Annotated in this window: 61 protein-coding genes; 26 read left to right on the plus strand and 35 right to left on the minus strand. The window is 69.8% G+C overall.

What is annotated here, in order from left to right; all coding sequences use genetic code 11:
- Positions 1-329, plus strand: a 329-nt coding sequence (locus tag ACRWK7_RS21265; RefSeq protein WP_431858287.1) for an AMP-binding enzyme, incomplete at its 5' end; no start/stop codon positions are given.
- Between the two features lie 15 nt (positions 330-344).
- On the plus strand, positions 345-1,367 hold the full coding sequence (locus ACRWK7_RS21270) for an MBL fold metallo-hydrolase (RefSeq protein WP_431858288.1): 1,023 nt from the start codon (positions 345-347) through the stop codon (positions 1,365-1,367).
- Between the two features lies 1 nt (position 1,368).
- On the opposite strand, the gene ACRWK7_RS21275 is transcribed toward ACRWK7_RS21270, so the two are convergent.
- The 7 genes from ACRWK7_RS21275 to pstS all read right to left on the minus strand — a co-directional run bounded on the left by ACRWK7_RS21275 (position 1,369) and on the right by pstS (position 7,394).
- Positions 1,369-2,307, minus strand: a complete 939-nt coding sequence (locus tag ACRWK7_RS21275; protein WP_431858289.1) for a heparan-alpha-glucosaminide N-acetyltransferase — start codon at positions 2,305-2,307, stop codon at positions 1,369-1,371.
- 66 nt (positions 2,308-2,373) lie between these two features.
- On the minus strand, positions 2,374-2,628 hold the full coding sequence (locus tag ACRWK7_RS21280; RefSeq protein ID WP_431858290.1) for a hypothetical protein: 255 nt from the start codon (positions 2,626-2,628) through the stop codon (positions 2,374-2,376).
- A 37-nt stretch (positions 2,629-2,665) separates the two neighbouring features.
- The gene (locus tag ACRWK7_RS21285; protein WP_431858291.1) at positions 2,666-3,460 is read right to left on the minus strand and encodes a DNA/RNA non-specific endonuclease; all 795 of its coding nucleotides are present in this window, start codon (positions 3,458-3,460) and stop codon (positions 2,666-2,668) included.
- A gap of 85 nt (positions 3,461-3,545) precedes the next feature.
- The gene (pstB, locus tag ACRWK7_RS21290) at positions 3,546-4,364 is read right to left on the minus strand and encodes a phosphate ABC transporter ATP-binding protein PstB (RefSeq protein WP_431858348.1); all 819 of its coding nucleotides are present in this window, start codon (positions 4,362-4,364) and stop codon (positions 3,546-3,548) included.
- Between the two features lie 23 nt (positions 4,365-4,387).
- Positions 4,388-5,269, minus strand: a complete 882-nt coding sequence (pstA, locus tag ACRWK7_RS21295; protein ID WP_431858292.1) for a phosphate ABC transporter permease PstA — start codon at positions 5,267-5,269, stop codon at positions 4,388-4,390.
- Between the two features lie 5 nt (positions 5,270-5,274).
- Positions 5,275-6,252, minus strand: coding sequence for a phosphate ABC transporter permease subunit PstC (gene pstC / locus ACRWK7_RS21300; protein WP_431858293.1), 978 nt, complete (start codon positions 6,250-6,252; stop codon positions 5,275-5,277).
- A gap of 65 nt (positions 6,253-6,317) precedes the next feature.
- Positions 6,318-7,394: a phosphate ABC transporter substrate-binding protein PstS gene (pstS, locus tag ACRWK7_RS21305; protein WP_431858294.1), complete on the minus strand. Its 1,077-nt coding sequence runs from the start codon at positions 7,392-7,394 to the stop codon at positions 6,318-6,320.
- Between the two features lie 235 nt (positions 7,395-7,629).
- Between pstS and ACRWK7_RS21310 the strand changes: the two genes are divergently transcribed.
- Positions 7,630-8,133, plus strand: coding sequence for a hypothetical protein (locus ACRWK7_RS21310; RefSeq protein WP_431858295.1), 504 nt, complete (start codon positions 7,630-7,632; stop codon positions 8,131-8,133).
- 3 nt (positions 8,134-8,136) lie between these two features.
- On the opposite strand, the gene ACRWK7_RS21315 is transcribed toward ACRWK7_RS21310, so the two are convergent.
- Together ACRWK7_RS21315 and ACRWK7_RS21320 are read right to left on the minus strand one after the other, a co-directional pair.
- Positions 8,137-9,063, minus strand: coding sequence for a DMT family transporter (locus ACRWK7_RS21315; RefSeq protein ID WP_431858296.1), 927 nt, complete (start codon positions 9,061-9,063; stop codon positions 8,137-8,139).
- A gap of 90 nt (positions 9,064-9,153) precedes the next feature.
- Complete coding sequence (locus ACRWK7_RS21320) at positions 9,154-9,708, minus strand: hypothetical protein (RefSeq protein WP_431858297.1); 555 nt, start codon at positions 9,706-9,708, stop codon at positions 9,154-9,156.
- A gap of 181 nt (positions 9,709-9,889) precedes the next feature.
- Here ACRWK7_RS21320 and ACRWK7_RS21325 point away from each other — a divergent pair, with 181 nt between their 5' ends.
- The 4 genes from ACRWK7_RS21325 (at position 9,890) to ACRWK7_RS21340 (ending at position 13,253) form a co-directional block, all read left to right on the plus strand.
- Positions 9,890-11,419 carry an AAA family ATPase gene (locus ACRWK7_RS21325; protein ID WP_431858298.1) on the plus strand — a complete coding sequence of 510 codons (1,530 nt, stop codon included), beginning with the start codon at positions 9,890-9,892 and terminating at the stop codon, positions 11,417-11,419.
- 127 nt (positions 11,420-11,546) lie between these two features.
- Positions 11,547-12,413 (plus strand): universal stress protein, encoded by an 867-nt coding sequence (locus ACRWK7_RS21330; protein ID WP_431858299.1) that lies wholly within the window; start codon positions 11,547-11,549, stop codon positions 12,411-12,413.
- Between the two features lie 89 nt (positions 12,414-12,502).
- Positions 12,503-12,787, plus strand: coding sequence for a hypothetical protein (locus ACRWK7_RS21335; protein WP_431858300.1), 285 nt, complete (start codon positions 12,503-12,505; stop codon positions 12,785-12,787).
- Positions 12,788-12,893: 106 nt separating this feature from the next.
- Positions 12,894-13,253: a hypothetical protein gene (locus ACRWK7_RS21340; protein WP_431858301.1), complete on the plus strand. Its 360-nt coding sequence runs from the start codon at positions 12,894-12,896 to the stop codon at positions 13,251-13,253.
- Positions 13,254-13,357: 104 nt separating this feature from the next.
- Here ACRWK7_RS21340 and ACRWK7_RS21345 read toward each other — a convergent pair whose 3' ends face one another.
- Positions 13,358-13,516, minus strand: a complete 159-nt coding sequence (locus ACRWK7_RS21345; RefSeq protein WP_431858302.1) for a hypothetical protein — start codon at positions 13,514-13,516, stop codon at positions 13,358-13,360.
- A gap of 272 nt (positions 13,517-13,788) precedes the next feature.
- Complete coding sequence (locus tag ACRWK7_RS21350) at positions 13,789-14,184, minus strand: hypothetical protein (protein ID WP_431858303.1); 396 nt, start codon at positions 14,182-14,184, stop codon at positions 13,789-13,791.
- Between the two features lie 272 nt (positions 14,185-14,456).
- Between ACRWK7_RS21350 and ACRWK7_RS21355 the strand changes: the two genes are divergently transcribed.
- Complete coding sequence (locus tag ACRWK7_RS21355) at positions 14,457-14,762, plus strand: hypothetical protein (RefSeq protein WP_431858304.1); 306 nt, start codon at positions 14,457-14,459, stop codon at positions 14,760-14,762.
- A gap of 9 nt (positions 14,763-14,771) precedes the next feature.
- Here ACRWK7_RS21355 and folK read toward each other — a convergent pair whose 3' ends face one another.
- The 3 genes from folK to ACRWK7_RS21370 are packed head-to-tail and all read right to left on the minus strand — an operon-like array spanning position 14,772 to position 15,894.
- Positions 14,772-15,254: a 2-amino-4-hydroxy-6-hydroxymethyldihydropteridine diphosphokinase gene (folK, locus tag ACRWK7_RS21360; protein WP_431858305.1), complete on the minus strand. Its 483-nt coding sequence runs from the start codon at positions 15,252-15,254 to the stop codon at positions 14,772-14,774.
- Positions 15,251-15,637 (minus strand): type II toxin-antitoxin system VapC family toxin, encoded by a 387-nt coding sequence (locus ACRWK7_RS21365; protein ID WP_431858306.1) that lies wholly within the window; start codon positions 15,635-15,637, stop codon positions 15,251-15,253. The genes folK and ACRWK7_RS21365 overlap by 4 nt, the downstream gene beginning before the upstream one ends.
- The gene (locus ACRWK7_RS21370; RefSeq protein WP_431858307.1) at positions 15,637-15,894 is read right to left on the minus strand and encodes a type II toxin-antitoxin system VapB family antitoxin; all 258 of its coding nucleotides are present in this window, start codon (positions 15,892-15,894) and stop codon (positions 15,637-15,639) included. Before ACRWK7_RS21370 ends, ACRWK7_RS21365 begins: the two co-directional genes overlap by 1 nt.
- A gap of 133 nt (positions 15,895-16,027) precedes the next feature.
- On the opposite strand from ACRWK7_RS21370, the gene ACRWK7_RS21375 reads away from it, so the two are divergent.
- From ACRWK7_RS21375 to ACRWK7_RS21385, 3 genes are all read left to right on the plus strand, one after another.
- The gene (locus ACRWK7_RS21375; RefSeq protein ID WP_431858308.1) at positions 16,028-16,462 is read left to right on the plus strand and encodes a hypothetical protein; all 435 of its coding nucleotides are present in this window, start codon (positions 16,028-16,030) and stop codon (positions 16,460-16,462) included.
- A gap of 112 nt (positions 16,463-16,574) precedes the next feature.
- Positions 16,575-17,222, plus strand: a complete 648-nt coding sequence (locus ACRWK7_RS21380; protein ID WP_431858309.1) for an SRPBCC family protein — start codon at positions 16,575-16,577, stop codon at positions 17,220-17,222.
- Between the two features lie 124 nt (positions 17,223-17,346).
- Positions 17,347-17,757: a c-type cytochrome gene (locus ACRWK7_RS21385; RefSeq protein ID WP_431858310.1), complete on the plus strand. Its 411-nt coding sequence runs from the start codon at positions 17,347-17,349 to the stop codon at positions 17,755-17,757.
- Positions 17,758-17,816: 59 nt separating this feature from the next.
- Here the strand turns inward: ACRWK7_RS21385 and pepN are convergent, their stop codons facing one another.
- Positions 17,817-20,486: an aminopeptidase N gene (gene pepN / locus ACRWK7_RS21390; RefSeq protein WP_431858311.1), complete on the minus strand. Its 2,670-nt coding sequence runs from the start codon at positions 20,484-20,486 to the stop codon at positions 17,817-17,819.
- 169 nt (positions 20,487-20,655) lie between these two features.
- On the opposite strand from pepN, the gene ACRWK7_RS21395 reads away from it, so the two are divergent.
- Positions 20,656-21,279 (plus strand): MarC family protein, encoded by a 624-nt coding sequence (locus ACRWK7_RS21395; protein WP_431858312.1) that lies wholly within the window; start codon positions 20,656-20,658, stop codon positions 21,277-21,279.
- A gap of 114 nt (positions 21,280-21,393) precedes the next feature.
- Here ACRWK7_RS21395 and ACRWK7_RS21400 read toward each other — a convergent pair whose 3' ends face one another.
- The 15 genes from ACRWK7_RS21400 to ACRWK7_RS21470 all read right to left on the minus strand — a co-directional run bounded on the left by ACRWK7_RS21400 (position 21,394) and on the right by ACRWK7_RS21470 (position 34,230).
- The gene (locus ACRWK7_RS21400; RefSeq protein WP_431858313.1) at positions 21,394-22,167 is read right to left on the minus strand and encodes an ABC transporter permease; all 774 of its coding nucleotides are present in this window, start codon (positions 22,165-22,167) and stop codon (positions 21,394-21,396) included.
- Entirely contained in the window at positions 22,164-23,144 is a 981-nt protein-coding gene (locus ACRWK7_RS21405) for an ABC transporter ATP-binding protein (protein ID WP_431858314.1), read from the minus strand. The genes ACRWK7_RS21400 and ACRWK7_RS21405 overlap by 4 nt, the downstream gene beginning before the upstream one ends.
- 188 nt (positions 23,145-23,332) lie before the next feature.
- Positions 23,333-23,623, minus strand: coding sequence for a hypothetical protein (locus ACRWK7_RS21410; RefSeq protein WP_431858315.1), 291 nt, complete (start codon positions 23,621-23,623; stop codon positions 23,333-23,335).
- A 27-nt stretch (positions 23,624-23,650) separates the two neighbouring features.
- Positions 23,651-23,989 carry a HesB/IscA family protein gene (locus ACRWK7_RS21415; RefSeq protein WP_431858316.1) on the minus strand — a complete coding sequence of 113 codons (339 nt, stop codon included), beginning with the start codon at positions 23,987-23,989 and terminating at the stop codon, positions 23,651-23,653.
- A 22-nt stretch (positions 23,990-24,011) separates the two neighbouring features.
- Positions 24,012-24,380: an SUF system Fe-S cluster assembly protein gene (locus ACRWK7_RS21420; RefSeq protein ID WP_431858317.1), complete on the minus strand. Its 369-nt coding sequence runs from the start codon at positions 24,378-24,380 to the stop codon at positions 24,012-24,014.
- Between the two features lie 12 nt (positions 24,381-24,392).
- Positions 24,393-24,863 (minus strand): Fe-S cluster assembly sulfur transfer protein SufU, encoded by a 471-nt coding sequence (sufU, locus tag ACRWK7_RS21425; RefSeq protein WP_431858319.1) that lies wholly within the window; start codon positions 24,861-24,863, stop codon positions 24,393-24,395.
- Positions 24,860-26,143, minus strand: coding sequence for a cysteine desulfurase (locus ACRWK7_RS21430; protein ID WP_431858320.1), 1,284 nt, complete (start codon positions 26,141-26,143; stop codon positions 24,860-24,862). The genes sufU and ACRWK7_RS21430 overlap by 4 nt, the downstream gene beginning before the upstream one ends.
- A gap of 13 nt (positions 26,144-26,156) precedes the next feature.
- On the minus strand, positions 26,157-27,488 hold the full coding sequence (gene sufD, locus ACRWK7_RS21435; protein WP_431858321.1) for a Fe-S cluster assembly protein SufD: 1,332 nt from the start codon (positions 27,486-27,488) through the stop codon (positions 26,157-26,159).
- 1 nt (position 27,489) lies between these two features.
- Positions 27,490-28,242 (minus strand): Fe-S cluster assembly ATPase SufC, encoded by a 753-nt coding sequence (gene sufC / locus ACRWK7_RS21440; protein ID WP_431858322.1) that lies wholly within the window; start codon positions 28,240-28,242, stop codon positions 27,490-27,492.
- Between the two features lie 32 nt (positions 28,243-28,274).
- The gene (sufB, locus tag ACRWK7_RS21445) at positions 28,275-29,759 is read right to left on the minus strand and encodes a Fe-S cluster assembly protein SufB (RefSeq protein ID WP_431858323.1); all 1,485 of its coding nucleotides are present in this window, start codon (positions 29,757-29,759) and stop codon (positions 28,275-28,277) included.
- Positions 29,760-29,775: 16 nt separating this feature from the next.
- Positions 29,776-30,234 (minus strand): SUF system Fe-S cluster assembly regulator, encoded by a 459-nt coding sequence (locus tag ACRWK7_RS21450; RefSeq protein WP_431858324.1) that lies wholly within the window; start codon positions 30,232-30,234, stop codon positions 29,776-29,778.
- A 323-nt stretch (positions 30,235-30,557) separates the two neighbouring features.
- Complete coding sequence (locus ACRWK7_RS21455) at positions 30,558-31,463, minus strand: hypothetical protein (RefSeq protein WP_431858325.1); 906 nt, start codon at positions 31,461-31,463, stop codon at positions 30,558-30,560.
- Positions 31,460-31,879: a phage holin family protein gene (locus ACRWK7_RS21460; RefSeq protein ID WP_431858326.1), complete on the minus strand. Its 420-nt coding sequence runs from the start codon at positions 31,877-31,879 to the stop codon at positions 31,460-31,462. Before ACRWK7_RS21460 ends, ACRWK7_RS21455 begins: the two co-directional genes overlap by 4 nt.
- Entirely contained in the window at positions 31,876-32,802 is a 927-nt protein-coding gene (locus ACRWK7_RS21465) for a hypothetical protein (protein WP_431858327.1), read from the minus strand. Before ACRWK7_RS21465 ends, ACRWK7_RS21460 begins: the two co-directional genes overlap by 4 nt.
- Positions 32,803-32,949: 147 nt before the next feature.
- Entirely contained in the window at positions 32,950-34,230 is a 1,281-nt protein-coding gene (locus ACRWK7_RS21470; RefSeq protein ID WP_431858328.1) for an MFS transporter, read from the minus strand.
- Positions 34,231-35,125: 895 nt separating this feature from the next.
- On the opposite strand from ACRWK7_RS21470, the gene ACRWK7_RS21475 reads away from it, so the two are divergent.
- The 3 genes from ACRWK7_RS21475 to ACRWK7_RS21485 are packed head-to-tail and all read left to right on the plus strand — an operon-like array spanning position 35,126 to position 37,992.
- Positions 35,126-35,674 carry a hypothetical protein gene (locus tag ACRWK7_RS21475; protein WP_431858329.1) on the plus strand — a complete coding sequence of 183 codons (549 nt, stop codon included), beginning with the start codon at positions 35,126-35,128 and terminating at the stop codon, positions 35,672-35,674.
- Positions 35,667-36,470 (plus strand): response regulator transcription factor, encoded by an 804-nt coding sequence (locus ACRWK7_RS21480; RefSeq protein ID WP_431858330.1) that lies wholly within the window; start codon positions 35,667-35,669, stop codon positions 36,468-36,470. The genes ACRWK7_RS21475 and ACRWK7_RS21480 overlap by 8 nt, the downstream gene beginning before the upstream one ends.
- Before the next feature lies 1 nt (position 36,471).
- Positions 36,472-37,992, plus strand: a complete 1,521-nt coding sequence (locus ACRWK7_RS21485) for a sensor histidine kinase (RefSeq protein ID WP_431858331.1) — start codon at positions 36,472-36,474, stop codon at positions 37,990-37,992.
- A 102-nt stretch (positions 37,993-38,094) separates the two neighbouring features.
- Here the strand turns inward: ACRWK7_RS21485 and ACRWK7_RS21490 are convergent, their stop codons facing one another.
- Positions 38,095-38,310: a hypothetical protein gene (locus ACRWK7_RS21490; protein ID WP_431858332.1), complete on the minus strand. Its 216-nt coding sequence runs from the start codon at positions 38,308-38,310 to the stop codon at positions 38,095-38,097.
- A 172-nt stretch (positions 38,311-38,482) separates the two neighbouring features.
- Between ACRWK7_RS21490 and ACRWK7_RS21495 the strand changes: the two genes are divergently transcribed.
- The 3 genes from ACRWK7_RS21495 to ACRWK7_RS21505 all read left to right on the plus strand — a co-directional run bounded on the left by ACRWK7_RS21495 (position 38,483) and on the right by ACRWK7_RS21505 (position 42,672).
- Positions 38,483-41,008 (plus strand): cation:proton antiporter, encoded by a 2,526-nt coding sequence (locus tag ACRWK7_RS21495; RefSeq protein WP_431858334.1) that lies wholly within the window; start codon positions 38,483-38,485, stop codon positions 41,006-41,008.
- Positions 41,009-41,347: 339 nt separating this feature from the next.
- Positions 41,348-42,190 carry a DMT family transporter gene (locus ACRWK7_RS21500; protein WP_431858335.1) on the plus strand — a complete coding sequence of 281 codons (843 nt, stop codon included), beginning with the start codon at positions 41,348-41,350 and terminating at the stop codon, positions 42,188-42,190.
- Positions 42,191-42,297: 107 nt separating this feature from the next.
- On the plus strand, positions 42,298-42,672 hold the full coding sequence (locus tag ACRWK7_RS21505; protein ID WP_431858336.1) for a hypothetical protein: 375 nt from the start codon (positions 42,298-42,300) through the stop codon (positions 42,670-42,672).
- A 114-nt stretch (positions 42,673-42,786) separates the two neighbouring features.
- Here ACRWK7_RS21505 and ACRWK7_RS21510 read toward each other — a convergent pair whose 3' ends face one another.
- Positions 42,787-44,844 (minus strand): methyl-accepting chemotaxis protein, encoded by a 2,058-nt coding sequence (locus ACRWK7_RS21510; protein ID WP_431858337.1) that lies wholly within the window; start codon positions 44,842-44,844, stop codon positions 42,787-42,789.
- Between the two features lie 147 nt (positions 44,845-44,991).
- A complete protein-coding gene (locus ACRWK7_RS21515) occupies positions 44,992-45,924 on the minus strand; it encodes a LysR family transcriptional regulator (protein ID WP_431858338.1) in 933 nt (310 codons plus the stop codon).
- A 123-nt stretch (positions 45,925-46,047) separates the two neighbouring features.
- Here ACRWK7_RS21515 and wrbA point away from each other — a divergent pair, with 123 nt between their 5' ends.
- The gene (wrbA, locus tag ACRWK7_RS21520; RefSeq protein WP_431858339.1) at positions 46,048-46,650 is read left to right on the plus strand and encodes an NAD(P)H:quinone oxidoreductase; all 603 of its coding nucleotides are present in this window, start codon (positions 46,048-46,050) and stop codon (positions 46,648-46,650) included.
- A 17-nt stretch (positions 46,651-46,667) separates the two neighbouring features.
- The gene (locus ACRWK7_RS21525) at positions 46,668-47,627 is read left to right on the plus strand and encodes a glutathione S-transferase family protein (protein WP_431858340.1); all 960 of its coding nucleotides are present in this window, start codon (positions 46,668-46,670) and stop codon (positions 47,625-47,627) included.
- On the opposite strand, the gene ACRWK7_RS21530 is transcribed toward ACRWK7_RS21525, so the two are convergent.
- Complete coding sequence (locus tag ACRWK7_RS21530) at positions 47,628-48,551, minus strand: response regulator (RefSeq protein WP_431858341.1); 924 nt, start codon at positions 48,549-48,551, stop codon at positions 47,628-47,630.
- A gap of 157 nt (positions 48,552-48,708) precedes the next feature.
- Between ACRWK7_RS21530 and ACRWK7_RS21535 the strand changes: the two genes are divergently transcribed.
- Positions 48,709-49,110 carry a DUF423 domain-containing protein gene (locus ACRWK7_RS21535; RefSeq protein WP_431858342.1) on the plus strand — a complete coding sequence of 134 codons (402 nt, stop codon included), beginning with the start codon at positions 48,709-48,711 and terminating at the stop codon, positions 49,108-49,110.
- On the opposite strand, the gene ACRWK7_RS21540 is transcribed toward ACRWK7_RS21535, so the two are convergent.
- Entirely contained in the window at positions 49,107-49,457 is a 351-nt protein-coding gene (locus ACRWK7_RS21540; RefSeq protein WP_431858343.1) for an ArsR/SmtB family transcription factor, read from the minus strand. The two genes, ACRWK7_RS21535 and ACRWK7_RS21540, sit on opposite strands and share 4 nt — an antisense overlap.
- A 184-nt stretch (positions 49,458-49,641) precedes the next feature.
- Between ACRWK7_RS21540 and ACRWK7_RS21545 the strand changes: the two genes are divergently transcribed.
- The 5 genes from ACRWK7_RS21545 to ACRWK7_RS21565 all read left to right on the plus strand — a co-directional run.
- On the plus strand, positions 49,642-49,869 hold the full coding sequence (locus tag ACRWK7_RS21545) for a sulfurtransferase TusA family protein (RefSeq protein WP_431858344.1): 228 nt from the start codon (positions 49,642-49,644) through the stop codon (positions 49,867-49,869).
- A 124-nt stretch (positions 49,870-49,993) separates the two neighbouring features.
- Positions 49,994-50,923, plus strand: a complete 930-nt coding sequence (locus ACRWK7_RS21550; RefSeq protein ID WP_431858345.1) for a histone deacetylase family protein — start codon at positions 49,994-49,996, stop codon at positions 50,921-50,923.
- Positions 50,924-51,233: 310 nt separating this feature from the next.
- On the plus strand, positions 51,234-51,488 hold the full coding sequence (locus ACRWK7_RS21555; RefSeq protein WP_431858346.1) for an exodeoxyribonuclease VII small subunit: 255 nt from the start codon (positions 51,234-51,236) through the stop codon (positions 51,486-51,488).
- Positions 51,489-51,513: 25 nt separating this feature from the next.
- On the plus strand, positions 51,514-52,380 hold the full coding sequence (locus ACRWK7_RS21560; protein ID WP_431858349.1) for a polyprenyl synthetase family protein: 867 nt from the start codon (positions 51,514-51,516) through the stop codon (positions 52,378-52,380).
- 14 nt (positions 52,381-52,394) lie between these two features.
- Positions 52,395-52,626: 1-deoxy-D-xylulose-5-phosphate synthase N-terminal domain-containing protein (locus ACRWK7_RS21565; protein WP_431858347.1), on the plus strand; the 232-nt coding region annotated here is incomplete at its 3' end.

Genomic DNA, 52,626 nt, shown 5'->3' on the forward strand with positions numbered 1-52,626 from the left:
ACGACATGCTGAAGGTCGGCGGCATCTGGTGCTCGCCGATCGAGATCGAGAGCCGGCTGGTCAGCCATCCCAAGGTGCTGGAAGTGGCGGTCATCGGCGCGCCGGACGATGCCGGGCTGGTCAAGCCGGAGGCCTGGGTGGTGCTGCGCGACAGCGTGCGGGCCAGCGAGAGCGTTGCCGATGAGTTGATGCAGCATTGCAAGGCCGGCCTCGCCCCTTACAAATTCCCCCGGCGCATCCATTTCGTCCAAGACCTGCCCAAGACGGCCACCGGCAAGATCCAGCGCTTCCGCCTGCGCCAGATGACCGCGGACACCGTCGGGGCCTGACCGCTGGGAGTTTCCATGACCGCTGCCGCCCTCCCGTCGTCCCTTGAGCGCCCCGCGGAGGCCGGCACGGTCCAGGTGGCGCCCGGCGTTCACTGGGTGCGGATGCCGCTGCCCTTCGCGCTCGACCACATCAACCTGTGGCTGCTGGAGGACGGGCCGGGCTGGACGCTGGTCGACACCGGCTTCAACAGCGAGGCGACGCGCGCCCTGTGGGAGCGGCTGTTCGCCGGCGTGATGGGCGGGCGCCCGATCACCCGCGTGGTCGCCACCCACTTCCACCCCGACCACATGGGGCTGGCCGGCTGGCTGGCGCCGCGCTTCGACGCGGCCTTCCACGCCACGCTGACGGAGTGGCTGTACGGCCGCATGCTGACGCTGGAGCCGGACGAGCTGGCGCGCCCGCAGGTCGAGCGCTTCTACCGCGCCGCCGGCCTGCCCGAGGACATGATCGAGGGGATCATCAACCGCCCGAACGGCTACCGGCGCGCGGTGGTGCCGCTGCCCACCACGCTGCACCGCCTGCACGACGGCGACGCGCTGGATGTGGGCGGGCACCGCTGGCGGGTGGTGGTGGGCCGCGGCCACGCGCCGGAGCAGGCCTGCCTGCTCGACGAGAAGCGCGGGCTGTTCATCGCCGGCGACCAGATCCTGCCGAAGATCAGCCCGAACGTCAGCGTCTGGCCGCACGAGCCGGACTCCGATCCGCTGAGCGACTTCCTGGAGACGCTCCGGGCGTTCAAGGCGCTTCCGCCGGACGTGCTGGTGCTGCCCTCGCACGGGCACCCCTTCACCGGCCTGCACGGCCGCATCGACGAGCTGCTGGAGCACCATGGCGAGCGCCTGGACGAGACGCTGGCCGCCTGCGCCGAACCGGCGACCGCCTACGAGGTCATGCAGGCGATGTTCACCCGCAAGCTCGACGTGCACCAGACCCGCTTCGCGGTTGGCGAGGCGATCGCGCACCTGAACCACCTCGTGCGGCAGGGCCGCGTGGTGCGCGAGCGCGGGGCGGGGGCGGAGCGCTACCGGCGGGCGTGAGTCAGCGCTTGCACCCGACCACCGCCGCGGCGACGGCGGCGCGGGTGCCGCCGGTGTAGCGGTTGGCCAGCACGTCCTGCCAGAGGTCGGCGCGCTTCAGCTCGTCGGCGATGCAGCGGCACTGCGCGGCGCAGGTGGTCTGGCCGCTGGTGGCGCAGCCGGCCTCGCAGTTCGCCAGGAAGTCCCGCGTCTCGCGATCCGGCCCGCCGGACAGCAGGACCAGAAGCGACAGCCCGCCGAACAGCACCGGCTGGTGCACGAGGTAGATCGGCAGGCTCCAGCGCCCCATCCAGGCCAGCGCCCGCCCGCCCGCGCCTTCCGGCCGCCACGCCGCCAGGGCGCCGCGCCCGCGCCAGAGCTGCCCGAGGGCGATCCCCCACAGCACGATGCCGAACCACGGGAACAGCGGCACGTAGTCGTTGGAATCGGGCGGGAAGGTCATCAGCCCGATCCATTGCAGCGCCGGGTGGTCGAACAGCGGCACGCTGGTGAGGTCCGGCAGCACCCAGACCGCGACGCCGATGGCCGCGTTCACCCATGCCGGCAGGCGCAGGAAGGCAAGGCCGAGCACGCTCGCCACCGCGATGTGGTGCAGCACGCCGAAGAAGATCGGGCTGTCCGGGAACTGCGCGTAGGACACCGCCGACACCGCGCCCGCCGCGCCCGCCAGCAGCCCGAGCCGCCGCAGGAAGCGCCGCCGGTCGAACCCGCGCGCCGCCGCCAGCACCAGGCCGACGCCGACCAGCAGCAGGAAGCTGCCGAGGATCGCCGTGCGCGCCGCCAGCCAGAACGGGTTCTCCAGCAGCTCCAGCCGGGCGAATCCCAGGAAGTCGAGGTCCCAGCTCAGGTGGTAGGCCACCATGGCGAGGATCGCCACGCCGCGCGCGGCGTCGACGATGGGGAGGCGGGCGGCGGAGGGGGAAAGCGGCGCGGCGGGCATGCGGCGTTGATGCCCGATTGCGGGGAGGCAAACAAGGCCCTCCCCATGCTCCGCGGGGCTTTCCTCCTACGCGAATGGATTGTCCACGCTGTCCGTCGCCTTGGGCGGCGGGATCCGGTCGGGCAGGTCCTTCTCCGCCTCCAGGGCCGTCACCACGCGGTCCAGCAGGTCGCGGAGCGCGCGGGCGTTCTTCAGGCCGTCCTTGTCGCGCGTCAGGTCGAGGCTGCCGTACAGCGCGACGCGGTCGGTGCGGTTCTCCACCGTCAGGTCGGCGATGCCGACGGAGTCGCTCTCGTTGGCGAAGGGCTTGATCGTCTTCATCCTCATCCTTCCTATCGTCTCTCGCCGACGTGCGGGCCTATCGTCTCTCGCCGACCTGCGGGCGGCGGCGCCGCGGCTCCGGATCGGGCAGGGGCATGGCGACGTCCTTGACGGAGGGGGGCAGGGCCGGGAACACGTCGATCCCGGTCAGGTCCCGCAACTGGCTGATCGACAGCGGCGTCCACTCGTCCCCCTCGGCGTTCGGCACGAGGTAGGCGCCGGCCTGCCCGCTCACCGGATCGTACAGCGCCTTGAAGACGTGCGTCGGGATCAGCACGCGTTCGTTCAGCCGCTCGATCCGGTCGCCGCGGTAGACCGGTCCGCTGACCACGTAGAGATCGCCCTGCCGGCGCGCCAGCGCGCGCGCCACCGCCTCGATGTCGCTCCACAGGTCGCGGTTGCTCTCCGGATTCTGCGGGATCATGTTGGCGAGGCTGAACGACTCGTTCTGCTGTTCGAAGTCCGGCATGTCCCCGGCAGGCGCCATGTGGCCGCGGTCGAAGCCGGAACGGGCGTAGTCCGCCAGTTCGGCGCGCTCGTCGCGCGGCAGGTTCGGGTCGGCGTGGAACTTGCCGCGCCGCTGGATCGCGTCGGCCCCGGCGATGCGCTCGCGGGTCAGGCGCTCGGCGGCGTAGAGCGGCGTGCGGGTGACGCCGGAATGCAGCACGGCGTACCCGCCGTAGCAGAGCGCCCGCGTCTTGGCGGCGAGGCGCTGGTTGAGCAGGTCGGGCGCGTCGCCTCCGGCGAAATGCTGCGGGCAGGCGCTGGGTGCCGCGAACGCCGCGGCCGGGGCCGCCAGCAACGCGGCGGCGAACGCGAGGATGCGAAGCATGACGGCACCGGAGTGGCCTCGGTGCCGTCATCAACGCTTCGGAAGGGCCTGTGGTTTCGTCCGTCCCCCTTTGTGAGGACGGGCGTCAGCCGAAGCGGCCGGTGATGTACTCCGCCGTCTTCTCGTTGGACGGGTTGGTGAAGATGGTCTCGGTCTCGCCGTACTCGACCAGCTCGCCCAGGTACATGAAGGCGGTGAAGTCGGAGACGCGGGCCGCCTGCTGCATGTTGTGCGTCACGATGGCGATGCAGTAGTCGGACTTCAGCTCGTCCACCAACTCCTCGCACTTGGCCGTCGAGATCGGGTCGAGCGCCGAGGTCGGCTCGTCGAGCAGCAGCACCGACGGCTTCACCGCGATGGCGCGGGCGATGCACAGGCGCTGCTGCTGGCCGCCGGACAGGCTGAGGCCGCTCTGCTTCAGCTTGTCCTTCACCTCGTCCCACAGGGCGGCGCGGCGCAGCGAGAATTCGACGCGCTCGTCCATCTCGTCGCCAGACAGCTTCTCGTACAGCTTCACGCCGAAGGCGATGTTGTCGTAGATCGACATCGGGAACGGCGTCGGCTTCTGGAACACCATGCCGACGCGGGCGCGCAGCAGGTTCAGGTCCTGCTTGCCCGACAGGATGTTGTCGCCGTCCAGCAGCACCTCGCCCTCGGCCCGCTGCTTCGGGTAGAGGTCGTAGATGCGGTTGAGGATGCGCAGCAGCGTCGACTTGCCGCAGCCCGACGGGCCGATGAACGCCGTCACCCGGCGGTCGTAGAGCGGCAGGTTGATGTTCTTCAGCGCCCGGAAACCGTCGTAGTAGAAGTTCAGGTTGCGGATCGTGATCTTCTCGGCCAGCCCGGCGCCGGCCACGGCGCCGCTGCCGGTCGGCTGGCGGCGAACCTCGGTGCGGATGTCCATCGTGCGGCTTGCGTCGGCCATGGTCACTTGCTCGTCGTGCTGAGGGCCGCGAAGGCGCGGGCACCGATGTTCAGGATCAGGATCGCCAGCGTGATCAACAGCGCGCCGCCCCAGGCGAGCCGCTGCCACTCCTCGTAGGGCGACATGGCGTACTGGAAGATGACCACCGGCAGGTTTGCCATCGGGGCGTTCATGTCGGTGCTCCAGAACTGGTTGTTCAGCGCGGTGAACAGCAGCGGCGCGGTCTCGCCGCTGATGCGCGCGATGGCCAGCAGCACGCCGGTGATCATGCCGTTGCGCGCGGCGCGGTAGGCGACCATGGTCACCACCTTCCACTGCGGGGCGCCCAGCGCCGCCGCGGCCTCGCGCAGGCTGTTGGGCACCAGCTTCAGCATGTCCTCGGTGGTGCGCACCACCACCGGGATGACGATCACCGCCAGCGCCACCGCGCCCGCCCAGGCCGAGAAGTGGCCCATGCGGATCACCAGCACCTCGTAGACGAACAGGCCGACGATGATCGACGGCGCGCTCAGCAGGATGTCGTTGATGAAGCGGATCAGCTCGGCCAGCTTGTTGGTCTTGCCGAATTCGGCCAGCCAGGTGCCGGCCAGGATGCCGATCGGCGTGCCCAGCGCGGTGGCCAGCGTGGTCATCACCACGGTGCCGAAGATGGCGTTGAGCAGGCCGCCCTCCGAGCCCGGCGGCGGCGTCATCTGCGTGACGAGGCCCAGGCTGAGGCTGCCCAGGCCGTTCCACAGCAGCGTCCACAGGATGGCGACCAGCCAGAACAGGCCGAGCCCGGCGGCGCCCAGCGCCAGCGTCAGGGCGGCGCCGTTGACCAGCCGGCGGCGGCGGTAGATGCTGAGGTCGATGCTGTGCGCGGCGGCGGCGGAGGCTTGCGTCATGGCGGTCAGGTCCCGGCGTTGCGCTGCAGGCGCAGCAGCATCAGTTTGGCCAGTGTCAGCACGATGAAGGTGATGACGAACAGGATCAGGCCCAGCGCCACCAGCGACGAGGTGTAGACGTCGCCGACCGCCTCGGTGAACTCGTTGGCGATGGCGGCGGAGATGGTGGTGCCCGGGGCGAGGATCGAGGAGGCGATGCGGTGCGAGTTGCCGATCACGAAGGTGACCGCCATCGTCTCGCCCAGCGCGCGGCCCAGGCCAAGCATCAGGCCGCCGACCACGCCGACGCGGGTGTAGGGCAGCACGACGCGCCAGACCACCTCCCAGGTGGTGGCGCCCAGGCCGTAGGCGGATTCCTTCAGCATCGGCGGCACCGTCTCGAACACGTCGCGGGTGATCGAGGTGATGAAGGGCAGCACCATGATGCCCAGGATCAGGCCGGCGGTCAGGATGCCGATGCCGTAGGGCGGGCCCATGAAGACGTCTTCCAGGTACGGCAGCTGGCCCAGCGTGTTGATCAGGAAGGGCTGCACCGTGCTCTGCATGAACGGCGCGAAGACGAACAGGCCCCAGATGCCGTAGATGATCGAGGGGATGCCGGCCAGCAGCTCGATGGCGACGCCCAGCGGACGCTTCAGCCACGGCGGGCAGACCTCGGTGAGGAAGATGGCGATGCCGAAGCTGACCGGCACGCCGACGGCCATGGCGATCAGCGAGGTGACCAGCGTGCCGTAGATCGGCGCCAGCGCGCCGAACTTCTCGGTGACGGGGTTCCACACCTCGGTGAAGGCGAAGCCCAGCCCGAATTCCTTGAGCGCGGGCAGGGAGCCCTCCACCAGGGCGATGATGACGCCGCCCAGCAGCGTCAGCACCAGCAGGGCGAAGAACAGGGTGGAGAGGCGGAACGCGGCGTCCTGGAGACGCTGGCGCTGGCCGTGGCTTGGCATGGACGTCCGGTCGGACACGAGGGCAAGGTCGGTCATGGTGGCTCCAACGGCCGTGGGGAGGACCGGCGGACCGAACCTCCCCACGGCTCAGGCTGGACGTATCACTTGGTGGCGGCGGCCGTCCAGACCGGCTTGTCGCCGGCCTTGATCTGATCCGCCCAGGTCTTGCGGATCATCTGCACCACGTTGTCCGGCATGGGCACGTAATCCAGGTCGGAAGCCAGCTTGCTGCCGTCCTTGAAGGCCCAGTCGAAGAACTTCAGCGCCTCGGTGGCGGTGGCCGGATCCTGCGGGGCCTTGTGCATCAGGATGAAGCTGGCGCCGGTGATCGGCCAGCTGTCCTTGCCCGGCTCGTCGGTCAGGATGACGTAGTAGCCCTTGGAGTTGGCCCAGTCGGCGTTCGCCGCGGCGGCCTGGAAGGCCTGGATGGTCGGCATCACCACGTTGCCGTCCTTGTTCTTCAGGGCGGCGTAGGGGATGTTGTTCTGCTTGGCGTAGGCGTATTCGACGTAGCCGATGGCGCCCTCGGTCTGCTTGACCATGTTGGCGACGCCCTCGTTGCCCTTGGCGCCGATGCCGGCCGGCCACTGGACCGAGGTGTTAGCGCCGATCTGCGTGCCGAACTTCGGGCTGGCCTTCGACAGGTAGTCGGTGAACAGGAAGTTGGTGCCCGACCCGTCGGAGCGGTAGACCGGCGCGATGGCGGTGTTCGGCAGGGTGACGCCGGGGTTCAGCGCCTTGATCTGCTCATCGTTCCACTTCTTGATCTCGCCGAGATAGATGTTGCCGAGCACCGTGCCGCTCAGCTTGATCTCGCCCGACTTGAGGCCCTTGAGGTTGATGACCGGCACCACGCCGCCCATGACCTGCGGCCATTGCACCAGGCCGGCGGCGTCCAGCTCCTCGGGCTTGAGGGGCATGTCGGAGGCGCCGAAGGTGACCGTCTTTGCCTTGATCTGCTTGATGCCGCCGCCCGAGCCGATGGACTGGTAGTTCAGCCCGACGTTCGTCTCCTTCTTGTAGGCGTCGGCCCACTTCGAATAGATCGGGTAGGGGAAGGTCGCGCCGGCGCCGGAAATGTCGGCCGCCTGAGCCGCAACGGAGGCCCCGCTGAACGCCACGGCGGCGCACAGCCCGAGCGCGGCGTGGCGAAGGGTCGTCTTGGTGAGGATGGTCACGATCTCGTCTCCCGTGTTTCAGATCCGGCGCGGTCGCGGACGGCGGCTCGGACGGGGCGGACCTTAGCGGCGCTGTGAGTCCTGTCTGTTGCACTTCTGTTGCAGTTTTGTGAATTGTGCCCCCTTTCTGCCTCATAGGAGATCTGCTCCCTCGCCGGTTGAGCTATGCCGAATAGGGGATAGGATCGCGGGCGCCGGACGGGGGATCCGGCGGTTTTGTGGGGAAGTGGTTTCCATGAATCGGTGGAAGACGATCGCGTGCCTCGGCCTTGCCGGCCTGGGCCTTCTGTCCGGGAACGCCGGGGCGTCGACGGTGGAGGAGCTGGGGCCGGAGGGGCAGTGGCTGGCCGACTGCACCATCGACCGCATGACCGACACGCGCAACTGCCGGGTGCTGGTCTACCGCCTGCTCGGCGACCCGTCGGGCAACGCGCGCGTCGCGGCGATCAGCGTGGTGCCGGTCGGCAAGGACTACGAGATGTTCCTGACCATCGACCGGGGCGTGGTGGAGCGCTGCGCGCTGCGCGTCGACCGCCAGCCGCGCATCGAGTCGTCGGTGTCGACGATCAACGTCTGCGTGTTCCCGAACTTCGCCGCCGACAAGATGGGCGACAGCTTCCGCGGCGGCACGACGGTGCTGACGCGCTACACCTTCAAGGACGGCAGCCAGCAGGACCTCGACTTCCCGCTCAAGGGCTTCAAGCAGGCCTTCGAGGAGATGACGCGGAGTCTGAAGTAGCCCTCAATCCTCGCCCGCCGCGCCGCTCACCACGGCGCGGTGCTTGAGGGTCTCGCGGTGCAGGATGTAGCAGCCGCTCGCCACCACCACCGCGGCGCCGAGGACGACGTGCAGGTCCGGCACCTCGTGCCACAGCGTCCAGCCGAACAGCGCCGCCCACACGATGGAGGCGTAGTTGAACGGCGCGATCACCGCCGCCGGGGCCATGGTGTAGGCGCGCGTCATGAACAGCTGCGCCGTGCCGCCGACCAGCCCGGTCGCCACCAGCAGCGCGAAGCCCCAGAGGTCCGGCGTCCGCCACGCGAACGGCAGCGTCAGCGCGGACAGCAGCGTCGTCGTCAGCGTGAAGTAGAAGACGATGGAGTTGGCGGTCTCGCTGGTGCTGAGCTGGCGGATCGCGATCATCGCGAAGGATTGCGCCAGCGCCGCGCTCAGGGCGACGATGGCGCCGAGGTTCAGCATGTCGGCGCTCGGCCGGACGATGATCAGCACGCCGACGAAGCCGACCGCCACCGCGCTCCAGCGGTGGATGCCCACCTGCTCGGCCAGCAGCGGCACCGACAGCGCGGTGAGGAACAGCGGCGCCGCGAAGTTCAGCGCCACCGCGTCGGCCAGCGGCAGCAGGTGGAACGACCAGAACATCAGCGTCATCGACGTGAGGCCGACGCACGAGCGCCAGAGGTGCCCCATCGGCCGCGCCGTCCGGATGCTGCCGAAGCCGCCCTGCGCCATCACCGTCGCCCACACCGGCACCAGCGCGAAGGCGTTGCGGAAGAAGGTGACCTGGGTCAGGGGATAATCCTCCGCCGTCACCTTCACCAGCACGTTGAGGATGGAAAACAGGAACACCGCGATCAGCATCATCAGGATGCCGCGCGGCGCGTTATCGACCCGCTGGACGATGGGGGGAACCGGGGACTGGTCGGGCATGCCGCGGATGCTAACAAACAAACGCGACCGGGGCCGCATGCCGTGTCCGAATGGCCGCGTTGCAGACGGTTCGCAGACTGATCTGAAATTCTATCGGCCCAGCAGCGCCCCGAACGGCAGCCGGTAGGTGAAGCCGACCACGTTGTTGGCGTCCGTCCTGCCGTCGGTCGCCGGCCCGCCGGTGATGCGGCTGTAGCCCAGCGTCACCTGCGAGCGGTTCTCGAACTGGTAGCCCAGCTCGACCTGCGAGCGGAACTCGACGGGGGCGTGGCTGCTGCGCGGCGAGTTGCTGACGTAGCCGGCGCCGACGCTGGGCGTGAAGGTGAAGGAGCCCACCGGCACGTCGAGCAGCACGCCGCCGCGGCTGGTCATGGTGCCGTCCGGCTGAGTCGATCCGGCGACCCACGGCTTCAGCGCCGCGTACGGCTCCAGCCCCGGCAGCGGGGCGGCGCCCAGGCGGTACTTCGTGTGCAGGTCGCCGATGCGCTCCGACCGGTCGGTCGGCACGGCGTTGGAGAAGGCGAGGGACCCGAGCCGCCAGTTGGGCACGCTGTCCACGGCCGCCGGCGCCTCCTCGGCGCGCGCCGGTCCGAGGGCGCTCATGCAGCCCAGGGCGACCACAGCGGTGGCAAAACGGCGGCGCATCACGGCACGGCTCCCATGAACGGGAAACAGAACCCTATTTGGGTTTTGGTATGACCACAGCATGACCGAAAAATGTTTCCACATCGTCAATAGGGATTCGCTCCCCGAAATTGCAAGGGGGCAATGCTGCTACCCCGCCGTGGGAGGGCGGCGGCGAGCCTGCTGTGGTACGATGTCCCGGATGGACACCAGCGCCGACCAGACCGACATCATCGCCTTCCTCGGCGACCCGCGCAGCCACGGCGGCCGGGCGGTGGAGCGCATCGACACCCACGCCGCGCTGGTCTTCCTGGCCGGCTCCAGGGCCTACAAGCTGAAGCGCGCGGTGCGCCTTCCCTACCTGGACTTCTCGACCCCGGAGAGGCGCCGGGCCGCCTGCGAGGCCGAACTGGCGCTCAACCGCCGCGCCGCGCCGGACCTTTATGAACGGGTCGAGGCGGTGGTGCGCCGCGCCGACGGGCGGCTGGCGCTCGGCGGGGCGGGGGAGGCGCTGGACTGGGTGGTGGTGATGCGGCGCTTCGACTCGGACCAGCTGTTCGACCGGCTGGCCGACTGCGGCGCGCTGACGCCCGACCTGATGCGCCGGCTGGCCGAGGCGGTGGCCGCCTTCCACGACCGGGCGGTGCGCCGCCCCGACGGCGGTGGGGCGGCGGCCATGCGCGCCGTGGTGTCCGGCAACCTTGAGGAGTTGCGCCACCGCCCCGACCTCTTCCCACCGGAGCGGGTCGCCCGTCTGGCCGGGCGGTCCGAGGCGGCGCTGGCGCAACACGCCGCCCTTCTGGACGCGCGGGCGCGGGGCGGGCTGGTGCGGCACTGCCATGGCGACCTGCACCTGCGCAACATCGTGCTGCACCGCGGCCGGCCGACGCTGTTCGACTGCATCGAGTTCGACGAGTCGTTCGCCGTCATCGACGTGCTGTACGACCTCGCGTTCCTGCTGATGGACCTCGACCACCGCGGCCTGCGCCCGCTGGGCAACGCGGTGTTCAACCGCTACCTGGAGGCCACCGGCGACCTGGAGGGGCTGGCGCTGCTGCCGCTGTTCCTGGCGACGCGGGCGGCGGTGCGCGCCAAGATCGACGCCACGGCCGCCGCCGTGCAGCCCGACCCGGCGTCGGCACGGGCGCTGGAGGTGGAGGCCGCCGCCTACCTGGAGCAGGCGGTGGCCGCGCTGGAGCCGCCCCCGCCGCGGCTGATGGCGGTCGGCGGGCTGTCGGGCACCGGCAAGACGACCCTGGCGCGTGGTCTGGCCCCGGACCTCGGGGCGGCGCCGGGCGCGCTGATCCTGCGCAGCGACGCGCTCCGCAAGCAGCTGATGCAGGTGGACGAGACGGTGCGCCTGCCGGCCGACGCCTACACGCCCGCGGCGACGCAGCGGGTCTACGCCGAGCTGGGGCGCCGGGCCGGCGTGGCGCTGGCTGCCGGTCACGCCGTGCTGGCCGACGCCGTCTACTCCCGTCCCGAGGAGCGCGCCGCCATCGAGGCGGCGGCCCGCCGGGCCGGCGTCGCCTTCCAGGGCCTGTGGCTGGAGGCGGATCTCCCGGCGCGAGTCGGCCGGGTGGACGCCCGCCGCGGCGACGCGTCGGACGCCACGGCCGCGGTGGTGCGGGCGCAGCAGGGCTACGAGACCGGGAACGTCGCCTGGGCGCGGCTGGACGCCGGGGGCGACCCGGCCGCGGTGCTGCATGCGGCAAAGGGGATGCTGGGGTAACGCATTCGGGACGGGCGCGCGGCAACGGGTTGGAGTATCATGGGCGGTGACCGGCGCTCGCGCTTGCACGGTGCACGGCGGGCGCCCCGAAAGGAAGACGGGCCGTGAAACGGCCGCGGAGGCGAACATGTCGATCAAGTCCATTCTGGTGCCGGTGGCCGGCTCCGAGTCCGATCCCGTGGCCCTGTCGGCGGCGATCGCCGTCGCCCGCCTGTTCGACGCGCACGTCGACAGCCTGTTCGTGAAGCTCGACCCGCGCGACGCGGTGCCGATGCTGGGCGAGGGCATGTCCGGCGCCATGGTCGATGAGATCATGCGCGCCGCCGAGAACGAGTCGGACAGCCACCTGACCGCCGCCCGCCGCCATTTCGAAGCGGTGCTGCACCGCGAGCAGGTCGACCTGCGCGAGGGGCCGTCGGCGGTCGGCGGCGTCTCCGCCCGCTGGCGCGAGGTGGTCGGCCGCGCCGAGGAGGTGGTGCCGCTGGAAGGCCGCTTCGCCGACCTGCTGGTGTTCGCCCACACCGAGATCGACCGCGACGCGCAGGCCTACGCCACGCTGGAGACGGCGCTGCTCAGCGCCGCCCGCCCGCTTCTGCTGGCGCCGAAGGCCGGCCTGGGGCGCATCGGCAAGAGCATCGCGCTGGCCTGGAACGGCAGCGCCGAATCGGCCCGCGCGGTGGCCGGCGCCATGCCCTTCCTCCGCCGGGCCGACACCGTCTACGTCCTGACCGCCGAGACCTCGTCGACTCAGCCTGCGACTGGTCGTCGCATTGCCGAATATCTAGCTTGGCATGACGTTAACTGTCAGTTAACCATTGTAAAGCCGGGATCGGAGCCGGTCGGCCAGATGCTGACGAACAAGACGGCCGAGTTGGGCGCCGACCTTCTGGTGATGGGTGGGTACGGGCACAGCCGCATGCGGGAGCTGATCCTGGGTGGCGTAACCCGGTACGTACTCGGCCACGCCGGCCTGCCGGTGCTGATGGCCCATTGAACCGACGCGCGGCACGGCCACGCCCTCCACGCCGGACGGTCTTCGGCCCTCCAGGTACGGCTCACGATCCCTAGGGAAGGAGCCGCCCCATGCTGACGATCGAAGACTGCATCGCGTTGAGCGATCTGACCGAGCGTGAGATCGACGCCATCGCCGAGCACGAACACGTGCCGGAGATGGTGGCGGTCGAACTGGGGTGCTGCCTGGTCCACTGCGCGGACGGCCAGCGCCGCATCGCCACCTTCATCCGCGACGACATCGACCGGGCGCGCCGCCACGGCAACGCCCGGCACGTCGCCGAACTGACCTCGGTCCTGCGCGACTTCGTGGCGCACCACGAAGGCATTTACGGGGCCTGGAACCTCGGGGCCTGACGGGACATTATTCTCTTCGGGGAGGATGACGGGGGCGCTGCGCGGCGCTCCCGTCCTTGTCTCCAACCACCGAGCCCCCTGAGCCCCTCAACGCGAGGATCCCGCCGTGGCGCTGAAGAAGATCCGTCTGGAACTGGCCCGCACCCGCGAGCACCCCGAGGGCAGCAGCGAACACGGCTACGAGTTCGTGGCGCCGCTCGACGCCGAGGGACACTTCGACGTGGACGAGTGGCGCACCAGCCGCGACAAGTGCCACGTGCACCGCTTCTGGCGCGGCGAGGACGACCAGCGCGGCATGCTGATCCACCGCGGCCAGCGCTGGGCCTTCCATTACGACGACGGCGACGATGAGGACGAGGAGCCCATCTTCCGCTTCGACCGCCACACCTTCGTGCAGGGCGAGTACGTCACCATCACCGAGCACGACGGCGAGCAGCGGACCTTCCGCATCGTGAACGTGAAGTAGCGCGTTCTGCGGATACAGAAAACGCCGTCCCGCTCGTGGCGGCGACGGCGTGCGTTGGCTGGGCGCCGGGGTCTCGTTCCATGGACCCTGGGCGGAGGTGGGCGTCAGGCGGCGAGGCGCTCCTGCCGGGCGCGCAGGCGACGGCGCATCTGCTCCATGAGGAGCTGGACATGCTCGCGGTCGATGCCGTCGCGGTTCATCACGGCCACGACGATCGGGTCTTCCAGGATCTCCGACAGACTCGGGTCCTTGCGAAACTCCATCGTTTCCTCCTCCCTTTCGGCCGACCGCTACGACGGGCGACACATTTTCCAAAAGGAAACTCGGCGGCACAGTATTCCCCAAGGTTAATCGATGGGGAAACTCTCTGTCATTACCGCTTTGGTCGGCTCGCCTTCAGGATAAAGAACATTCGGCCAAGGTTTGGCGTGCGGTGCAGCAATCGTTTCCAGTCAATGGCATAGAGAAATTGGTGCGCCGCACCATCAGCCTGGCGGAACGTCATAGACTGCTCGAGGGTGAAGGCCCGACGGGGTTACACCCCTTCGGATTGCTCCCTGAACACGGTGACGCCGGCGACCGCGCCGGTGCTTCGGTCGTCCAGTTCAACCTCGACGCGCGCGCTGCCGACCTCCGGCTGCTTGAGGCACAGCGAGGCCGCCCGCTCGGCCAGTTCCTCGGCGCCCGACGGGCGCGCGTCGGCGCACAGGCGGCGCAGGTCCTGGACGATCGGCTCGTAGGACATGACGGCGGCGATGTCGTCCGGGAAGTCCGGGCCGGGGTGGGCGACGGTGAGGCGGACGTTGAAGTGCGCCGGCCGCTGCGTCTCTTCGCCGCGCAGCAGGACGGGGGCGCTGAAGTCGCGCAGGACGATGGTGTAGGTGGGGGGCACGCCGCCGGAGGCGGGGCGCCGCGGGGTCTCGTCGGTCACGGTGCGGATCTCCCGGACGGGGGCGGCGTCCGGCCGCCCGCATCGTCGCTGATGCCGGAGTATAGCCGATGCCGTCCGGAAAGCCACGGCCGAGGACCGGGCGCCCCGCCCTCGCGGAAAGGCTGCGGGAGGGATACGATGATCGGCGGAGCCGATCTCCCTCCGATGGATAGCGGATACCCCCTTGGCCGGGTTGCGCGCTCCACCCGACGAAGGCAGCATGGCCTGCAAAAAAACAGGCACCGAACAACAGCCATTCGGGAGAACGCCCAATGACGACGCACCTGGGGACTCCGGTCCCGGATATTGTGTGCAATGCAACACCCGTATTCACCGGCCGTGATTTCATCGAAACCTTCGGGTCGGTGGGTGAGCCGGGGTTGCTGCACCAGAAGAACGCGCTGGCCGGCTGGATCGCGCTGATGGCCGAGGACCGCGGACTTGGCGTCGACGAGATCGCGCCGATCGCCGAGATCGACCGTGAACTGGCCGCCGCCATCCTCGGCGGCACCGTGATGGGCGTGCCGCTGCCGGTCCTCGACCGGACGCTGCGTGTCCTGGAGAACCGGCCGCACTGAGGCGCGGTCTTACCCCAGACGCACCACCGTGTCCGCCCCCGGCGCCTCGGCCAGCAGCTCCGCGATGGAGCGGCCGAGCACCGGGTGGCGGACCTCCGCCGCCACGTCGGCGAGCGGGCGCAGCACGAAGGCGCGCTCGACCATGCGCGGGTGCGGTATCTCCAGCGCCGCGGCCCTCAGCACAGCGTCGCCGTACAGCAGGATGTCCAGGTCAACCTCGCGCGGCCCGAAGCGCACGCCGCCGCCGCGCCGGCCCAGCGCCGCCTCGATGCCCTTGAGGTGCGCCAGCAGCGGCTCGGGCGCCAGGGCCGTCTCGCCGCGCACGGCCATGTTGAGGAAGGCCGGCTGGTCGGTGACGTACATCGGCGCCGTCTCGTAGACGGCCGAACGGGCGGTGACCGCCACCGCCGGCGCGAGCGCCGCGATGGCCGCCTCGAGGTTGGCCAGCCGGTCGCCGAGATTGCTGCCGAGGGCGAGATAGACGGTGGTCATGCGGGAATCACGTCGGTGCGGGCGAAGTCGTCACCCTTGAACAGCAGCGGCAGGCCGCTGGTCTTGGAGAGGGCGTAGGAGAAACAATCCCCGAAATTCAATGCGGCCGGATGATGGCCTTTGCCGTAGCGGCGACATGCGACTTGGGCGGCCGCGAGTTGCTCGGCGTCGAACGGCACGATGGTGATGCCTGACCGCTCAAGAAACCGTGCCAGGATATCCGTGCCCGCAAGTCCTGTCCGGTGCTCGGTGACCACCGTCAGTTCAAGTGCGGTGGAAGCCGACATCAACCGTTTTGTTGCGGATGCGATCTTGCTGGCAAGGGCTTGGCCCTCCGGCTCTCCGAGCAAAATGGCGATGATTGCTGAACTGTCGATGACCATCAGGTCGGCAACCCATTCTTGTCGTAGCCAAGGATCTCGTCCGGCGGTCGCGGATCCAGGATCGGAAGCTTTCGGAACTCGGCGGCGATGGCAAGAAGATCGTCCCGCATCCTCGCCTGCTCGGGAGTCAGCGTCGGGGTGCGTTCCAGCCGTTCCTGCATCGCCTTCACGACCGCCTCGTCGATGGACTCGCCGCGGCGGGACGCCAGTTCGTGCGCCAGCCGTTCCGCTTCGGGGTTGTTGATGATCAGGGTCATGGGTGCGCGTCCTCCGCCGGGGCAGCATCCTAACATGGTGTCCGCCCCGCCGCGACGGCCAGCCCAACCCCCCTTCCGGCGGCGCGTGGAGGTGGTATGGTGCGGCGGAAGCAGCATCGTGCGGAGGAAGGGCATGCGGATCGTGGTGCGCGCGGCGGGGATGGCCGCCCTGATCGGGCTGGCGGCGTGCGCCGGCAACAGCAAGGACGCGGATCTCGCCGAACGGGCGCAGACGCAGCTGGTCGGCCTGCCGAAGGCGACGCTGCTGTCCTGCGCCGGCGTGCCGTCCCGGCAGGCGGTGGTGAACGGCGCCGAGTACTACACCTATTCCGCCCGGCCGACGGTCGAGACCGACAGTCCGGGCATGGGCGTGGGCTTGAGCGGCGGTACGGCCGAGGGAATCGGCATGAGCCTCGGCATCGGCGTCCCGCTGAACACCGCACGCACGCCCCAGGGCTGCGACGTCACGTTCGTCCTGCGCGGCGGCACCGTGCAGCAGGTCAGCTATCCCATGGGCGCCAACATCGCCGACTGTGGCGCGCTGGTCAGCAACTGCATGGCGCCCTGAGCGGCCTTCGTCGCCCGGAACGGCGCCGCGGGGGTGGGCGGATGACCGGAACGGCCTAGTTTTCCGCGGGACTGGAAAACGATAGCTTGGCCGGGAGGAAGGAGACGACCGCATGGACATGACCGGTTCCCACCGCATCGAGGCACCGCGCGACAAGGTCTGGGCGGCGCTCAACGACCCCGACGTGCTGCGCCAGTGCATTCCCGGCTGCGAGGAGGTGCAGAAGCTCTCCGACACCGAGTTCACCGCCAAGGTGCACGCCAAGGTCGGCCCGGTGAGCGCGCGCTTCGCCGGCAAGGTCACGCTGTCCGACCTCGACCCGCCCAAGGGATACACCATCACCGGCGAGGGCTCGGGCGGCGCCGCCGGCTTCGGCAAGGGCGGCGCCACCGTCCGTCTGGAGGAGGACGGCGCGGCGACGCTGCTGAACTACGAGGCGCACGCGCAGGTCGGCGGCAAGCTGGCGCAGATCGGCTCGCGCCTCGTGGATGGCACGGCGCGCAAGATGGCCGACGACTTCTTCACCCGCTTCGCCACCATGCTCGGCGGCCCGCCCGCCACGGCGGCCGAGCCTGCGGCGGCTGCTCCCACGCCCGCGCCCGCGCCCGCGGCGGTGGAGTCGACGGCCACGCCGGTGCGAATCACGCCGCCAGAGATCCCGCTGCCGCTGCCCGCCGTGCGCATGGGCGGATTCTATGTGCCCTGGCTGGCGCTGGGCTTGGCGATCGTCCTGTTCGCCCTACTCTTGGGCGGGCATTGATCCCTAGGGATGAAAGCGCCGGTCTGGGCTGTTCGTTGGGGTTGGCAGTTTGCCGAATCTGTGTATTCTCCCCCGCGATCCCCACCGGCCAGAATCCGGTCAACCAACGAAGGGAACGTACCAAATGATCAAGAAGCTGATGATGGGTGCCGCCATCGCCCTGGGCATGACCGCCGCCGCTGGCGCCGCGCAGGCCGCCGGTGACGCTGCCGCTGGCAAGGACGTGTTCAAGGAGTGCATGGCCTGCCACACCGTCGAGGCTGGCAAGAACAAGGTCGGCCCGTCGCTGCACGGCGTCGTCGGTCGCAAGGCCGGCTCGATCGACGGCTTCAAGTACTCGAAGCCGATGCAGGAGAAGAGCGCCGCCGGCTTCACCTGGACCCCGGAGAACCTGAAGGCCTACGTCCAGGCCCCGAAGGAGATCGTCCCGGGCGGCACGATGGCCTACGCCGGCCTGAAGAACGTGCCGAAGTACAAGGCCGACGCCGACAAGGCCGCCGACGACCTGATCGCCTTCCTGAGCGAGCAGAAGTAAGCGCGACCGCTTGTCGCAGTGAGCGGGCCGGAGGGGCAACCCTCCGGCCCGTTTCCGTTTCAGCCCACCGCGTCCAGGCTCTTGGTCGCGACCTCGAAGACGTCGGGCGACAGGCCCGGCTGGGCGGCGATGCGCTTCAACTCGGCGCGCATCAACCCCTGCCGGCCGGCGTCGTAGCGGCGCAGGCGCGAGAACGGGCCCATCAGCCGCGCCGCCACCTGCGGGTTCATCGGGTCGAGTTTCAGAACCTGATCGGCCAGGAAGCGGTAACCGGCTCCTCCGGGCTCGTGGAAGCGCACCGGGTTGCCGCCGGCGAAGGCGCCGATCAGCGCGTAGACCTTGTTCGGGTTGCGGATCTCGAACGCCGGGTGGTCGAGCAGGCGGGTGACGTCCTTCAGCGCGTCCGGCCGGCTGGCGGTCGCCTGCACGCCGAACCACTTGTCCACCACCAGCGGCTCGCCCTTCCAGCGCTCGTAGAAGGAGGCCAGCGCCTCCTCCCGCTCCGCCGCGCCGGAGGACGCCAGCAGGCCGAGCGCGGCGACCGCGTCGGTCATGGCGTGCGCGCCGTGGAACTGGCCGACGCACAGGCCGACCGCCTCCGCGTCCTCCAGCGCCATCAGGTAGGCGAGGCAGAGGTTCTTCAGCGCCCGGCGGCCGATGGCGGCGGCGTCCACCGAGAACGGCTCGTTGCCGGCGTTGGCGCGGTAGCCGGCCAGCCACTTCGGGCGCAGCGCCGATGCCAGCCGCTTGCGGGCGAACTCGCGGGCGGCGTGGATGGCGTCCGGATCGATCACCGGCATCTGCGTGCCGAGATAGGACTCGGTGGGCAGCACCAGCGCCTGCGCGGCGAAGGCGGGGTCGGTCGCGGCGTCGTCCAGCACCGCCTCCACCGCCCGGACGAAGCTGTCGGGCAGGGCGAGGTCGCGGCCGGCCTGGGCGTCGGCGACCAGCGACAGCAGGATGCGGGTACCCAGCGTCTGGCCGGCCTCCCACCGGTTGAAGGCGTCGCTGTCGTGCGCCATCAGGAAGGTCAGGTCCGCGTCGGACAGGTCGGTCTTCAGCGTCACCGGCGCCGAGAATCCGCGCAGCAGCGACGGCACCGGGCGGGTGGGGACGTCGACGAACTCGAACACCTGCTCGCCGTCCTGGACGTGCAGCACGCGCGAGGTGCCGGCCGGCTGCGCTTCCCCCTTCAGCCGCAGCGGCAGGTCCGTGCCGTCCGGACCCAGCAGGCCCAGGACCAGCGGGATGTGCATCGGCAGCTTGGTCGGCTGGCCCGGCGTCGGCGGCACGGTCTGGCGCACCGTCAGGCGGTAGGTGCGCGCGGCCCCGTCGTAGGCGCCCGACGCCTCCAGCACCGGCGTGCCGGCCTGCCGGTACCACAGCTTGAAGTGGGAGAGGTCGACGCCGCTGGCGTCCTGCATCGCCGCGGCGAAGTCGTCGCAGGTCACCGCCTGTCCGTCGTGCCGCTGGAAGTAGAGGTCCATGCCCTTGCGGAAGCCCTCCTTGCCCAGCAGCGTGTGCATCATGCGGATGACTTCCGAGCCCTTGTCGTAGACGGTGGGCGTGTAGAAGTTGTTGATCTCCACGTAGGTGTCGGGGCGCACCGGGTGCGCCATGGCGCCGGAATCCTCGGTGAACTGCACGGTGCGCAGGCGCTGCACGTCGGCGATGCGCTTGACCGCGCGGGAGTTCATGTCGGACGAGAACTCCTGGTCGCGGAAGACGGTCAGCCCTTCCTTCAGCGACAGCTGGAACCAGTCCCGGCAGGTGACGCGGTTGCCGGTCCAGTTGTGGAAGTACTCGTGTGCCACCACGGCCTCGATGCCCAGGAAGTCCTGGTCGGTGGCGGTCTCCGGCTTCGCCAGGATGTACTTGGTGTTGAAGACGTTGAGCGACTTGTTCTCCATCGCCCCCATGTTGAAGTCGGACACGGCGACGATGTTGAAGATGTCCAGGTCGTACTCCAGCCCGAACACCTCCTCGTCCCAGGCCATGGACTTCTTCAGCGAGGCCATGGCATGGCCGACCTTGTCCTCGTTGCCCGGCTCGACGTAGATGCGCAGCGTGACGTCGCGGCCCGACATGGTGCGGAAGCGGTCCTCGGCGTGGCGCAGATTGCCGGCCACCAGGGCGAACAGGTAGCTGGGCTTGGGGAACGGATCGTCCCAGCGCGCCCAGTGCCGCCCGCCGGACGCCTCGCCCTCGGCCATCAGGTTGCCGTTGGACAGCAGCACCGGGTAGCGCGCCTTGTCCGCCTCCATGGTGGTGGTGTAGCGCGCCATCACGTCGGGACGGTCGATGAAGTAGGTGATCCGCCGGAAGCCCTCCGCCTCGCACTGCGTGCAGAAGTTGCCGGACGACTTGTAGAGGCCCTGCAGCGCCGTGTTCTCCTGCGGCTTGATGCGGACCACGGTTTCCAGCGTGAAGGTCTCCGGCACGCGCGGGACGGTCAGGCGGGCCTCGTCCACCGTGTAGCATTCGGTGGTCAGCGGCTTGCCGTTCAGCGTGACCGAGACCAGCTCCAGCCGCTCGCCGTCCAGCGTCAGGGCGGGGTGCTCCAGATCGTCGCGCGCCGGGTTGCGGCGGACGGCAAGCGTGGCGCGCACCGTCGTCACGTCCTCGCGCAGGTCGAAGTGCAGGTCCACCGTGTCGATGAGGTGCGCGGGCGGCCGGTAGTCCTTGAGGTGGATGGCCTTCGGCGTGACCTTCGCGATGCCTTTGTCCATGACGGTGTCTCTGCTCCCGTTTCGGCTGAGTTCTCGTTACGTGTGGCGTAGTGCGGCGGCGTCAACCCGGTCAAGCAGGGATGCGAGCGGGAGCCATGCCGATTTGCCGATTGACGCACCGTGCCGCTCCCCCTACCCAGCAGGCGGCAACAAGGGTGGGGGAGGCGGCGTGGACACGCTGATCAGCGTCCTGGTGGTGTTCTTCGTCGTGGTCGATCCGGTCGGCCTCGTGCCGGTGTTCCTCGGCCTGACCCAGGGCTTCGACGCCCGGCGCAAGCGCATGATCGCGCTGCGCGGCACGGCGCTCAGCCTGACCATCCTGGTGTTCTTCGCCTATCTCGGGCGGCCGGTGTTGACGGCGCTGGGCATCGAGATGCCGGCCTTCCGCATCGCCGGTGGGGCGCTGCTGTTCTGGATCGCCTTCGAGATGCTGTTCCAGCGCCGCTCCGACCGCAAGGAGAAGGCCGCCGACGAGGCCCGCACCGACGAGGAGGCGCACGACCTCGCGGTCTTTCCGCTGGCCATCCCGCTGATCGCCGGGCCGGGCTCCATCGCCTCGGTGATGCTGCTGATGGACCAGTACGGGCGGGACTGGCAGGGGCAGCTGACGGTGCTGGGCGCGGCGGCGCTGGTGATCGTCAGCGCCACGGTGCTGCTGATGTTCGCCGACGTGGTGCGCCGCCTGCTGGGGCGCACCATGATCCTGACGCTGAGCCGGATCCTGGGGATCGTGCTGGCGGCGCTGGCCGCGCAGACGATCCTGTCGGGCATCACGGCGGTCTACCCGCCCTGACTCGCTGCCCTCTCCCTAACCCTCCCCCTCTTCGAGGTGGAGGAAACTCCGCCGCCTCGTCGGCAGCCCCCTCCACCGCAACGCGGGGGAGGGATGGGGAGGGGGCAAAACACATTACGCCTTCAGCCGGTAGCCCGTCCTGAACATCCACCACACCGCGCCCAGGCACAGCGCCAGGAACAGCGTGGTCATGGCGAGGCTGACGCCGACGCCGACGTCCGCCGTGCCGTAGAAGCTCCAGCGGAAGCCGCTGACAAGGTAGACGACGGGGTTGAACAGCGTCACCGTCTGCCAGGCCGGCGGCAGCATGCTGATGGAATAGAAGCTGCCGCCCAGGAAGGTCAGCGGCGTGACGATCAGCAGCGGCACGATCTGCAGCTTCTCCCAGCCGTCCGCCCAGACGCCGATGATGAAGCCGAACAGGCTGAAGGTCACCGCCGTCAGCACCAGGAAGCCCACCATCACCAGCGGGTGCTCGATGTGGTAGGTGACGAACAGCCGCGCCGTGATCAGGATGATGAAGCCGAGGATCACCGACTTGGTCGCCGCCGCGCCGACGTAGCCGATCAGGATCTCGCCGATGGAGATCGGCGCCGACAGCACCTCGTAGATGGTGCCCGAGTATTTCGGCATGTAGATGCCGAAGGACGCGTTGGAGATGCTCTCGGTCAGGATCGACAGCATGACGAGGCCGGGCACGATGAAGGCGCCGTAGTTCACGCCGTCCACCTCGCCCATCCGCCCGCCGATGGCCGAGCCGAACACCACGAAGTACAGCGAGGTGGAGATCGCCGGGGACGCGATGCTCTGCGCCAGGGTGCGGAACCAGCGCGCCATCTCGAAGCCGTAGATGGCGCGGATCGCGTAGATGTTCAGGGGAATGTTCATTTCCCGCCCCTCACCAGGCTGACGAAGATCTCCTCCAGGGAACTCTGGCTGGTCTGAAGGTCCTTGAAGTCGATGCCGTGCTCGCCCAGCCGCTTGAGCAGGCCGGCGATGCCGGTGTGCTCGGCCTGGGCGTCGAAGGTGTAGACCAGCTCGGTGCCGCCGGCGCTCAGCTCCAGCGCGTACTCCGACAGGCCGGCGGGGATCGCCTCCAGCGGGCTTTGCAGGTGCAGCGTCAGCTGCTTCTTGCCGAGCTTGCGCATCAGCACGTCCTTGCCCTCGACCAGGATGATCTCGCCCTTGCTGATCACCCCGATGCGGTCGGCCATCTCCTCCGCTTCCTCGATGTAGTGGGTGGTGAGGATGATGGTGACGCCGCCCTCGCGCAGGCGCCGCACCATCTCCCACATGTCGCGGCGCAGCTCGACGTCGACGCCGGCGGTGGGTTCGTCGAGGAAGAGGATCTTCGGCTCGTGCGACAGCGCCTTGGCGATCATCACCCGGCGCTTCATGCCGCCGGACAGGGTGATGACCTTGGCGTCCTTCTTGTCCCACAGGGAGAGGTCGCGCAGCACCTTCTCGATGTGCGCGGGGTTGGGCGGCTTGCCGAACAGGCCGCGGCTGAAGCTGACGGTGGCCCACACCGTCTCGAACACGTCGGTGGTCAGCTCCTGCGGCACCAGCCCGATGGCCGAGCGCGCGGCGCGGTAGTCGCGCACGATGTCGTGCCCGTCGGCCAGAACCGTGCCGGTGGACGGGTTGACGATGCCGCAGACGATGGAGATCAGCGTCGTCTTGCCGGCGCCGTTGGGGCCGAGCAGCGCGAAGATCTCGCCGCGGCGGATCTCCAGGTCGATGCCCTTGAGCGCGTTGAACCCGGTCTTGTAGGTCTTGGTGAGGCCGGAGACCTGGATGATCGGCGGGGCGGGCGCGGCGGCCGTGGCGGTGCGCGCCGGGGCGGTGTCGTTCAGCAAGGACATGGGAACCTGTTGCTTCGGCGGCCCGTGCCCCCACCCACCCTTCGCTGCGCTCGGGCACCCTCCCCCGCTGCGCAGGGGAGGGTAAGGACGGCGGAGTTCCCTCCCCTGCGCAGCGGGGGAGGGGTAGGGTGGGGGCACGTGTTCAGGGGCAGGATGGTAGGGCGGGAACCACCCGGTCTCAACCCCGCCTAGAGGCGGAGCAGCCTTGCCAGTCCGATCAGCGCGATGATGACCACGAGCGATGCCGGCAAACCGGCCCGCCATCCGTAGAGGACGGCTTTGGCCTGTGCGGCTCCGGACGCGGTCACCGGCAGGCGCCGCGCGTCGGCGACCCAATAGAGCGGCAGGCAGATCAGGGAAGCGATGGCGCCGGCCGCCGTCAGGTAGGTGCCGGCAATGTCATCGACGAGGCGCATGTACAGCGTGCCGATGACCGCCCAGGCAGCCAGGAGCGCCAGCCCGACGGCGGCGGTGCGCACAAGGCGGAGGCGCACCGCCCCCACGCGTCACACGTGGAAGCTCTCTCCGCACCCGCACCGCCCCTTCTCGTTCGGATTGCGGAACCGGAACCCCGTCTCGAACTTGTCGTCGACGTAGTCCATCTCGCTGCCGATCAGGAACATGACGGCCGCCGGGTCGATGAGGACGGTGACGCCCTTGTCCTCGACGACCTCGTCGAACTTCATCTTCTCCTTGGCGTACTGGATCTCGTAGCTCATGCCCGAGCAGCCGCGGGCCTTCACGCCGATGCGCAGGCCGACGATCTCGCCCGGCGCCTTCGCCATCAGAGACTTGACGCGCTCGGCGGCGGCGTCGGTCAGGGTGAGGGCCTTCGGGAGTGCCATGGGTCGTCTCGCTTCCTGAGGATCAGAACATGTCCAGCTGGATCTTGGCGACGTCCGACATCATGTCCGGGCGCCATGGGGGTTCCCACACCAGATCGATCTTGCATGTGGTGACGCCCTCGGCGTTTTGAATGGCCTCCTGCACCTGCATCGGCAGCTCGCCGGCCACCGGGCACATCGGGCTGGTCAGGGTCATGTCGACCTCGACCTCGCCGGCGTCGTTGACGTCGACGCGGTAGATCAGCCCGAGTTCCCAGATGTCCACGGGGATCTCCGGGTCGTAGCAGGTCTTGATCGCCTCGACGATGCGCTCCATCACCGCCTCCTTGCCGGCGGCGAAGGAGACGGCGGGCGTGTCGTGGATGTCGGTTGCGGTCGCGTCTTCAGGCATGGCTGGCTCTCTCTACTCGCTCGACGCCTTGTCCTCGCCCTCGATGGCCGCGCTCATCGCGTGCCAGGCGAGGGTGGCGCACTTCACGCGCACCGGGAACTGGCGCACGCCGGACAGCACCATCAGCTTCTCCAGGGCCTCCTCGTCGACGGGGCCGTGGTCGCCGTGCTCGTCCTCGTCTTTGGTGCAGAGGTCGTGGAAGGTCTCGAACAGCGCCTTGGCCTCGGCCTCGGTCTTGCCCTTGACCACCTCCGTCATCATCGAGGCGCTGGCGGTGGAGATGGCGCAGCCGCGCCCCTCGAACGCCACGTCCTCGACCACGTGGTCGCCGTTCACCTTCAGGTAGACGGTGAACTTGTCGCCGCACATGGGGTTCTCGCCGCGCGCCTCGCGGTTGGCGTCGGGCGGGTGGCGGTGGTTCCGCGGGTTCTTGCCGTGGTCCAGGATCACTTCCTGGTACAGCTCGCGCAGCTCGTCCATCATGCTCCGAAGAACTCCTTCACCGCCTTGACCGCATCGGCCAGAGCATCCGCCTCGGCGCGGGTGTTGTACATGGCAAACGACGCCCGCGCCGTCGAACCGACGCCCATGCGCTCCATCAGCGGCTCGGCGCAGTGCTGGCCGACGCGCACGGCGACGCCGTACTGGTCGACAACGGTGCCGAGGTCGTGCGGGTGCACGCCGTCCACCACGAACGAGATGATCGCCGCCTTGCCCGGCGCCGTGCCGACGATGCGCAGCCCCTCGATCTCCTGCAGCCGCTGCGTGGCGTAGGCCAGCAGATCGTGCTCGTGCGCGGCGATGGCGTCGCGCCCGATGCCCTCGACGTAGTCGATGGCGGCGGCCAGCCCGATGGCCTCGGTGATCGGCGGGGTGCCGGCCTCGAACCGCGCCGGCGCCTCCTTGAAGGTGGTGCCGCTGAAGCTGACCGACTGGATCATGTCGCCGCCGCCCTGGTAGGGCGGCATCTTCTTCAGCAGCTCCGGCTTGGCGCACAGCACGCCGATGCCGGTCGGGCCGTACAGCTTGTGGCCGGTGAAGACGTAGAAGTCGGCGCCGATGTCCTTAACATCCACGGTACCGTGCACCACCGCCTGGGAGCCGTCGAGCAGCACCGGCACGCCGCGCTCGTGCGCGATGCGGACGATCTCCTTGGCCGGAGTCACCGTGCCCAGCACGTTCGAGCAGTGGGTGATCGCCACCATCTTGGTGCGCGGCCCGAACAGCTTGGCGTAGGCGTCCAGGTCGAGCACGCCGCGATCGTCCACCGGCACCACCTTGATCGCCAGGCCCTTGGCCATCTGCGCCAGCTGCCAGGGAACGATGTTGGCGTGGTGCTCCATGACGGAGACGATGATCTCGTCGCCCGGCTCCAGGAAGGTGCGGGCGTAGCTGAAGGCCACGAGGTTGATCGCCTCGGTCGCGCTGCGGGTGAAGACGATACCGTCGCGGCTGTGCGCGTTGAGGAACGCCGCCACGCTGTCGCGCGCCGCCTCGAAGCGGTCGGTCGCCCGCTGTGACAGGAAGTGCACGCCGCGGTGGATGTTGGCGTAGTCCTCCTCCAGGAAGCGCGTCATGGTGTCGATGACGTGGCGCGGCTTCTGGGCGCTGGCGCCGCTGTCGAGATAGACCAGCGGCTTGCCGGGCTGCGGCTTCTTCCCGGTGCGCTCGTGCACCGTGCGCGACAGGATCGGGAAGTCGGCGCGGATGCGCTCCACGTCGTACCCGGCGGTGCGGTCAAGCGTGTAGGCGATGTCGCTCATAGCCTCGGTCTCCTCAGCGCGTGCCCAGCCAGCCGGTGACGAAGCTGTGGAAGGCTTCGCGGATGGTCTCGTCGGGGATCTCGTCCAGCGCCTCCGCCAGGAAGGCGCCGATCAGCAGGGCCCGCGCCTCGTCCTTCGGGATGCCGCGGGCGCGCAGGTAGAACAGCGCCTCGTCGGCCAGTTCGCCGGCGGTGGCGCCATGGCTGCACTTCACGTCGTCGGCGTAGATCTCCAGCTCCGGCTTGGCGTCGATCTCGGCGGTGTCGGACAGCAGCAGCGCGCGGTTCAGCTGGTGGCCGTCGGTCTTCTGGGCGCCGGGGTGCACGACGATCTTGCCCTGGAACACGGCGCGGCCGTGGTCGTCGATGGCGCCCTTGTAGACCTCGCGCGAGGTGCCGTGCGGCTCCTTGTGCTCGATCACGGTCGTCGTGTCGCAGTGCTGGTGGCCGCCGATCATGTAGGCGCCGTTGACGTTGCAGCTCGACCCCAGGCCGAGCGCCACGCGCACCTCGTTGCGGGCCAGCCGCGCGCCGGTGGTCAGGATGAAGTTGTCGTAGCAGGCGTCCTTACCGACCTTCGCCACGCTGTTGGACAGGTGGAAGGCCTCCGCCCCCTCGCGCTGCACCTTGTAGTGGCGCAGGATGGCGCCCTCGCCGACGTAGGCCTCGGCCACGTGGTTGGCGAAGGTGGCGCCGATGCCGAGCCCGACGTGGTGCTCGATGACGGTCGCCTTGCTCTGCGGCTCGGCGATGAGCAGCGTGCGCGGGTGAAAGGCCACCGCGCCGTCATCCGACCCCAGCGACACGAAGACCAGCTCGATCGGCTCCGGCACTTCCACGCCGCGCCCCACCCGGACCACCGCGCCGTCCGCCAGGAAGGCGGTGTTGAGCGCGACGAAGCGCTGCTCGTCCGACACGGCGAGGCGGCCCAGGTGCTCGCCCACCAGATCGGGATTCCGCGACAGCGTCTCGGCGAGGCCCGACAGCTCGACGCCGGCCGGCACGCCCGCGGTGGAGGACAGGTCGGCGCGGAAGAAGCCGTCCACGAACACCAGGCGCGGGCCCGTGCCGACGTGCGGCAGCACGTCGAAGTGCACGCCGGCGGCGGCCGGCTTGGCCGGCTGGAAGGCGACCTTCTCCAGGCTCTTCAGGCTGGTGTACTTCCAGGCCTCGACCTTGGAGGTGGGGAAGCCCAGCTCGGCGAAGCGGCTGCGGCCCAGTTCGCGCAGGTCGCGCACCCAGGACAGCGCGGCGCCCGGCAGCTCCGCCTTCACGCGGTCGTACTGCTCCAGGTAGGGCTGGGCGGCGGCGCGGTCTCCGTACCGGCTGGAATGGGTGACCGTCATCTCACGCCGCCTCGTTGACGCCGAACTCGGCGTAGCCGTTCTTTTCGAGCTCCAGCGCCAGCTCCTTGCCGCCCGAGCGCTGGATCCTGCCGTGCGCCAGCACGTGCACGTAGTCCGGCACGATGTAGTCGAGCAGGCGCTGGTAGTGGGTGATGACCAGCATGGAGCGTTCCGGCCCGCGCAGCGCGTTGACGCCGTCGGCGACGATCTTCAGCGCGTCGATGTCGAGGCCGGAGTCCGTCTCGTCGAGGATGGCGAACTTCGGCTCCAGCACGGCCATCTGGAGGGTCTCGTTGCGCTTCTTCTCGCCGCCGGAGAAACCGACGTTGACCGCGCGCTTCAGCATCTCGTCGGTCATGCCGAGTTGCTTGGTCTTGGCGCGGATGTGCTTGAGGAACTGCATGGCGTCCAGCTCGCTCTCGCCGCGGCGCTTGCGCATGGCGTTGATGGCGGACTTCAGGAAGGTGGTGTTGGCGACGCCGGGGATCTCCACCGGGTACTGGAAGGCCAGGAACACACCCTCGGCGGCGCGCTCCTCCGGCTCCAGCGCCAGCAGGTCCTGGCCGAAGTAGGTGACCGAGCCCTTGGTGACCTCGTAGCCCTCGCGGCCGGCCAGCACGTAGGAGAGCGTGCTCTTGCCCGAGCCGTTCGGGCCCATGATGGCGTGCACCTCGCCCGGGCGGATCGTCAGGTCGATGCCCTTGAGGATTTCCTTGCCGTCCACCGTGGCGTGCAGGTTCTTGATTTCGATCATCGGTCTTCTTCCTCACTCACCAGGGCGGGCGGTCAGCCCACGCTTCCTTCAAGGCTGATGCCCACCAGCTTCTGCGCCTCGACGGCGAACTCCATGGGCAGCTCCTTCAGCACTTCCTTGCAGAAGCCGTTGACGATCAGCGACACCGCGTCCTCTTCCGACAGGCCGCGCTGGCGGCAGTAGAAGAGCTGGTCCTCGCTGATCTTCGCCGTGGTCGCCTCGTGCTCGATGCGGGCGGAGCGGTTGCGGCTCTCGATGTAGGGCACCGTGTGGGCGCCGCACTGGTCGCCGATCAGCAGGCTGTCGCACTGCGTGTGGTTGCGCGCGCCCTCCGCCTTGGGCAGGATCTTCACCAGCCCGCGGTAGGTCTGCTGCGCCTTGCCGGCCGAGATGCCCTTCGACACGATGGTCGAGCGGGTGTTCTTGCCGATGTGGATCATCTTGGTGCCGGTGTCGGCCTGCTGGCGGTTGTTGGTGATGGCGACCGAGTAGAACTCGCCCACCGAGTTGTCGCCCTGCAGGATGCAGCTCGGGTACTTCCAGGTGATGGCCGAGCCGGTCTCCACCTGCGTCCACGAGATCTTCGAGTTGACGCCGCGGCACGCACCCCGCTTGGTCACGAAGTTGTAGATGCCGCCGACGCCGTTCTCGTCGCCCGGGTACCAGTTCTGCACCGTCGAGTACTTGATGGTGGCGTTGTCGAGCGCCACCAGCTCGACCACCGCGGCGTGCAGCTGGTTCTCGTCGCGCTTCGGCGCGGTGCAGCCCTCGAGGTACGAGACGTGCGAGCCCTCGTCGGCGATGATCAGCGTCCGCTCGAACTGGCCGGTGTTGGCCTGGTTGATGCGGAAGTAGGTGGACAGCTCCATCGGGCAGCGCACGCCCTTGGGGATGTAGACGAACGAGCCGTCCGTGAACGCCGCCGAGTTCAGCGTCGCGAAGAAATTGTCCGTATACGGCACCACCGAGCCCAGGTACTTCTTCACCAGCTCCGGGCACTTGTGCACGGCCTCGGAGATGGCGCAGAAGATGATGCCCATCTCCTCCAGCTTGGCCTTGTAGGTGGTCGCCACCGACACGCTGTCGAACACCGCGTCCACCGCCACCGCCGGGCTCTGCCCTTCGGTGCCCTCGACGCCGGCGAGGATCGCCTGCTCCTTCAGCGGGATGCCCAGCTTGGCGTAGGTCTTCAGCAGCTCGGGATCGACCTCGTCCAGCGACTTCGGCTTCGCCTTCATCTTCGGCGCCGCGTAGTAGTGCGCGTCCTGGTAGTCGATCGGGCCGTAGGTGAGCGCCGGCCAGTGCGGCTCCTCCATGGCCTTCCAGGCCTGGAAGGCGCGCAGGCGCCACTCCAGCAGCCACTCCGGCTCCTCCTTCTTGGCGGAGATGAAGCGGATGATGTCCTCGTTCAGGCCCTTCGGGGCGACCTCGGACTCGATGTCCGTGGTGAAGCCGTACTCGTATTCCTTCTCGGTGAAGGCGCGGACCTGATCGGCGGTCTCGGTGCTGGCGGCCATGGCTTCCTCTAACTCCCTAGGCGTTACCCGAGGCGAGCGCCTTGGCCGGCTGCGCGGCCGGCGGCGCCCACACGGGGCCCATCATGTCGGCGAGCGTCACCTGCTCCAGCGCGGAGCGGATCGCCCGGTTGATCTTCTCCCAACCGCCCCGCATGGGGCACAGGTTCTCCACGCCGCACTCCTCGCCGGCCCCCTCGACGCACGCGGTCAGCGCGATGGGGCCGTCCAAGGCGACGACGATGTCGGCGATGGTGATGGCCTCGGCCGGGCGGGCGAGCGCGTAGCCGCCGGCCGCCCCGCGGTGCGAGGTCATCAGGCCGGCCGGGGTCAGGCTCTTCATCAGCTTGGCGACCGTAGGCGCGGGCACGCCCGTGCGCTCGGCCAGCTGGGTCACGGTGTGCACCGCGCCTCTCTGGCGCGCCATCTCGCTCATCACAACGATGGCGTAATCGGTCAGCTTCGACAGCTTGATCATGGCCGGGATTCAATCAGGACCAATTCAGTACTGATTAGATGCTCCACCCCTGTCCAAAAGTCAAGCGCATTGGTGGGACATTCGGCCGTTCGCCGGCTCCGGTCATACTAGACCGGAGCGGTACGGTATAGGGTGCGGCGTTCTGTCGCAAGGGGGCAGTGCGACGTCCCCCAAACCGTCATCCCCGCGACGGCGGGGATCCATAACTCCCCAAGCAAGTGGCTGAGGAAGGCATGGATCTCCGCCATCGCGGGGATGACGAAAGAAGAACGATGGATGAGGGGAAGGGTCGGCCGTTGCCGACCCTCCTGCCCAGGTCCCTTTTACGTCCGGTTGATCTCCTCCTTGGCGGCGCCCTTCACGTCGTCGACCGCTTCGGCAACGTGCTCGCGGGCCGCCTCGGCGGCGGCCTGGGCGGCGCGGGTGCCGCGCTCGATGGCGTCCTGCGCGGCCTCCTTGGCCAGGTTGGTCACCTGCCCGGCGTAGTCGCCGACCCAGCGCTCCTCGTAGCGGGTGCCCGGGATGCTGGCGCCGAGCGCGGCGCCCAGCGCCACGCCCATCACGCCGGCGACCAGCGGGTGGTCCTCGACGAGGTCCCAGAAGCTGGTGGTGACGTGGCCGATCTGCCGGCCCATCGAGGCGGTCATCGAGCGTCCGCCCTGCGGATGCCCGCCCCGCATGTGCTGCTGCGGCATGCCGCGGCCGGTCGGGCCGCCGGTGCGGTCGTCGCCCGGACGGTCCTGGTAGGTGCCGCCGCCGGTCATGCGGCTGGCGGCCTCGCCGGCGCTCTCGTAGGCGTCGCTCGCCATGTCGCCCGCGCGGTCGTACAGCGAGCCGGCGGTGTCCCGCACGGACCCGGCGGCGCTGTAGAAGGTGTCGCGGGCGTAGCGGGCGCTGGAGCCGGCGGTGCTGCGCACGCTGCGGAAGGCGCCGCTGTGGGCGATGCGCTGGTCCATGCCGCTGCGCGACAGCAGCATCCAGCCCAGCCCGATGCCGATCATGGCGAGGGGAACGGGGTTGCCGCGGACCATGTCGCCCATGTGCGACGCTCCGCTGCTCATCCGGTTGGTCATGCGGTTCATGGTCTGCTCCTTGAGGGTGTTGGGCGCGAGGCGGTGCCGGAGCGAATCCAGCGAAGCGGCGATGCGCGTCCGGCGGTCGCGCGCCTCGCGCTGCAGGGCGTCATAGTCGGGGTGGTCCCCGGTGGCGTTGTCGTCGCGCTGGCTCATTTGCTGAGCTGGCTCCGCGCCCAGTCCTTGTCGTCACGCAGGGTGTGCAAGGTGCGGTTGGGCTGCAGGTTCTCCGGCCTCAGCCGGTTGCGGCCCATCAGCATCAGCGCGACGCCGATGCCGGCGACCACGACGCCGACGATCAGCGCCGCCAGCCACGGCTGCACCACCAGCGACAGCGCCAGCACAGCGCAGGCCAGCAGCACCAGCAGCCCGGCGAAGGCGACGAAGCCGCCGGCGGCGATGAAGGCCACGCCCCCCGCCGCCTGCCCGGCCTTCTCGCCCAGCTCCGCCTTAGCCAGCTCCAGTTCGGTGCGGACCAGCCCGGTCAGGTCGCGCGCCAGATCGGCGAACAGCCCGGCCAGCGAGCGGTTCGCCCGTGGGTCGTAGCGGCCGTAGTCCTCGGCGGCGCTCATGGTTTGCTCTCCAGGGGCTTGTTCTCCGGCGCCTTCGCGGGGCCGGTCGAGGTGGCGCCCATGGTCGCCGCCGGGGTGCTGGCGCCGCTCACCGGCTCGACGGCGTTCGGGTTGGCGCGGGCCGGCTCGGCCCTTGCCGTCGGCGCCTTCGCGGGCTCGGGCGAGCCGCCGGCCATCAGCTCGGCCGCGTCGCGGATGCCGCTGCCGGTGTTCACCCGGTTGCCGACGCCGGTTTCGTCCGACGAGGCCCGCGGCCGGGACTGGCCGGGTCCGGCGCCGGTTCCGGTTCCGCCGCTCGCCGTGCGACCGCCCGCCGGGTAGGAGCCGCCGATGTTCTGCCGCTCCTGCGAGAAGTCGTAGGCGCCGCGCGCCCGGCCGCCACCGCCGCCGCCACCCATGCCGCCGCCGCCACCCATGCCGCCGTTGCCGCGGCCGCCGCCCATGCTGCCGCCCATGCGCTGCTCGTCCTGCTGGCGCATCAGGTCGGCCATGCGGATGCGCTCGCCGGAGCTTTTGATGAAGCGGGCGAACAGGAAGCCGACGCCGAACGCCGCGCCCAGGAAGACCTCGGGCTGGCGGCGGGCGAAGCTCTCGACCTGGCCGACCAGGTCGTCCACCGTCGAGTTGCGGAGCGTGTCGGCGAACTGCTCGACGCGGTCGGCCGCCATCACCGTGTAGCGGGCGGCGGTGCCGTTGTTCTCCTCCTCCAACTGCCTGGCGGCCTGGTGCAGCGCCTGGGCGACGCTGCCGATCTGGTCGGCGGCGCGGTGGCTCTGCTGCTCGAAGACGGCGCGGATCCGGTTCTGGGCGGCGCCCATCCCCTGGCGCCCCATCTCGGTCGCCTCGTCCTGCGCGCGGTCGAGCGGCCCCGTGGCCTTCTTGTCGTCCGGACCGCCCTGACCCGAATTGTCGCGCGTTGCCATCGTGATCCTCCTCGGGAGTGTCGTGTCGTGTGCGGGCTTGGCCGCCTTTGCGGAAACTCGACCCTTAAACAAAGGGCGAAGGTCAGGGTTCCGAAGGTGGCCCGCCGGACGGACCGGAGGAGGCACGGGGGAACGGGCGTACCCCGCTCAGGGTGTCGGCGTCTCCAGGACGGGGCGCGGCGTCCGGCGCGGCCACATCTGCCAGAGCAGCGCCGTCGTCTGCAGCGCCACCACGATCAGCAGCGCCAGCCGGTGCCCCTCCGGCGCGTAGCCGCCCTGCGGCCCGGGCGGGAAGGCGCCGATCACTGAGCCGAGGCCCCATTGCAGGCTGAAGGCCACCGCGAACATCAGCAGGTTCGCGGCGGTGTTGACGCGCCCGGCCAGCTCGACCGGGAAGTTCTGCGACAGTACGGAGTAGACCAGCACCGAGGCGCTGGCGAACAGCGGGTACAGCACCCAGGACACCACCGGCGGGACCGGCAAGCCGGCTTCCATGGCCACCAGAACCAGGGTGGCGAGCAGCAGGCCGGCGGACGCCACGGTGGCCGGACTCATCCCGCGGCGGCGCAACGCGTCGGTGGCCAGCGCGAAGCCGGTGTAGCCGGCGACCATCGCCATGGCGGCGTACTGCAGGTGGGTGGCGACGGCGGTCTGGTCGAAGCCCTCGACGTCGCGCAGCCACGGCCCCGCCCACAGCGCCATGTAGGCCATGAAGACGCCCTGCACGACCACCGACGCCGGCGCGAGGCGCCAGAACACCGGGCTGGAGAACACCCGTCCGGTGCCGCGCAGCATGGCGCCCCACGTGGCGCGGTTATTGGCGCCCTGATTGGCGCCGCCGCGCCGCGGCCGTTCCGGCACCACGGCGTAGAGCAGCGCCGCGCACGCCGTCGTGACCACGGCCAGGGCGAGGAACAGGCCGCGCCAGTCGGTAACGGTCATCAGCGCGCGCACCGGCGTGGTGGCGAACACCGCGCCCAGTCCCCCGGCCGCCAGGAACAGCCCGTTGACCAGCGGCAGCCGCTCGACCGGCCACCACGCGACGTTGGCGGTGATCGCCGCCATCAGGCAGGCCGAGACGCCGACGCCGATCAGCGCCCGCCCGGCCGCCAGCGTCGCCAGCCCGTCGCCCACCGCGAACAGCGCCGCGCCCGCCGCCGCCACCAACAGCAGCGCCGTCTCGATCCGCCGCGGACCATAGCGGTCGAGCAGGATGCCCAGCGGCACCTGGAACGCGCCGAAGGCCAGGAAGTAGGCGCTGGTCAGGAAGCCCAGCCCGGCGGCGGTGACGCCCAGCGAGGCGGTCAGCTCGTCGGCGATTACCGCGTTCACCGTGCGGAACAGGTAGGACATGAAGTAGCCGACGGCGAACGGCGCGAAGACGCGCAGGATGCGGTACGGCACGCTCGGACGTTCGTGCTCGGTCACGTGTGACCTCGGTGGTTCTTCTTCACGCGGCGGTTGCCGCCTTGCCAGGAAGGAGAAGGTGCCCCGGTCAGGGTTACCCCGGCAAGGACAAACCCCGCGTTTTTTGCCACACGCCAGACTCTTGACTGAGCTGCCGGGGAGGAGCACGCTGACGGGGTGAACGGTGATGCTTTTCCGGCATTGATCGCTCATCACCGACAGGCCTGAGGCCGGGTCGGAAACACGGTCGGACTTGAAGAGGCAAACTCCGGCCCCTACGCGGGGCTCATCGGAACGATGTGTTGCCCGTCCGACTGAACGGCGGTGGAGCCATTCCCGGGTGGCTCCGCCGCCGGATTGCTTTTCGGGGCATGCTTCCCCTCCGCATCGTTCATCGTTCGTCATCCTCGCGCAGGCTTACAGGCGCTGACTTCGGCACCTGTCCACCACCGTCTTTACCTTTTTGTTCGTCATCCCCGCGAAGGCGGGGATCCATAAGTTCCGAAGCGAGTGGCTGTGGACCGTATGGATCCCCGCCTGTGCGGGAATGACGGGAGGGGAGGGGCAGCCCTGCCGCAGGCTCGTGCCACCCAGGGGAATACTCCCGTGCACATTCGTGTTCGTGATTACAGCTTTCCGGCTATGCGGCTGGGGTGCCGCGCAAATTAGGTTGAAAACCGAAACAACTCGACAGCAACGAGTTGGGGAGATTCCGCCTACATCCGCTGTTCGCCTGGGAAATTTCAGAAAAATGTGCCAACACGGCCGCAAAAAAGGGGTATGCGACCGTCATTTAACCCAGCATTAACCAGGATCGATTGATCTTCAGCGCACCGGAGGCGGGAACTGCGGCAGAGATGGCGCGAAAGACACCCGCGAATTCGACCACGATGTTTGAAAGGTCCGGAGCATGACCATGACCGGAACCATGCACGAAGTGGCTGGAGGCGTCGGCACCCGCGGCCGGCGGAGCGGGGCGGGCCTCGTGCTGGCGGTCCTGCTGCTGACCGGGTGCCCCGGCACCACCGTCCCCCCGGACACCGCGACGCTGTCCTCCCGCACGAGCGGGCCGGTGGCGTCCACCCAGGCGCCGCGACCGAAGGCCAAGCCGCCGGTGCGCGCCGAGACTCCCCAGGGAGGCCTTTCGACCACGGTGCCTGCCGGCATCGGCGTCGCCATGGCCGCCCCGGCCAAACTCGATCCGGATGCGCTGATGGGACTGGACCAGCGCCAGACCAAGCGCCTCCTGGGCGTCCCCGTTTCCATGGAAGACCAGGCTCCGGCCCGGGTGTGGAGCTACGCCAACGGCGCCTGCACCCTGAAGGTCTTCTTCTACATGGACCTGTCGTCCCAGGACTTCCGAGCCCTTTCCTACGATGTGAAGAGCAGCGACCATGTCCCAGATGTCGATCAACGATGCTTCGCCCAACTGCTTGCCCAAGCCGGGGACGGCAGCCATGAGTAACGCAACGCTGGCGCGCGTCGCGCTGGTCGACGACGACGACCTGTTCCGGGAGTCGCTCGGCCTCAACCTCGGCGACGAGGGCTTCGAGGTGGTCTCCTTCGACCGTGGCGAGCCGGCGCTCGACTTCTTCGCCAACGGCGGCCAGGTCGACATCGTGCTGCTCGACTGGCGTATGCCGAAGATGGACGGCCTTGAGGTGCTGCGCCAGATGCGCGCCCGCGGCATCGACCTGCCGGTGATCTTCCTGACCGTGCTGTCCGACCAGATCTACGAGGAGGCCGCGCTGTCCGGCGGCGCCCTCGACTTCGTCGAGAAGTCGCGCAGCCTGTCGATCCTGCTGAAGCGCATGCGCCTCATCATCGACGGCAACAAGGTGCCGGGCGAGGAGGTCGCCGCCAACGACACCGGCGTGCACCACCTGGGCAAGCTGGAGCTGCGCCTGGACAACAGCCGCGCGCTGTGGGACGGCACCCGCGTGGACCTGACGCTGACCGAGTTCAACATCGTCAAGCTGATGGCGACCCGGCCGGAGGAGGACGTCTCCTACCGCGAGATCTACGACCTGGTGCACGGCAAGGGCTTCCTGGCCGGCTATGGTCCCTCCGGTTACCGCGCCAACGTGCGCGCCTTCATCAAGCGCATCCGCCAGAAGTTCCGCGCGGTCGATGCCGAGTTCGACTGCATCGAGAACTACCCGGGCTTCGGCTACCGCTGGGGCGACGGGACCGGACAGCGCAATGGCAATGAGGACGCGGACGTTGGCCTCCTCGACGACGCTGCCGCTGCTGCGGAGTAACGTGGCCCGGACCCGGTGGCTGTGGCGCTCGCTGGCAAGCCGGCTGGCGCTGCTGACCATCGTGTTCCTGGCCGTGCCGGTGCTGATCTACGATCAGTTCCGGCGCGCCGACGAGACCAGCCAGACCCTGCTGCTGCAGAGCGCGCAGCAGCAGGGCCGGCTGATCGCCCGCGCCATCCAGCCCGAACTGGGCCGCGCCGACCGCGCCAGCCTGCCGCAGATGGGGCAGGTGCTCACCCGCTTCGCCGACGACCGCACGCGCCTGCGCCTGCTGGTCCGCCCGCGCACCCTGTCGGGCGGCGACGGCTTCTTCTACGTCGGCGCCGCGCCCGCCGTTTCCACCGCCGACCTCGACGCCGAGCGCCGGCAGCTGGTCGAGCAGGGGGTGCTCGACCGTCTCGGCTCCAGCTGCGAGGGCAACGTGCCGCTCGCCATGCGGGTGCCGCGCACGTCCGGTGCCGAGGAGGTGCTGACCTCCATCACGCCGATGAACACCGGCTTCGGCTGCTGGGCGCTGGTCACCAGCAACGACACCGAGGCGCTGCTGGGCTCCTCGCTCGGCCGGCCGTACTGGAAGACGGCGAACGTGCAGCTGGCCGCGCTGATCTACGTGGCGATGGCCGGGCTGGTGCTGCTGGTGCTGGTCGGCGTCATGCGCAACCTGCACCGCTTCGGCGACCTCGCCCGCGACCTCGTCGGCGGCGAGTCCCCCGGCGAGAGCTTCGCCCAGCGCAACACCGTGCCCGAGCTGGCCGGCGTCGCCGAGGCCTTCGACAGGATGGTGGACACGCTGCGGCAGAGTGCCGTGCAGCTGCGCCGCGCCGCTGAGGACAACGCGCACGCCTTCAAGACGCCGATCGCCGTCATCCGCCAGTCGACCGAGCCGCTGCGCCGTGCGCTCCCGGAGGACGACATGCGCAGCCACCGCGCGCTGACCATGATCGACAAGTCGCTGGACAAGCTCGACGGGCTGGTGTCGTTCACGCGCCGCATGGACGAGGCCGCCGCCGACCTGCTGGAGCCGCCGCGCAAGAAGATCAACATGTCCGCGCTGGTCGAACGCATGGCCAACAGCTACACCGGCCTGCTGTCGGAGCGGAAGCTGCACATGCGCTCCTCGATCCAGCCCGGCGTGGTGGTGCGCGCCAGCGAGGACATCCTGGAGACAGTGGTCGAGAACGTGGTGGAGAACGCCGTCAGCTTCTCCCCCGCCGACGCCACGGTCAGCGTCCGCCTCGGCCGCAACGGCCGCACCGTCGAGCTGGTGGTGGAGGACGAGGGCCCCGGCGTCGATCCCGGCAACCTGCCGCGCATCTTCGAGCGCTACTTCTCGCAGCGCGAGGCCGGCAAGGGCATGCCCCAGGACGACCCGAGCGGCCACACGGCGGAAGGCACGCACTTCGGCATCGGGCTGTGGATCGTCCGCCGCAACATCGAGGCGCTGGGCGGCACCGTGACCGGCGAGAACCGCCGCGACACGCGGGGCTTCCGCATGCGGATCGTGCTGCCGGTGGTGGGGTAGTTTGTCGCTGCCTCCTCGCTGACCCTCCCCCGCTTCGCGGTGGAGGGGATAAAGGCCCCCTCTCCCGCGAAGCGGGGGAGGGCTGGGGAGGGGGCAAACTCCCTACGACGCCCCGCCGAAATGATCGTCCTTGTCCCGCACCAGCACCGCGCGCGGCGCCGTCGGCCGCTCCGGCTCGGTGTGCACCTGCACGAAGGGCGCCTTCGGCGCCTCCCAGGCCGCGATCAGCGCGTCGAAGCGCAGCGGCGTGCTGGTCAGCATCTGCACCAGCACCGCGGCGGCGACCAGGGGGATGAGTGCGTCTTCCAACCGGTTCACGTCCCGCTCCTCGGGTAAGGACATGAAACAAAGCGTACATCGTCGTCCGCTGATGTCAGCCCGGCCAATGGTCCAGGGTGTGGTCATCCCCCGATTGTCGCAGCCGGCAGCCTTGCTGTTGCCACAACCCGCCGCTACGGTTGCCGCGGATCGGAAGGGGTAGCGAACGGCCATGCACGCGATCGTCGTCTACGTTCTCGGTGTGGCGGGTCTGCTGCTGCTGGTCAGCGCGCTGCCGCCGCTGGCGGCGCGGCTGCGGGTGCCGTACACGGTGCTGCTGGCCGCCGCCGGCATCGCGCTGGGCGCGCTCATCAAGGGCGCCACCGTGCTGGACGGGCTGGCCGGGCCGCTGGGCGACTTCTTCGTCTCCCTCTCCGGCCTCGACCTGTCGTCGGAGACGCTGCTCTACATCTTCCTGCCCGTCCTGCTGTTCGAAACGGCGCTGGCCATCGACGTGCGCCGGCTGATGGACGATTTGGCGCCGATCCTCGCCATGGCGGTGGTGGCGGTGTTCGTCTGCACCTTCGCGGTCGGCTACGCGCTGTGGGCGGTGTCGCCGATGGGGCTGGTGCCGTGCCTGCTGCTGGGCGCCATCGTCGCCACCACCGACCCGGCGGCGGTGGTCTCCATCTTCCGCGACCTCGGCGCGCCGCGCCGCCTGACCATGCTGGTCGAGGGCGAGAGCCTGCTGAACGACGCCGCGGCCATCGCCCTGTTCTCCCTGCTGCTCGGCATGCTCACGCGGCGCAGCGACGGCGGCGCCCTGGAGGCGGCGCTGGACTTCCTGCGCAGCTTCGGCGGCGGCGCGTGCGTCGGCTTCGTGCTGGGGCGCCTCGCCTGCCTGCTGGTGACGCCGGTGCGCGACCAGCCGATGGCGGAGATCACGCTGACCGTGGCACTCGCCTACCTCAGCTTCCTGCTGGCCGACCACTATCTGGAGATGTCCGGCGTGGTGGCGGTGGTGGCGGCGGCGCTGGTGGTCGGCTCGGTCGGCAAGACGCGCATCTCGCCCGACACCTGGGTGGCGCTGGAGCACATCTGGAAGCAGCTGGGATTCTGGGCGAACTCGCTGATCTTCCTGCTGGTGGCGCTGGTCATCCCGCACATCGTCGAGCGCGTGTCGTGGAGCGACGTCGGCTATCTGGCGGTGGCCGTCGCGGCGGCGCTGGCGGCGCGCGGCGTGGTGCTGTTCGGCCTGCTGCCGGCGCTGTCGGCCTTCGGCTTGGCGCAGCGCGTCGGCCACGCCACCAAGGCGGTGATGCTGTGGGGCGGCCTGCGCGGCGCGGTGTCGCTGACACTGGCCATGGCGGTCACCGAGAACGGCCGGGTGTCGGCGGGCGTGCAGGAGTTCGTCGCCGTGCTGGCGACCGGCTTCGTGTTCTTCACGCTGTTCGTCAACGGCACGACGCTGCGCCCGGTGATGCACAAGCTGGGGCTGGACCGCCTGTCGCCGGTCGAGCGCGCCATGCGCAACCGCGCGCTGGCGCTGTCGGTCGCCCGCGTGCAGGAGCGCGTCGGCGACCTCGCCCGCACCTACGAGATCGAGGAACTGGCCGCGCAGCGGCTGCTCGACCACTACGGCGAGCGCCTGGAGGCGATCGAGAGCGAGCGCCACGCCGAAGCCCCGCTGTCGGAGGCGGAGCGCGTCACCATCGGCCTCGTCATCCTCGTCAACCGCGAGCAGGAACGCTACTACGCCCACTTCCAGGAGGGCATCCTGTCGCGCGGCGTGGTCGAGTTCCTGGCGGCGCGCGCCGCCCGCACGCTCGACGCGGTGCGGGCGCAGGGCGAGGCCGGCTACGCCAAGGCGGCCGACGGCATCATCGATTTCTCGCTGCAGATGCGCGCGGCCAGCTGGCTGCACCGCCACTTCGGCATCCAGCGCCCGCTGGCCCGCCGTCTGGCCATGCGGTTCGAGGTGCTGGTGTCGGTGCGCATGGTGCTGCGCGAGCTGCGCGCCTTCAGCCGGCAGCGCCTCGCCCAGGTGCTCGGCCCCGACAGCGCGGCGGAGCTGGACGGGCTGCTGGCGGTGCGCCTCGACCATGTCGAGAAGGCGCTGGCGGCGCTGCGCCTGCAGTACCCGGACTACGCGACCGTCCTGCAGAACCAGTACCTGGGCCGCGCCGCGCTGCGGCTGGAGGCCGCCGACTACCGCGCGCTGCACGCGGAATCGGTGATCTCGCAGGAGGTGCTGAACGACCTGGAGCGCGACATCGCCGGCCGCCGCCGCGCGCTGGAGCAGGCGCCGACCCTCGACCTGCGCCTCGACCGCAACGAGCTGGTGCGCCGGGTGCCGATCTTCGCCGGTCTGGCGCCGGAGCGGGCGGCGCGCATCGTCAAGCTGCTGAAGTCGCGCCTCGTGCTGCCGGGCGAGACCATCGTGCGGCGCGGCGACCGCGGCGACTGCATGTTCTTCATCGCCTCCGGCGCGGTGGAGGTGCTGGTGCCGGGGCTGGAGACTCCGGTCAAGCTCGGCTCCGGCGACTTCTTCGGCGAGATGGCGCTGCTCAACGGCCAGCCGCGCAACGCCGACGTGCGGGCGCTCGGCTACTGCCAGCTGCTGGTGCTGGAGGAGAAGGACTTCTGGCGCCTCGTGCGCAAGGACCCGTCGCTGCGCACCCACATCGAGGACGTCGCCGCCAAGCGGCGGGCGCCCTTCCTGCCGGTCAAGGCGGTGGCGGTTCCGGCGGGGGAGTAAGCACACCTCCTCGTTTTTTCGTCATCCCCGCGAAGGCGGGGATCCATAACTCCCGAGGCAAGAGGCTGTGGAACGTATGGATCCCCGCCTTCGCGGGGATGACGGGTTTGGGGCAGTGATTGGTCGCCGAAAACGGCCGCCAACCGCTAAACTGAGCGCCTATGCGCGAAAGCGGGGATGACGGTCAAGAAAGCTCCGCAAAGCCCGGCCACGCAACCCACCCCTGCCACGACGCCGCTTTCCACCGCTCCCCCGACCGCTTAAACAACCAACAAAACGCGGGGGCGAATGATGGCGCAACAGGTTGCCGGCGGGGTGCGGTCGGATTGGGTGCGGGTGATGCCCGCCGTGTTCGTGCTGCTGTGGAGCACCGGATTCATCGGCGCCAAGTTCGGGCTGCCCTACGCCGAGCCCTTCACCTTCCTGCTGCTGCGCATGCTCGCCGTGGCGGCGCTGCTCGGCCTCGTCGCGCTGGTGACGCGCGCCCCCTGGCCGGGGAGTTGGCGGCTGGTCGGGCACATCGCGGTGGCCGGGCTGCTGGTGCACGCGGTCTATCTCGGCGGCGTGTTCTTCGCGATCTCGCAGAAGGTGCCGGCCGGCATCACCGCGCTGATCGTCGGCATCCAGCCGCTGCTCACCGCGGCACTGTCCGGCTGGCTGCTGGGCGAGCGGGTGTCGGCGCGGCAGTGGGGCGGGCTGCTGCTCGGGCTGATCGGAGTCGGGCTGGTGGTCAGCGAGAAGCTCACCGTCGGCACCGGCAGCGCGATCGGCCTCGGCGCGGCGGTGGCGGCGCTGGTGGGGATCACGCTGGGCACCCTGTACCAGAAGCGCCACTGCACCGGCATGGACCTTCGCACCGGCGCCACCATCCAGTATGCCGCCACCACCGCCGCCTTCGCGGTGATCGCGCTGCTCACCGAATCCATGCGCGTGCACTGGACCGGGGAGTTCGTCTTCGCCCTGACCTGGCTCACTCTGGTGCTGTCGGTGGGGGCGATCTTCCTGCTGTTCGCGCTGATTCGCAAAGGTGCCGCGGCGAAGGTCGCCAGCCTGTTCTACCTGACGCCGCCGGTCACCGCGGTGGTGGCCTGGGCCATGTTCGACGAGCGCCTGGGCGCCGTTGCGCTGGTCGGCATGGCGATGACTGTGGTCGGCGTGGCACTGGTCAACCGTTCCGCGTAGTGACCCGCAAGAGACTGCGTGACTTGCGTCCCACGGTGTGTGTATTAATTTTTATCTAGCGGTTGGGACCGGGGCGACCCGGCCCCGCGATCATCGGCAGGGGCGCCATGGAGACTTTCTCGCTCGACGACAGCCGTACCCTCCAGGCCATCGGCATTCTCGCCGACGTGCTGGACGGCGTCTCCGGTCCGGGCGGGCTGGACACCGTGCTGGTGTCCAAGGCGCTGCGCCAAGTGGTCGCCACCAAGTCGCAGCCGGCCTTCGAATTCGCCAGCCGTGCCTTCAACACGCTGGATCCCGCGGTGCGCCGCAAGGTGGCCGCCGACGCCGACACCGCCGCGCGCGACGCGATCGAGCTGCGCGGCCGCGTCGCCGGCTTCCTCAGCACCGCCCCGCGCAAGGAGCGCGGCGCCGCCCAGGCGCCGACCAGCTTCCTCAACGCCCTTAACCTCCGCCACAAGCGCCGCAAGCCGGAGGCGTGAGTTTACAGTCCCTCTCCCGCCCCGGGAGGGTGAGGGGCCTGCGAGGATCCTTGGATCTACCCTCACCCGGCCGCTTCGCGGCCACCCTCTCCCGGGACGGGAGAGGGGAGGAAATTACGCCCGGTTGATGTCCGCCAGGAAGCGCTCGACCTTGCTGCCGAGGACTTCCGCCTGCTTGGACAGGCTCCCCGACGCCTCAAGCACTTCGGTCGACGCGCTGCCGGTCTTCAGCGCCACCTCGCGCACGGCGATGATGCTGCTGGTCACCTCGCCGGTGCCCTGCGCCGCCTGGGTGACGTTGCGGGCGATCTCGGCGGTGGCGGCGCCCTGCTGCTCGATGCCGGCGGCGACCGTCACGGCGATGGCGTTCATCTGGCGGATCGTCTCGCCGATGGTGCGGATGGCGTTCGCCGCCTCGCCGCACACCGCGTGCATGCGGTTGATCTCCTGCGTGATGTCCTCGGTCGCCTTGGCGGTCTGGGTGGCGAGGTGCTTGACCTCGCTCGCCACCACGGCGAAGCCCTTGCCCATCTCGCCGGCCCGCGCCGCCTCGATGGTGGCGTTGAGCGCCAGCAGGTTGGTCTGGCTGGCGATCTCGCTGATCAGGTTGACCACCTCGCCGACCCGCTCGGCGGTCTCGACCAGGCTGCCGACGGTGGCGTTGGTGCGGTCGGCTTCCGCCACCGCCTGACCGGCGATGCGCTGCGAATCCGCCACCTGGTGCGCGATGTCGCCGATGGTGGCGGCCAGCTCCTCGGACGCCGCGGCCACCGAGTGCACGTTGCTCGACGCCTGCTCGGCCGCGGCGGCGACGGAGGTCGCCTGCCGGGTGCTCTCGCTCGCCGATTCGGACATGCCCTGCGCCACCGTGCGCATCCGCGCCGCGGCGCCGTGCACGGTGCCCAGCAGCCCGGTCACGTCGCGGTCGAAGTCCTGCACCAGCTGGCGCAGCGCCTCGGCGTGCCGCTCCTTGGCCTCCTGCGCGGCGTGCTGTTCGGCCTCCAGGCGGGCGCGCTGCTCGGCGTGCTCGCGGAAGACCTGGACAGCCTCGGCCATCTCGCCGATCTCGTCGGCGCGCTCCAGGCCGGGGATGCCGGCGTTCAGGTCGCCGTCGGCCAGCCGGCGCATGGTGGCGTTCAGCGCGTGGAGCGGCACGGTGATGCCGCGGATGGTGGCGACGCTCGCCAGGATGGTCGCGGCCAGCAGCAGCGCGGCCAACCCGGTGACGATGACGAAGGCCGAGAAGGCGTCCGCCCGCACGTCTCGGACGCGCGTCAGCAGGGTGGCGTTGACCGCGTCCTCGACGCCCTTCAGCAGGTCGATGCGCGCGGTGGCGGTGGCGAACCAGGTGTCGCCGGCGATGCCGTTCAGCGCGCCGCTCAGGCCGCCGGCGTAGGCGGTCTTGCGCATCGCCTCGACGCGTTCCGCCGCGTCGCCGGACATCGCCTGCTTGAAGGCGGTCTTGAGGTCCTCCGGCGCGTAGGTGGCGAAGGACTCGAAGAACGCCTGCTGCTGCGCGCCGAGGCCGAGGAAACGCTGGTACAGCGCCGGGTCGAAGGCGCCGGCGCCGAAGCCGGCGCCGCCGGTGGCGCGCTCCTGCCCGGCGCGCTCCTTGCCGTGCAGCAGGTTGGTGTAGGCGACGATCAGGCCCGACACCGAGGGCGCGCCGCCGGCGCGCGAGATCTCGCCGGTGATGTCGAGCAGCCGCTGGATGCTGCCGGTGTAGAAGGCGGCGGACTCCGGCGCCGGCAGCGTCAGGGCGGAGATCGCCGCGCGCCGCGCCGGCAGCGGGTCGAGCGCGGCGCGCGCCGCGTCGAGGCGCGCGGCCAGCGCCGGGTCGGCGCCGTTGACGCGGAAGCGCTCAGCGGTGCGGCGGTAGGTCTCGGCGGCGCGGTCGGTGAGGTTGCGCTGCTCGACCAGCGCGTCGGCCATCTTGGCGCCGCGGCTGGACAGGAACACCGCCGAGGTGCCGCGCTCCTTCTGCAGCTCGTGCACCACGGCGCTGACGTCGGACACCAGCCCGGCCATCTCCTCCAGCCGCTCCATGGCGAGCAGCGTCCGCCGGCTCTCCAGCATGGTGGCGACCGAGAATCCCAGCATGCCCAGCAACGGCAGGATCACCACCAGCGCGAAGCGGTGGCGGATCCGCAGGCGGCGGGTCAGGCTCTGCATGGTCGTCTCTCCGTCGATCCGGCCGGTCGCCGGCGCCTGCGCGCCGGGCCGCCACCGTCAAGCCACCGCTCTTACCAGTCCGGTGGGGACGGCGACTTGACCTTTGTCAATGGATTAGCCCAAACGGCAGAGGAGGGGGCGTGACAACTACGCCGCGGCGCGGACGGCGGCGGGCAGGGCGGCGTCCCAGTAGGGCTCGGGACCGAATCGCGCCGCCAGGAAATCGACGAACGCCCGCACCTTGGGCGACAGGTGGCGGTTCTGCGGGTACACCGCGTACACCGCCGAATCCGAGAAGGAATAGTCCGACAGCAGGCACCGCACCGCGCCGGACGCCAGCGCCTCGCCGCACAGGAAGGTCGGCGACACGACGATGCCGTGCCCGGCGACGCAGGCCGCCATCAGGATGTCGCCGTTGTTAGCGCGCAGCGTGCCGTTGACGCGCACGGTGCGCGTCTCGCCGTTCACCTTGAACTGCCACTGCTCGGCGGTCGGCACGTTGGTGTAGAGCAGGCAGCGGTGCTGCGCCAGGTCCTCCGGCGTGAGCGGCGTGCCGTGCTTCTCCAGATAGCCGGGGGCCGCGCAGATGACGCGGCGGTTGGGCGCCAGGCGCTTGGCGATCAGCGAGCTGTCGCGCAGCCGCCCGATGCGCACCGCCACGTCGTAGCCCTCGTCGAACAGGTCGACGTAGCGGTCGTTGAGGTCGATGTCGATCTCGATGGCCGGGAACCGCTCCATGAACTCGGCGACCGCCGGGGCGAGGTGCAGCAGCCCGAAGGACAGGGGCGCGTTCACCCGCAGCCGGCCGCGCGGGGCGGCGTGCAGGTCGGCCACCGCGCGCTCCGCCTCGTCCAGGTCGGAGATGATGCGGGTGCAGCGCTCGTAGAACGCCTGGCCCACCTCGGTCAGGCTCAGCTTGCGCGTGGTGCGGTTGAGCAGCCGGGCGCCCAGCCGGTTCTCGAGGTCGGCGATGCGGCGCGACACCACGGACTTGGACAGGTTCAGCCGGTCCGCGGCGGCGGTGAAGCTCTTGGCGTCCACCACCTTGATGAAGGCCAGCATGTCGTCGAGGCGATCCATGGGCATTGTTCTACACCGGGCAACGATGAAGTGCCAGCGCGGCGGGTACACCGAAACGTCGCAGCGGTTTAAGTCAGATGCGGCGGGCGGTGCCGCCCGGCAATCATGGGAAGGACAGTGACGATGGCCAAGGTACTGGTTCTCTATTACAGCAGCTACGGACACATCGCGACGATGGCGCAGGCGGCGGCCGAGGGCGCGCGCTCCGTGCCCGGCACCGAGGTGACGGTCAAGCGCGTGCCGGAGACGGTGCCCGAGGACGTGCGCAAGAGCGCCCACTTCAAGGAGGAGCCGAACATCCCCGTCGCCGACCCGGCCGAGCTGGCCAACTACGACGCCATCATCTTCGGCGTGCCGACCCGCTTCGGCAACATGCCCGGCCAGATGAAGAACTTCCTCGACCAGACCGGCGGCCTGTGGGTGAAGGGCGCCCTGGTCGGCAAGGTGGGCAGCGTCTTCTCCTCCTCCGCCACCCAGCACGGCGGGCAGGAGAGCACCATCCTCAGCACCCACATCGTGCTGCTGCACCAGGGCATGGTGATCGTCGGCCTGCCCTACGCCTTCCAGGGCCAGATGGGCGTGACCGAGGTGATGGGCAACTCGCCCTACGGCGCCAGCACGATCGCCGGCGGCGACGGCTCGCGCCAGCCCAGCGCGGTCGAGCTGGAGGGCATGCGCTTCCAGGCCCGCCACGTGGCGGAGATCGCCCGGAAGCTGCACGGGTAACACCAGGAGAGCGAGCGATGGGTCAGCTGATCGACGGGCGCTGGACCGACCAGTGGTACGACACCAAGGCGACCGGCGGCGCCTTCGTCCGGCCGGCGACGCAGTTCCGCGAGCGGGTGTCCGCCGACGGCTCGACGCCGTTCAAGGCGGAGGCCGGGCGCTACCACCTCTATGTCTCCTACGCCTGCCCGTGGGCCCATCGCACGCTCATCCTGCGCACCCTCAAGGGGCTGGAGGAGGTGGTCTCCGTCTCCGCCGTCGATCCGCTGATGCTGGAGAACGGGTGGGAGTTCCCGGAGGGCGGCGATCCGCTGACCGGCGCCCGCTTCCTCTACGAGGTCTACCTCAGGGCGCGGCCCGGCTACTCGGGGCGCGTCACGGTGCCGGTGCTGTGGGACAAGGCGAGCGGCCGCATCGTCAACAACGAATCGGCCGAGATCATCCGCATCCTGAACCGGGAGTTCGACGCGTTCGGCGACGCCTCGCGCGACTTCTGCCCGGAGGATCTGCGCGACGAGATCGACCGCATCAACGCCGTCGTCTACGACCGCGTCAACAACGGCGTCTACAAGGCCGGCTTCGCCACCACCCAGGACAAGTACGAGCAGGCCTTCGACGCCCTGTTCGACGCGCTGGATGAGCTGGACGCCCGGCTGGCCGGCGCGCGCTGGCTGGTCGGCAACCGGCTGACCGAGGCGGACTGGCGGCTGTTCACCACGCTGGTGCGCTTCGACGCGGTGTACGTCGGCCACTTCAAGTGCAACAAGCGGCGGATTTCCGACTACCCGCACCTGTCGGGCTACCTGCGCGACCTCTACCAGATGCCGGGGATCGCGCAGACCGTGCGCTTCGACCACATCAAGCGCCACTACTACGCCAGCCACCGCACCATCAACCCCACCGGCGTGGTGCCGAAGGGGCCGGACCTCGACCTCGACTCGCCGCACGGGCGCGGGCGTCTGGGGCCGGGGCTGTAGCTACCGCAGCCGCCGCGCCAGCGCCTCCAGCAGGTCCACGGCCTGGAACGGCTTGGCGACGTAGTCGTCCATGCCCGCCGCCAGGCAGCGGGTGCGGTCCTCCGGGAAGGCGTGCGCGGTCATCGCGATGATCGGCACGCCGGCCAGCGGCTGGGGCAGGGCGCGGATCGCCGCGGTGGCGGCCAGGCCGTCCACCTCCGGCATCGCCACGTCCATCAGGACGGCGTCGAACGCCTCCTCGCGGATCAGCCGCAGCGCCGCGACGCCGCCGTCGGCCAGGGTCGCCGTCAGGCCCGCCTTGCGCAGCAGGGCGGCGGCGATGGTGCGGTTGGTGGCGCTGTCGTCCACCACCAGGATGCGGCCGCCGCGGCCGCGCGCCCAGGCGGTCAGCCGGTGCAGCCGGTCGGCGGCGCTCTCGGGCGGAGCGTCGGCCTCGACCGCCTCGACCGTCACCGCGAACCACAGGCGGTTGCCGCCGTCCGGCCGCTCCTCGCAGCCGCACCGGCCGAAGACGCGCAGCGGTTCGGTCAGCGCGTCGCGCTGCGCGGGCGTGAGCGGCGGCGCGGTGTCGCTGACCGAGAACCGCAACGTGCACAGACCCGGCCCCGCCAGCTCGGCGCTCAGCGCCACCGCGATGTGGCCGCGGTCGGTGGCGGCGAGCGCGCGTTCGGCCAGCCGGCGCACCGCCTGCCGGATGCCGGCGGCGTCGCCGCGGGCGAGCGGCGGGGCGGACGGGTCGATGAGGCTGTCGAGCCACAAGCCCTTGTCCGCCGCCGCCTCGACCAGCTCGAGCGCCGCGGCGTGGGTCAGGTCGGCGGGAACGAAGACGTGGAGGGCGGAGCGCGGCACGACCGTACCGGTCACCCCCGCGCCGACCGCTGGCTGGGCGATCCGCTCTGTGGCTTCCCGATTCATCGCGTCCATGAGTCCGGTCCGCTCGGCCGTGGCAATTTGCAACGCAGTTTGCGGACGCATTCCGCGAAAGCCTTTGGTTTTCGTGGTGCGTCCACAACATGCACGGGACCGCAGCAAACCGCGGGCCAATCGGCTATGCTCCGGCCCGGCTTCAACGGCGGTGGGAATGATGGGCTTCATCGGGCGGATCTGGCTGGCGTTCGCCGGCCTCAACGCGGCGGTCGCGGTCGGCGCCGGTGCCTACGCCAGTCACGCGCTGGCGGCGCCGGGGCTGGAGAAGGCGCAGGAGTGGGTGCGCACCGCCGGGCAGTACCAGCTCTGGCACGCGCTGGCGCTGCTCGCCGCGCTGCTCCTGGCGGCGCGCACCGAGGGCGTGGCGCGGCTGGCGCTGCGGCTGGCCGGTTGGCTGTTCGTGGCGGGGCTGGTGCTGTTCTGCGGGACGCTGTACGCGCTGGCCTTCGGGATCGCGCTGCCGGTGGCGAACACGGCGCCGACCGGCGGCACCGCGTTGATGGCGGGGTGGGGCGTCCTGGCGCTGGCGGCGCTGCTGCCCGGCTGGCGGCGTTAGGCGGGGCTGGCGGCGGCGCGGTTGTCGCCGTCGTTGGCGGCGGCGCTCGGCTGGCGGGCGCAGTACAGCTCGTGCAGCGTCGCCATGACGTGCTTCGCCTCGTCGCCGTGCAGCGAGTAGTAGATGTTCTGTGCGCTGCGCCGGGTCGTCACCAGCTTGTCGCGGCGCAGGCGCGCCAAGTGCTGCGACAGCGCCGACTGGCTGAGGCCGACCAATTCCTCCAACTCGCCGACCGACTTCTCGCCGAGCGCCAAGTGGCAGAGGATCAGCAGCCGCCGCTCGTTGCTCATGGCCTTGAGCAGCGTGCTTGCCTTGCGTGCGTTGGCTTGCAGATCCGCGACGTTCATCGAAATGCCCCCTGCCTGCGCGCGGCCCGGATTCTGGACCAATCGCTGGTGTTACCACATGATATGGACGGTTCCACGTGCTTGTCTACTGTGCTTGTCCGTCCATTGTACCAGAACCGTTGGTGCGCTAATGTCCCAAGCAAGCTATTGATTTCAGTTTTTCATTCAGTATGGAGCCGTTGCGATGGCGCGACATGAGCTTGATGCGAAAGGGCTGCTGTGCCCATTGCCCGTTCTGCGTGCCCGCAAGGCGCTGAAGGCGCTCGCGGCTGGCGACGTGCTGGCGATAGAGGCCACCGATCCGAGTGCGCCGAAGGACTTCGCCGCCTTTTGCGAGACCACCGGCAACCGCCTGCTGGCGAGCACCGAGGACGGCGGCGTCTACCGGATCGAGGTCGAGCGGACCGCCTGAGGGTGTGCCTCCTGCGACGATGCGGCCCGCATTCCTCCTGTACTTTGCGGGACGATGCGGGAACAATGGCGCCAGGAAATGCCAACGACGCCGGCCGTCTTAAAAGAAGCTTATCGAAACAAACATGCTGACCACCCTGTTCACGCACCCGATCTGCCTGGAGCACGACACCGGCCTCGGGCATCCGGAGTGCTCGGACCGCCTGAGGGCGGTGCTGGCGGCGCTCGAGGCGGAGGATTTCCACCTGCTGGAGCGCGCCGAGGCGCCGCTCGCCACGACCGAGCAGATCGCCCGCGTCCATCCCCTCGCCCACATCGAGCGGGTGATGGCCGCGGTGCCGGAGGACGGGCACGCGGGCGTCGACGCCGACACCGTGCTGTCGCCGCTGTCGGGGCAGGCGGCGCTGCGCGCGGCGGGCGCGGTGTGCGCGGCGGTGGACTCGGTGGCGTCGGGCCGGTCGCGCAACGCCTTCTGCGCCGTCCGCCCGCCCGGCCACCACGCCGAGCGCGCCAAGGCCATGGGCTTCTGCCTGTTCAACAACGTGGCGGTCGGCGCGCTGCACGCGCGCGCCGTGCACGGGCTGCAGCGCGTGGCGGTGATGGACTTCGACGTGCACCACGGCAACGGCACCCAGGACATCTTCCAGGACGACCCGGACCTGCTCTACTGCTCGACACACCAGTCCCCGCTCTATCCCGGCACCGGCGATCCGGGCGAGAAGGGGGAGTACGGCAACTGCGTGAACGCGCCGCTGCCGGCGATGGCGGGCAGCCCGGAGTTCCGGCACGCCATGGCGCACATCGTCCTGCCGGCGATCGACCACTTCAAGCCGGACCTGATCATGATCTCGGCCGGCTTCGACGCCCACTCGCGCGATCCGCTGGCCAGCCTGCACCTGATGGACGACGACTTCGCCTGGGCGACGCGCAAGCTGGGCGACCTTGCCCGCACGCACTGCGGGGCGCGTGTGGTGTCGGTGCTGGAGGGCGGCTACAACCTGCGCGCCCTGGCCTCGGCCTGCGCGGCGCACGTGCGCGAGCTGATGGCGGCGTAGAACCTCGTCCTGCCGTCATCCCCGGAAAGGCGGGGATGACGGTCTGAAAGGTCTTCGCGACGGCGGCGCCCTTGCCAGACGCGGCGTCTTGTGGTAGGATCATAGTCCTTGGTGAGCGGCGGCGCCGGACTGTGAACTGAACACCCCCTGCACACTGTTTCACGGTGTTCCAAACTGTTCCATTCGGCGGTGGCGCCGGCCGTATGCTCCTTCTTTCGGTCATGCCGCCGTCATAAGACGGCCGTCCGCGCTTGCGCATCCGCGCCCTGCGGGCCTAATTTCTCCAATCGGTTTCACCAGCGGTCCCATCATGTCAGACCTTCCCCCGATCCCGCCGGACATCGCGGCGATGAGCTTCGAAGACGCCCTTGCCGAGCTGGAGCGCATCGTGCGCCAGCTGGAGGAGGGGCGGGGCAAGCTCGACGAGGCGATCTCCTCCTACGAGCGCGGCACGGCGCTGAAGCGCCATTGCGAGGCCAAGCTGCGGGAGGCGCAGGCCAAGGTCGACCGCATCACGGTGGCCGCCGACGGCGGCATCGGCACTGAACCGGCACGGATCGACTGACGTGGGAACCCTCCTCAAGGCCGCCATGGCCGAAGCCGCGGAGCAGGTCGAGCAGGCCATCGCCGGCCTCCTGCCCTCCACTGATTACCCGGAGAACCGGCTGTACGAGGCGATGCGCTACGGCAGCCTGGGCGGCGGCAAGCGGCTGCGGCCGTTCCTGGTGCTGCACTCCGCCACGCTGTTCGGCGTCAGCCCGACCTGCGCGCTGCGCGCCGCCGCGGCGGTGGAGATGGTGCACTGCTACTCGCTGATCCACGACGACCTGCCGGCGATGGACGACGGCGACCTGCGCCGCGGCCGGCCGACCGTTCACCGCCAGTTCGACGAGGCCGCCGCCATCCTGGCCGGCGACGGCCTGCTGACCTACGCCTTCGAGGTGCTGGCCGACCCGGCGACGCACGAGGATCCGAATGTCCGCTGCGGCCTCGTCGCGGCGCTCGCCAGGGCGGCGGGGCCGCACGGCATGGTCGGGGGCCAGATGCTCGACCTGATCGCCGAGCACGAGACCTTCGACATCGGCACCGTCACCCGCCTGCAGCGCATGAAGACCGGCGACATCATCGCCTTTTCCTGCGAGGCCGGCGCCATCCTGGGCAAGGCCGCGCCGCCGATGCGGCAGGCGCTGCGCGCCTACGCGCATGACCTCGGCCTCGCCTTTCAGATCGTCGATGACCTGCTGGACGTCGAGGGCACCGAGGCCGAGACCGGCAAGTCGGTGGGCCGCGACGCGGCGGCCGGCAAGGCCACCTTCGTCTCCATCCTCGGCCGCGAGCGCGCCCGCGCCCAGGCCGAGATGCTGGCCAGGCAGTGCGCCGAGCACCTGGAAATCTTCGAGGGACGCGCCGACATGCTGAAGGCCGTCGCCGAGTACGTCGTGACCCGGCGCACGTGACAAGGAGTGAGAGAGTGACCGCGACCAGCAAGACGCCGCTCCTCGATCAGGTCCGCATTCCCGCCGATCTGCGCGCGCTGAGACCCGACCTGCTCCGCCAGTTCGCCGACGAGCTGCGCACCGAGACCATCGACGCCGTCTCCGTCACCGGCGGCCACCTCGGCGCCGGCCTCGGCGTGGTCGAGCTGACGGTGGCCCTGCACTACGTCTTCAACACCCCCGACGACCGCCTGATCTGGGACGTCG

The organism is Azospirillum sp., assembly GCF_050789165.1.

Excerpts from the sequence above, each read along its gene's own strand:
- ACRWK7_RS21455 (WP_431858325.1), bottom strand. The coding sequence starts at position 31,463 with ATGAGCCAGCGCGACGACAACGCCACCGGGGACCACCCCGACTATGAC.
- sufD (WP_431858321.1), bottom strand. The coding sequence starts at position 27,488 with ATGACGGTCACCCATTCCAGCCGGTACGGAGACCGCGCCGCCGCCCAG.
- ACRWK7_RS21540 (WP_431858343.1), bottom strand. The coding sequence starts at position 49,457 with ATGAACGTCGCGGATCTGCAAGCCAACGCACGCAAGGCAAGCACGCTG.
- ACRWK7_RS21500 (WP_431858335.1), top strand. The coding sequence starts at position 41,348 with ATGCCCGCCGTGTTCGTGCTGCTGTGGAGCACCGGATTCATCGGCGCC.
- folK (WP_431858305.1), bottom strand. The coding sequence starts at position 15,254 with ATGACCACCGTCTATCTCGCCCTCGGCAGCAATCTCGGCGACCGGCTG.
- pstA (WP_431858292.1), bottom strand. The coding sequence starts at position 5,269 with ATGACGCAAGCCTCCGCCGCCGCCGCGCACAGCATCGACCTCAGCATC.
- ACRWK7_RS21325 (WP_431858298.1), top strand. The coding sequence starts at position 9,890 with ATGGACACCAGCGCCGACCAGACCGACATCATCGCCTTCCTCGGCGAC.
- ACRWK7_RS21560 (WP_431858349.1), top strand. The coding sequence starts at position 51,514 with ATGGCCGAAGCCGCGGAGCAGGTCGAGCAGGCCATCGCCGGCCTCCTG.
- ACRWK7_RS21355 (WP_431858304.1), top strand. The coding sequence starts at position 14,457 with ATGACGACGCACCTGGGGACTCCGGTCCCGGATATTGTGTGCAATGCA.
- ACRWK7_RS21310 (WP_431858295.1), top strand. The coding sequence starts at position 7,630 with ATGAATCGGTGGAAGACGATCGCGTGCCTCGGCCTTGCCGGCCTGGGC.
- ACRWK7_RS21365 (WP_431858306.1), bottom strand. The coding sequence starts at position 15,637 with ATGGTCATCGACAGTTCAGCAATCATCGCCATTTTGCTCGGAGAGCCG.
- ACRWK7_RS21525 (WP_431858340.1), top strand. The coding sequence starts at position 46,668 with ATGGGTCAGCTGATCGACGGGCGCTGGACCGACCAGTGGTACGACACC.
- ACRWK7_RS21505 (WP_431858336.1), top strand. The coding sequence starts at position 42,298 with ATGGAGACTTTCTCGCTCGACGACAGCCGTACCCTCCAGGCCATCGGC.
- ACRWK7_RS21430 (WP_431858320.1), bottom strand. The coding sequence starts at position 26,143 with ATGAGCGACATCGCCTACACGCTTGACCGCACCGCCGGGTACGACGTG.
- sufU (WP_431858319.1), bottom strand. The coding sequence starts at position 24,863 with ATGATGGACGAGCTGCGCGAGCTGTACCAGGAAGTGATCCTGGACCAC.
- ACRWK7_RS21405 (WP_431858314.1), bottom strand. The coding sequence starts at position 23,144 with ATGTCCTTGCTGAACGACACCGCCCCGGCGCGCACCGCCACGGCCGCC.
- ACRWK7_RS21345 (WP_431858302.1), bottom strand. The coding sequence starts at position 13,516 with ATGGAGTTTCGCAAGGACCCGAGTCTGTCGGAGATCCTGGAAGACCCG.
- ACRWK7_RS21280 (WP_431858290.1), bottom strand. The coding sequence starts at position 2,628 with ATGAAGACGATCAAGCCCTTCGCCAACGAGAGCGACTCCGTCGGCATC.
- ACRWK7_RS21545 (WP_431858344.1), top strand. The coding sequence starts at position 49,642 with ATGGCGCGACATGAGCTTGATGCGAAAGGGCTGCTGTGCCCATTGCCC.
- ACRWK7_RS21415 (WP_431858316.1), bottom strand. The coding sequence starts at position 23,989 with ATGGCACTCCCGAAGGCCCTCACCCTGACCGACGCCGCCGCCGAGCGC.
- ACRWK7_RS21315 (WP_431858296.1), bottom strand. The coding sequence starts at position 9,063 with ATGCCCGACCAGTCCCCGGTTCCCCCCATCGTCCAGCGGGTCGATAAC.
- ACRWK7_RS21510 (WP_431858337.1), bottom strand. The coding sequence starts at position 44,844 with ATGCAGAGCCTGACCCGCCGCCTGCGGATCCGCCACCGCTTCGCGCTG.
- ACRWK7_RS21370 (WP_431858307.1), bottom strand. The coding sequence starts at position 15,894 with ATGACCCTGATCATCAACAACCCCGAAGCGGAACGGCTGGCGCACGAA.
- ACRWK7_RS21515 (WP_431858338.1), bottom strand. The coding sequence starts at position 45,924 with ATGGATCGCCTCGACGACATGCTGGCCTTCATCAAGGTGGTGGACGCC.
- ACRWK7_RS21555 (WP_431858346.1), top strand. The coding sequence starts at position 51,234 with ATGTCAGACCTTCCCCCGATCCCGCCGGACATCGCGGCGATGAGCTTC.
- ACRWK7_RS21375 (WP_431858308.1), top strand. The coding sequence starts at position 16,028 with ATGCGGATCGTGGTGCGCGCGGCGGGGATGGCCGCCCTGATCGGGCTG.
- ACRWK7_RS21530 (WP_431858341.1), bottom strand. The coding sequence starts at position 48,551 with ATGGACGCGATGAATCGGGAAGCCACAGAGCGGATCGCCCAGCCAGCG.
- ACRWK7_RS21380 (WP_431858309.1), top strand. The coding sequence starts at position 16,575 with ATGGACATGACCGGTTCCCACCGCATCGAGGCACCGCGCGACAAGGTC.
- pstC (WP_431858293.1), bottom strand. The coding sequence starts at position 6,252 with ATGACCGACCTTGCCCTCGTGTCCGACCGGACGTCCATGCCAAGCCAC.
- sufB (WP_431858323.1), bottom strand. The coding sequence starts at position 29,759 with ATGGCCGCCAGCACCGAGACCGCCGATCAGGTCCGCGCCTTCACCGAG.
- sufC (WP_431858322.1), bottom strand. The coding sequence starts at position 28,242 with ATGATCGAAATCAAGAACCTGCACGCCACGGTGGACGGCAAGGAAATC.
- ACRWK7_RS21330 (WP_431858299.1), top strand. The coding sequence starts at position 11,547 with ATGTCGATCAAGTCCATTCTGGTGCCGGTGGCCGGCTCCGAGTCCGAT.
- ACRWK7_RS21480 (WP_431858330.1), top strand. The coding sequence starts at position 35,667 with ATGAGTAACGCAACGCTGGCGCGCGTCGCGCTGGTCGACGACGACGAC.
- ACRWK7_RS21460 (WP_431858326.1), bottom strand. The coding sequence starts at position 31,879 with ATGAGCGCCGCCGAGGACTACGGCCGCTACGACCCACGGGCGAACCGC.
- ACRWK7_RS21465 (WP_431858327.1), bottom strand. The coding sequence starts at position 32,802 with ATGGCAACGCGCGACAATTCGGGTCAGGGCGGTCCGGACGACAAGAAG.
- ACRWK7_RS21285 (WP_431858291.1), bottom strand. The coding sequence starts at position 3,460 with ATGCTTCGCATCCTCGCGTTCGCCGCCGCGTTGCTGGCGGCCCCGGCC.
- wrbA (WP_431858339.1), top strand. The coding sequence starts at position 46,048 with ATGGCCAAGGTACTGGTTCTCTATTACAGCAGCTACGGACACATCGCG.
- ACRWK7_RS21420 (WP_431858317.1), bottom strand. The coding sequence starts at position 24,380 with ATGCCTGAAGACGCGACCGCAACCGACATCCACGACACGCCCGCCGTC.
- ACRWK7_RS21335 (WP_431858300.1), top strand. The coding sequence starts at position 12,503 with ATGCTGACGATCGAAGACTGCATCGCGTTGAGCGATCTGACCGAGCGT.
- ACRWK7_RS21320 (WP_431858297.1), bottom strand. The coding sequence starts at position 9,708 with ATGCGCCGCCGTTTTGCCACCGCTGTGGTCGCCCTGGGCTGCATGAGC.
- ACRWK7_RS21535 (WP_431858342.1), top strand. The coding sequence starts at position 48,709 with ATGATGGGCTTCATCGGGCGGATCTGGCTGGCGTTCGCCGGCCTCAAC.
- ACRWK7_RS21450 (WP_431858324.1), bottom strand. The coding sequence starts at position 30,234 with ATGATCAAGCTGTCGAAGCTGACCGATTACGCCATCGTTGTGATGAGC.
- ACRWK7_RS21275 (WP_431858289.1), bottom strand. The coding sequence starts at position 2,307 with ATGCCCGCCGCGCCGCTTTCCCCCTCCGCCGCCCGCCTCCCCATCGTC.
- ACRWK7_RS21475 (WP_431858329.1), top strand. The coding sequence starts at position 35,126 with ATGACCGGAACCATGCACGAAGTGGCTGGAGGCGTCGGCACCCGCGGC.
- ACRWK7_RS21385 (WP_431858310.1), top strand. The coding sequence starts at position 17,347 with ATGATCAAGAAGCTGATGATGGGTGCCGCCATCGCCCTGGGCATGACC.
- pstB (WP_431858348.1), bottom strand. The coding sequence starts at position 4,364 with ATGGACATCCGCACCGAGGTTCGCCGCCAGCCGACCGGCAGCGGCGCC.
- ACRWK7_RS21270 (WP_431858288.1), top strand. The coding sequence starts at position 345 with ATGACCGCTGCCGCCCTCCCGTCGTCCCTTGAGCGCCCCGCGGAGGCC.
- pepN (WP_431858311.1), bottom strand. The coding sequence starts at position 20,486 with ATGGACAAAGGCATCGCGAAGGTCACGCCGAAGGCCATCCACCTCAAG.
- ACRWK7_RS21495 (WP_431858334.1), top strand. The coding sequence starts at position 38,483 with ATGCACGCGATCGTCGTCTACGTTCTCGGTGTGGCGGGTCTGCTGCTG.
- ACRWK7_RS21400 (WP_431858313.1), bottom strand. The coding sequence starts at position 22,167 with ATGAACATTCCCCTGAACATCTACGCGATCCGCGCCATCTACGGCTTC.
- ACRWK7_RS21550 (WP_431858345.1), top strand. The coding sequence starts at position 49,994 with ATGCTGACCACCCTGTTCACGCACCCGATCTGCCTGGAGCACGACACC.